A 55,760-nucleotide genomic window follows, 5' to 3' on the forward strand; every position below is an offset into this window, starting at 1 on the left:
GACACCCACTTGCGCAGCAGGTACGCCTGCTCGTTGCTGTGCTTGGATGAGCCGACGAAGAAGAACGAATCCGGTCCGGTCTCCTGGCGGATGCTCTGCATCTTGGCGACGATCTCGTTCAACGCCTGCTCCCAGCTGATGCGCTGGTAGCGGCCGTCGACGAGCTTCATCGGCGTCTTCAGGCGGTATTCGCCGTGACCATGCTCGCGCAGGGCGGCGCCCTTGGCGCAATGCGCGCCGAGGTTGATCGGCGAGTCGAACACCGGCTCCTGGCGCACCCACACGCCGTTCTGCACGACGGCGTCCACCGAGCACCCGACCGAGCAGTGCGAGCACACCGTGCGGCGTACGACGATGTCCCCCTTCCCTTCGGCGGCCTGGGCCTCACCTACCACCGATTTCTTCACCAGCGAAAGCTGCGTCGCCGCCAACCCCGCGCCGACGCCGATGCCGGAGCGTTTGAGGAAGGTGCGGCGGTCCATGGTCGGCAGTGCGCCGGCCAGGCTGCGCGCCAGACTGCCAGCGAGCGACGAAGCGCCCTGGCCGCTTGAACGTCGGGCCGAAGCGGCTTTGGTGTCCTGTACCGCCGGTTTGCGGGTCAGAAGCATGAGGTCACCTGAGGAAGTGGGGTGCGTGCAATGACGATGGAGTGGCAGCGGCGCGCGTACGGCCGCATCAGATCCACGTCGTCTTGTAGTACTTGCGGATGTGTTCGCTCAGCCGGTAGCCGGTGGCGCCGTCATCCGTGGAGTCAGCTGCGGGTGTGGCCGGCGCAGTGGGCGCTTGCACCAGATGGCCGGCTGTGGCGGCAGTGCCAGCAGCGGCGGCTGCAACCGCCGCGCCCATCAGAAAGCGGCGGCGAGTGGGCGCAGCATCAGCGGAATCCGCTTCTGGGCGCGCGTGTGGGACGGTGTTCGGACTTGCCATCTCGATGCTCCCCGGCTCAATCAAACCGATGACCGAATGTAATAGGAATTTTTGAACACATTTTAGGAGTAACGGCATGGGAAAACCATGCCCAAAACCCCTCATCGAGGGATTTTTCTGACGATTTACCGATGAATTTTTTCAATGAGTGCGGTTTGAACCGGTCCGCCGTGACGTGGGCGGGGCGCGGCTCTTGCCCGCCCGCTTAATTTTTGGGCAGAGAGCCGGCGCGCCGTCACGCTAATTCAAGCGCGAGCCTCTCGACGTCAAAAAAGGCTTTGGCCAAACCCGCCACGTCGGCATAAAACGTGGCGCGCGGATGCTGCAATACAGCATCACAAGCCGTATCGACCCACGGCGCCAGATGGCGCTGGAAAAATGCGCGCTGCTCTTCGATCTGCGTAACGGCAAGATCGTCCCCGGCGATGAGGTAACGCATGACTTCACACAGGGTGGCGAGGTGGTCTTCGGTTTCCGTGACGCCCTCGGCGCGCTCCAGGCCGAAGCGACGCAGATCGTCCCGCAGCACGACGAGCGGCTTTTCGTTCATGAACCCGGCCTGGTAGTACGAGCCGTACAGGAATACCTCGGGCTTGCCGACGCCGATGAACAGTTCGGTGTATTCGTCGTCGGCCTGCGCGGCGGTCGTCTTGCCGGCGCGGGCGACGAGCCTCCGCCAGGCCTGAGTCAGTGCGCTGCTGGCGGCAGCTTCCGCGTCGGCCGGGGCGGTATCGTCATCGCCTGTTGGGTCCAGCGGCGCGGCGGCGATGCGCTGCAGCAAATCGGCGTCCGCCGCGCGGAAGAACAGCGTGGCCAGCAGGCCGTAGAGGTCCGCACGGGCGAGATCCTCGGCGCTGTCGGCAGGCGTGGCGGCGGGCTGGAATTGCAGGGGCTGGGCGTCGGTCATGGGATCGGGATCGGCTTCAATACGCGGTTTTCAGTGCGGGGCGCCCGGGCGTTCGCCGTGCTGCATCATGTCGATCACGCGGCAGTCGCTGCACATCTTGAGGCGCTCGGCAGCGGCGCCGGAGAACGCCGGATGCGCGCCGAGCTTGGCCAGCATCGTCGTGACCATCTGCGCGGTGCCGAACGGCTTGTTGCAGCGGACGCAGTGGAACGGCTGCGCCTCGTTAAGCGTGACCGGCTGGCGGGCGGCAGTCGACAGATTCAGCCGCGGGACGAGCGCGATGGCGCTTTCGGGGCACGTCGTTTCGCACAGGCCGCATTGGACGCAGTTGCGCTCGATCATGGCCAGCACGGGGCGCTCGGCCTGATCGCGCAACGCCTGCGACGGGCACGCGCCAACGCACGCCATGCACAGCGTGCAGCGTTCGCGGTTCACGGTGATGGCGCCAAACGGTGCGCCGGCCGGCAGCGGGATGACGGCCTCGGTGGCCTTGGCGTGGCGCGCGAGGTGGTCGAGGGCGAAATCGAGCGTTTCGCGCTTGGCGGCGGCCACGGCAAAGGTGGCGGCCGGCATGTCACGGCGAAAGCCGCGCAGCGGGCCCGACACGTCAGCGCGGCTCAGACGCGCGTCGAGCGCAGCCACATCCGCCACGTCGATCAACACCACGCCCGGCACATCGGCCGGTTCGCCAAGCCCCTGCAGCATGGCCTGCGCCACGGCAACCTGTTCAGCGAGCATCGCGCGGTACTGCGGCGCGTCGTCTTCGGTCATGAGAATGGCGATGCGCGCGGCGCCGTAAGCCAACGCTGCAAGCCACAGATCCAAACCCGTCGATGCCGCATGGAAGACTTCAACCGGCAGCACATTCACCGGCACGCCCTGGGCCTTGCCGATGCGGGCAGTGCGGCCCAACTGCTCGATCAGCGTGCGGCCGCGCTTACCGTTATGCAGCAGCACCACGGCATCACGCCCACCCGCCGATGCATATGTGCTGAGCAGCGTCTTGAGCTTGCGCCCCTGGTAGGGCGCATTGGGATAGGCATACGTAAGCGCGCCGGTCGGGCACGCCGTCGTACACGCACCGCAGCCCACGCACAGATTGGGCGTGACGTGCACGCTGCCGCGCCCGTCCTTCCACTGCGGCGCGATGGCCGACGCAGAACACACTTGCACGCAAGCGTCGCAGCCGACCTGGCCATTACGCCCGTGCGCGCAGATCGATTCCTTGTATTGGAAGAACTTGGGCTTCTCGAACTCGCCGACCATCTGCAGCAGCGCCAGCGATGCCGTCAGCTGGCGGCCGGCATCGGCGCCCGCGTGAAAGTAGCCTTGCGGCGGCTGGTGCTGAGCAAACGCCGGCGCATCGTTCAAATCAAAAATCAGGTCGAATTGGCCCGATAGAGCCTGCGGCGCGTCCACGCGGCTGAAATCGATCGCCATTGCATCGCCGCATGCCTTGACGCACGCGCGGTGGTCGCGGCAGGCATCCAGATCGATCTGGTAGAGCGCATCGATGGCGCCTTCCGGGCAGACATCGATGCAGGCGTTGCAGCGCGTGCAGCGGTCCAAGTCAATCGGATTACGGCTGTGCCATTGCACCTCGAACGCGCCAAGCCAGCCCTTCACCTCCTGCAACTCGCCCGCATGGACGGGCCAGCGACGCTCCATCGGCGGCGCCAGCAGACCGTTTGCGCGGTCGCGCCCCGTGGCGAGCACCGTCACGCTCAGTTGGTCGGCAAGGCGCTCCGCCCACGGCATCGCACGCTCGGCAGGACCGACGATCAGCACGTTGCCGTCGGAACGATAGTCGACCACCGGCACCGGGTCCGGCGCTGGCAACCCAGCGACCGCCAGCAGCGCCGCTGTCTTGGCATGCAACGCGCGCGCATCGCGTTTGGCTCCCGACGACCACCCGCCTGTTTCCCGAACGTTGACGAAATGGATCGGGGCGGTCACGCCCTCATGCTGCGCGGCCACCTCAGCAAACAGCGCCTTTTCCTGCGTGCAGGCGACGATGACGTCTTCGGTGCCGCCCAGCGCTTCTGTAAACGCGCCGATCTCGCGGCGGCACAGCAGGTGGTGCGTCTTGCCGGGCGCATCGATGGCGGCGTCGGACGCGCGCAAGGCGTCGCCCACCGCTTCGGCGTCGAGCGGCATGGTGTGATTGCAACTGCAGAGCAGCGTTGGCATGGATGTGTGCGTGAACGCCCGCGTGCATGGCGCGGGCTGTAGGGACATGGCCGCACGGTCGTTGCCGGGCGGCACTCTTTTTTATTCTACGGACGGCGGCTTAACGTCGCCATGCGGGGTTGCCTCGGGGTTGTCAGCGGGCGACTCGGCATCGGCCGCTTCACGCGGCGTCTCGCGGGTCACAGCAGGCGGAGCGTCCGATACCGGTTCGATTCCTGTCGGCGGCGCCACATCATCGTCAAGCGGCTCGAACAACCGCAATTCCGCCGTATGCCGCAGCTCGCGCAACATCTCGGGCGGGATGGGGTCAGGCTGCGAATAGTCGTCGATGTAGGTATCGAGGCCGTCCATCACGTTGAAATGCGGATCGGCAAAGAGCTTCTTGAGCGCGGCACGCTTGACGGCTTCGTCCACCCCGCGCGCGACGAAGGGCGCGAAATCATCGGATGGCGTGAGCTTAGCGGCGTCTGCCAGCGTCAGCGGCGGCGCCTCCGGCGCAGGCTCAGCCACCGACGCTTCCGGCGCCACGACCGGCGCAGGCTCGGCGGGTGGAGCCGCTGGCGGTTCCGGTTCGGGTTCGCCCCGCCGCTCGGCAGCCTTGCGGCGCGACCAGCGCGAGAGGAAAGTTTCTTCGCTCACGGCAGTTTCATTCAGAACTTCGCGCGGTCTTCCGGCGGCAGAAACGATTCCGGCCGGCGCCGCTTCTTCGGCTCGGGCCGGTAGTTTTCAGCCACGTACGCCTGCAGCCACTCCAGCGCAGCGGCATCCAGCGGCACGTTTTCGACCGTCTCGCCGCCGTCGAGCCAGCGACCGGCTTCGTTGTAGCTCAGCGAAACCGTATGCGGAATCGCGCGGCCTTCGCCGGCCGTGCCCGGCTCGCCCAGGCGCCACAGCACAAACCAGCACGGCGCGGCGGAGGTCACGTTCAAGTAATACCCCTCGGCCTCGTCGCGAAACAGCGTGACGGAGAAGCCGGGCGTCAGCCAGCGCTCGTCCCCCTTCTCATCGTCAGCGCGATCCAGGCAGCGGGGTGCCGTGCCGTATTCACCCAGATCGGGCACGACAGCCTCCAGCCGCCACTGATACGGCTGCCAGCGGTTGGCAGTCGGGCGGCGGCACAGCACCACCGCCACCCGTACGGACGGGCGGTCGGCGGGCAGCGGCGACGTGGATTCCATGGCGTCAGGTGTTCTGCACGACGATCGACGGGAACTTGCTCGTCATGTCCTTCGCCTTCTCGGCCACGGCGATGGCGACGCGGCGGGCGATCTGCTTGTAGACGCCGGCAATCGCGCCGTCGGGGTCGGCCACCACGGTGGGGCGACCCGAATCGGCCTGCTCACGGATCGACAGATTCAACGGCAGGCTGCCCAGGAACGGCACGCCGTACTGTTCGCACATCTTCTCGCCGCCGCCGGCACCGAAAATGTGTTCGGTGTGGCCGCAGTTCGGGCAGCAGTAGACCGCCATGTTCTCGACCACGCCAATGATGGGAATCCCCACCTTCTCGAACATCTTCAGGCCCTTCTTGGCGTCGAGCAGCGCGATATCCTGCGGCGTGGTGACGATCACCGCGCCCGTCACAGGCACCTTCTGCGACAGCGTGAGCTGGATGTCGCCCGTGCCCGGCGGCATGTCGACGATGAGGTAATCCAGGTCGCGCCAGTTCGTCTGCTTGAGCAGTTGCTCCAGCGCCGAGGTCACCATCGGGCCGCGCCAGACCATCGGGTTGTCCTGCTCGATCAGGAAACCGATCGAATTGGCCTGCAGCCCGTGGCCCTCCATCGGCTCCATCGTCTTGCCGTCGGCCGACTCCGGCTGGCCCTGGATGCCCAGCATCATCGGCTGGCTCGGGCCGTAGATATCGGCGTCGAGAATGCCGACGTTGGCGCCTTCCGCAGCCAGCGCCAGCGCCAGGTTCACGGCGGTCGTCGATTTACCCACCCCGCCCTTGCCCGACGCCACAGCGATGATGTTCTTCACGTTCGGCATCAGGTGCACGCCGCGCTGCACCGCGTGCGCGACGATCTTCATCGACACCTGCACGCTCACATTTTCGACACCTTGCACCTGGCGCAGCGCCCCGATCACGAGCTTGCGGATCGGCTCGAACTGGCTCTTGGCCGGATAGCCCAGCTCCACGTCAAGCGACACCTCGCCGCCATCGACCCGGATGTTGCGCGCCGATTTGGACGACACGAGGTCGCGCCCGGTATTGGGATCCACCACGCCGCGCAGGGCTTCGGTGATCTGTTCGATGGTTACGCTCAACATGTGCTCCACAAATCTAATGCGAATGGGGGACGGGCCAACGGTGACGCGGCATGAACTTTGCGGCGCCCTGGCCACTCTATCTACTGTTTTGCTATTGTATTTTGCCGGCGCGTCGTTCGTCCGATTCCTCCCCCAATATCCCTCTGATGCGCCGGATATCGGCAAACTCACAAGAACCGATCCCGTTACCCGTAGGAGAAACCATGAAAGCCAAGCTTATTTCCGTCTCGCTGATCGCCCTGCTGGCCGCCGGCTGTGCGACCGAACAGCAGAACCAGACCGCCATGGGCACCGGCGTTGGTGCGGCCGTGGGCGCTGGCATCGGCGCGCTGGTCGGCAACGGCAAGGGCGCTGCCATTGGCGGTGCGCTGGGCGCGGCGACCGGTGCAGCCGTCGGCTACAACTGGGGCGCCATCAAGTCCAAGCTGGCTGGCGATACCGCCGGCACTGGCACGCAAATTTCGGAGCAACCTGACGGCTCGCTTAAGTTGAACATTCCGAGCCAGGTTTCGTTCGACACCGACAGCGCGGTGATCAAGCCGTCGTTCCGCGGCCCGCTGGATAGCGTGGCACAAACGCTCACGCAGCATCCGGAACTGGCAGCCAATGTGGTCGGCCACACGGACAGCACCGGCAACCCCAACTACAACATGACGCTGTCGCAAAAGCGTGCGCAGAGCGTGGCGAGCTACCTGACTGACCGAGGCGTGGCGCGCAATCGTCTCTCCGCCGAAGGCCGCGGCCAAAACCAGCCCGTCGCTGACAACGCCACGGAGGCCGGCCGCGCGCAAAATCGCCGCGTCGAAATTTATTTGAAACCAATTCAGGGGTAACCCAGTCATAGAAAACAGGTGCCGCTTGCCACACGTTGCTGGCTCGCGATGTGTGGCTGACCTCCCGGGCGGTACCTGATTTCTCCTCCTTTTCCGTTGTGGAAAGCTGCGCCGGCTCTGACCGGCGCTTTTTTTTTGGGGGTCACACGGTGCGCGGCATCGTGACGCATGGGCCAAACTCCACGATCACACCCAGGTTCCGCAGATTCGTCCGGGAACGGCCTGAGACCGCCGGGCGCGCTAAAATACGCGTTTTTCCGCGCGCCGCGCCCTGTTCGCGGCCCGCCCGCTCCTTTCTGGCCTGCCCATGTCCGAACGTCGCATCCTCGTCACTTCCGCCCTGCCCTATGCCAACGGGCCGATTCACATCGGCCACCTGGTCGAGTACATCCAGACCGATATCTGGGTGCGCTTCCAACGCATGCGCGGCCACGAGACCTATTACGTGGGCGCCGACGACACGCACGGCACGCCCGTCATGCTGCGCGCCGAGAAGGAAGGCCTGACGCCGCGCCAGCTGATCGAACGCGTCTGGACGGAGCACAAACGCGACTTCGACAACTTCCTGGTCTCGTTCGACAACTACTACAGCACCGACTCCGACGAAAACAAGGAGTTGTGCCAGAACGTCTACCTCAAGCTCAAGGAAGCCGGCCTGATCGACGTACGCGAGGTCGAGCAGTTCTACGACCCGGTCAAGGAAATGTTCCTGCCGGACCGCTTCATCAAGGGCGAATGCCCGAAATGCGGCGCGAAAGACCAATACGGTGATTCGTGTGAAGTCTGCGGCGCGACGTACCAGCCGACCGACCTGAAAAACCCGTATTCCGTGGTGTCGGGCGCGACACCGGTGCGCAAGTCGTCGGAGCACTACTTCTTCAAGCTGTCCGACCCGCGCTGCGAGAATTTCCTGCGCGACTGGGTGGCCGACCTGGCGCAGCCCGAAGCCACCAACAAGATGCGCGAATGGCTCGGCGAAGAAGGCGAGGCCAAGCTCTCGGACTGGGACATCTCGCGGGACGCACCGTACTTCGGCTTCGAGATTCCGGGCGCGCCGGGCAAATACTTCTATGTGTGGCTGGATGCGCCGGTCGGCTACTACGCCAGCTTCAAGAACCTGTGCGCCAAGCGGGGTCTCGATTTCGACGCGTGGATCAACGAACACTCGACCACCGAGCAGTACCACTTCATCGGCAAGGACATCCTGTATTTCCACACGTTGTTCTGGCCGGCGATGCTGAAGTTCTCGGGCCACCGCACGCCGACCAACGTGTTCGCCCACGGCTTCCTGACCGTGGACGGCGCCAAGATGAGCAAGTCGCGCGGCACGTTCATCACCGCACAGAGCTACATCGATACCGGCCTGAACCCGGAATGGCTGCGCTACTACTTCGCGGCCAAGCTGAACGCGACGATGGAAGATCTGGATCTGAACCTGGACGATTTCATCGCCCGCGTGAACAGTGATCTGGTCGGCAAGTTCGTCAACATCGCCAGCCGCTCGGCCGGCTTCCTGGTCAAGCGCTTCGAGGGCCGCGTGAGCGATGCCGCGCTGGGTCATCCGCTGATGGTGCAACTGCGCGAAGCCGCCCCGCAGATCGCCGATCTGTACGAAAAGCGCGAGTACAGCAAGGCGCTGCGTGCCGTGATGGAACTGGCCGATGCCGTCAACGCCTTCGTCGACACCGAAAAACCGTGGGACTTGGCCAAGGACGAGGCCAACCGCGAAAAGCTGCACGCCGCGTGCTCGGTCGCGCTGGAAGCGTTCCGCCTGCTGGCCGTGTACCTCAAGCCGATTCTGCCGACCACGGTCGAGCGCATCGAGGCGTTCCTCAACGTTGAGCCGCTGACGTGGCGCTCGATCGATTCGCAACTCTCGTCGGACAAGCCGATCCAGCCGTACTCGCACCTGATGACGCGCGTGGACAAAAAGCAGGTGGATGCGCTGGTGGAGGCAAATCGTCAGTCCCTGCAGGCGACCGCCGATGCCCCGGCTGCTGCTGCCAACGGTGCTGCCGCCATCGAGCCGATCGCCGAGACCATCACCATCGACGACTTCGCCAAGATCGACCTGCGTGTCGCCAAGATCGTTGCCTGCCAGCGCGTGGAAGGATCGAACAAGCTGCTGCAGCTGACGCTGGATGTGGGTGAAGGCCAGACGCGGAATGTGTTTTCGGGCATCCAGTCGGCGTATGCGCCGGAAGATCTCGTTGGCAAGCTGACCGTGATGGTTGCAAACCTGGCACCGCGCAAGATGAAGTTTGGGATGTCGGAAGGGATGGTGTTGGCGGCTTCGGCGGCTGACGAAAAGGCTCAGCCTGGGCTTTATATTCTTGAGCCGCATTCTGGGGCGGTGCCGGGAATGCGGGTGCGTTGATTTGGTGATGGGGAGTTGGGCTCGGTGGTCCACCTCCCTTTCGTTCCCTGCCGGGACCGACTTACTTTTCTTTGTCTTGCCAAAGAAAAGTAAGCAAAAGAAAGGCGCGCCCGAGATGGCGACCCACTCCTTGGATTTATGTTGCGGGAAGGGAGGGGAGGCAAACTCGCTGCGCTCAGACAAGCCTCCCCTCTTTATCCTTCCCGCAACATAAATCCAAGGCGCCATCAAGGGCTCAACGTCAAAAGAAAAAGGCCAACCCGTCGTGAGGTTGGCCTTGTCGTTTGGGCGGGCGCTTAGATGGTTTGGCCTTTGACTTTGCTGCCCTAGATGGCGCCTTGAATTTCTGTTGCAGGGAGGAAAAAGGAAGGGAAACTGTCTGAGCGAAGCGAGTTTTTCCCTTCCCCTCCCTGCGACATAAATTCAAGGAATCCTTCGCCATCTCGGGCGCGCCTTTCTTTGCTTACTTTCTTTGGGCAAGACCAAAGAAAGTGAGTCAGCCCCGGCAGGGGATGAAACAAGGGATGCACCACAAAAAAAAACCAGAGCCAAAAACCCAAAAAACAAAAACCCTACCCCCCATTCAACCGATCATCACTCCGCGAAGTCGTCGTAACACGCCCATCCGCCCCAAAGTGCACATTGAAGAAAGCCCGTTCAGTCGCGCTTTCCATCCACCGATACCCCCAAACCTCTTCCTGCTTCAGCTTAAACACCTCCACCTTCCCCGGCTTGCCCAGCATCCGGCGAACGTCATCCTTGCTTTGCCCAATCCGCACGCGCCCAAAATTCTCGGCGGTCAACACCTGCTCGATCTTCTGCACGTGCCCGTCAGGCCCGATCGTCACCATCCACGTTGAAGTCCCTTCCGGCCCGCGCGGATACTCCAGTTGCCGCGTGCCGCCTTCGTTCTCCCAGATCATCTCCGGCTGGCCTGCGGTGGCCATGACATCGTCCTCGGTAGATTGCCCGGCCACGATGCCTTTGAACAGCAGGTTGTCCGGCTTGGCCGATTGCCACGCCCGCTTGGCGGCATCGCCCACGCGATCCACTGCCTGGTCGACCTTCTGCTGATCACAGCCGAACAACCCCAGCAACGAAGCCAGAATGCCCATGGTGACTCCCACTTGTGCGAGTTGACGAAGATGCGACATGGAACTCCTCGTTCGAAACTTGTACCCGTCGCCATTCTGGCAGCCGGGCTATCCGATTACCAACGCTTGTTGAACAGGACCGACGCACCGTTGATCGTGCCGCCGCGCGCCACCACCGACCACCGCCGTGAGAACTGCCACGTCAGTTTGACGATGGAGTCCGCTGTCGACAGGCTCTGCTCATAGCCGACGGTGATGCGCTCGGAAATCGCCTTGCCCAGGCTCACCACCTGCGGGTCGGTGAGGCCTGCGGTAGAAGGCCCGATCGAGAACTCGTCGAGCCCGAAGCGCCGGGCCACGTTCTTGCCTGCCACGTTGCCGAGCAGGCCGAGCGCCGCGCCGGACATCGCCTGCTGCTGGCCCAGGCCGGCGTTCGACGCGCTGTAGCCGAACATCAGCCACGAAAGCTTGTCTTCATCGGGCACGTTCGGCTCCGAGACGAGCTTGACGCGCGGCTGGCGCACCGTGCCGGTCACCTGCACGCCGGCTTCAACTTCCTGGTTGCGCCGCATGGCAGTGATGTTGAGCGACGGATTGTTGATCGGCCCGACGAAGTTCAGCACGCCCCGTTCGATGGCCAGCTTGCGGCCGAACGCCTCGTACGTGCTGCCCTCGCGCACGTAGATCGTGCCGGTGCCGCGCAGGGGTACCAGCGGCTCGCTGTGCACGTGCATCTGGCCGCCAAGCGACAGGTCCGCGCCCGCGCCCTTGAAGCGGAAGTTGTCGCCAAAATCGACGTCCACATCGACCACCGGGCTGAAGCGGCCGGCCGGCTTCTCTTCGCGTTTGACGCCGCGTTCAGCCTGGTTGCGGGCGGCATCGGCGCGGCGGACGATCACCACGTCGTCGCCCAGCGAAGGCGCGCCGTCCTTCGGCAGATCGAACAGGCCGCGGTCGACCTTGAATTTGCCGGTGATGGCCACGCGGTCGTTGTCGTTGGCAATGCGCGCCTGACCCGACAGCACCAGCGTGCGGTCCGGATCGGCAAAGAGCTGCAGCTTGTCGGCGACGATGGAGCCCGCGAGGTTCGGGTTCGCCTCGCCGAGCTGCACGCGGCCCTGCGCGCGCACGGTGCCGTCGCCACCGTGGAACACCACCTCTTGCAGGTCAACCACGTTCTGATCGAGCGCCACACGCACGACGCCCTTGGTCAGGCGGATGCCCTGGTCATACAGCGCCACCTCGACGTCCTGGCCGGTCAGGAAGCCGCTCACCTTGGGCGCGCCCACGGTGCCTGCAAATGTCAGGCTGGCCGCAAGCTGCCCGTCCGTTGCGACGTCCGGCCCGAGCAGATCACCGATGCTCTTGAGATGCGGCAGGTTGATCGTCAAGCCGCCGGAGAACGGCGATGAGGGCGCCATGAGCGCCAAGGTGCCCGGCCCCGGATCCCGCACGAGCCCGACACCGGCATCAAGGTAAAGGTTGCCCACGCGCGTCGACTGCACGGTGCCGCGCAGCCCGAGGCGCATGCCCTCGCCGCGCGCCTCCACGGTCGCTTCCGTCAGGCCCAGCGGCGTGAAGCCCCGGCCCGCGTTGATTGACAGATCGCCGCTGCGCCGGGTGATGCGCGCCGTGCCGGTGGCTGCGCTGCCGAGGTCCAGATCCCATTGGCCGTCCACAACCAGATCCGTGCGCACCGGCGGAGCCTGGCCCGTCCAAGTGCGCACAAGCTCCAGCACGCGCGCAATCTGCAAACCGTCGACGCGGCCAGCGCTGCGCACGTGGCCTTGGGCGGATTCGACTCGCTCGATATGGATGGGCGTCTGATCCAGCGTCAGGTCTGCACGGCCCATCATCAGCCGGCCAGGCGCCACCGAGAGCTTCACTGGCGCCGTGAGTTGCAGGTTGGGCGCGCCCTGCGCCGAGAGCGTGGAAATCGTGCCGTCCCACCCGTCGCCATCCTTGCCCGGCGTCAGCGCACCATCGCCGGCCAGCGCAAACTTGAACGGCTGGTTGCGGACGTTGCCATCGGCATCGGCGCGGAAGCGGTGGGCGCGTCGCGTGCCGTCCAGCGTGGCATGCACTTCTCGCAACGACAGGCTCAGGCCCGTCACGCGCTGCGCGGTCAGTTCGAACAGCAATGGCCCATCGATGCCGTCGCGGATCTGCGCACGGCCGTTGGCGGTATCGATCTTGTTTCCCTGATAGGCGAGTTGGCTCGCGCGGAACGTGGCATCCACCTGCGGGCGCTTGATGGTGCCGGAGACATCGCCGGACAAGGTGACCGCCCCGCTCACGCCAAGCTGCAAGCATGCAAGCTGCGGCGCATCGATTTCAACATGCATGCGGTCGCCCGCCGCGCCAAAGCTGCCCCGCAGACTGGCCTTGTTTCCGGCCACGTCGAGCTTGGCGTCGCTGGGCAGCAGGCGTTCACCGCGCAGGTGGACATTGCCGTCGCCGGTCATCGGCAAGCCGGCGTAATCGCTATCGCGCACGGCAAATTTGACGGCGGCATCGATCGGCTCACCCAGCGTGCCGCGCGCATCGAACTCGGCGTTGATGCGGCCCTTGGCCACCTTGGCCAGCCGCGACGGATCGAACTCCGCCAGATTGCCCTTGAAGGCAAACGACTGCGCATCGTCGTGCTTCAGCGTGCCCGCCAGCGTCAGACGCGAGCGCCCCAGCGACACCTGGGCGCTTTCCACCGCGACCTGCGCCGCATCGAGCACCGCTTTCGCTTGCGCACGCATGTCGCCCCCCGCCAGATCAAGCGCCACGCGCTGCGTGCCGCCCGCAAAATCGACGGTGATGGGGCCAGCGAGCCTTGTTTTCTCCAACGATGCATGAAGCGCCTGCAGATCAAGCTGGCGCACATCCACGCGCAGTGCGCCATGCCCCTTCTGCACATCGGCGCCGCCCGTGAGCACCGCGCCGCCCAGCAGCCGCACATCGAGACCGGTGAGTTGCTGATCGTTTTCGTTCAGCCGCACCTGCGCACGCAGCGATTGCAGCGGCAGCTTCTGCTTGTCGAGCGTGCCGGGCTGCGCATTGTCGATCTGGATGGGGCCCGCCACCGTCAGCGTCTTGGCCTTCTCATCCGGGCGCAGATCGGCGTGGATCGACAGCGATGCCTCCGGCGCGCCCGGCGCAAAGGCTCGCGGATTCACGTGTTCCGCCGACACCACAGCGCGCGACAAGGGCAACGCACCGAACGGCGTGGCGTCGATCAACGCTTGCGCGGTCAGCTTGGCGCCGGTGCCGGTCGCGTCGATGTGCAGCGCTTCCAGCGAACCTGACAGCTGCGCCGACACCGCCGCATCCTGCTTCTGCCCGTTCACCTCGAACTGCGTGGCGAGTGTTGCGGCGCCGGTGAGCGGATACGGCCGCGTGCCGGTCATGCGCAGCGTGGCGCCCAGCTTGCCAGCGGGCGTCTCCATGCCGTCGAGCAGCACGTTGTGATGCGTGCCGTCGGTGTGCAGGCTGCCGACAATCGACTTCAGTTCGGTGGTCGACGTGCCTTGCCGGATGGCGAGGCGATCGACGGCGAGGCGGTCCACATCCAGGGCCAGCGGCAGCACCAGCGAATTCGGCGGTCCACTCGGCGGTGTGGGCGGCGTCGGATGCAGGATCACATCGACATTGCCCGCACGCAGATACGCGAAGTGCGCATGCCACGGACCACGCGTGATGGCCCAGCGGCCCTCCACATGGTCGATGCGCACTTCCGTGCTGCCCGCGCGGACGTGCAGATCACGCAGCGACAGACCTTCGCGCACCGTGCCGCCCTCCAGCTTGCCTGACACATAAGCGTTGCCGAAGCGCGTGGCGAGCGACCACAACTGCGCCGTGCCCGATTGCGAATGGATGGCCCAAAGCAGCCAGCCGGCCAGCGCCAGCACGACCACCAGTAGAAACGCGATGAAGATGCCGAACCAGCGCAGCGTGCGACGGCCCCAGCCGCGCTTGGCACGTGCAGGGCGTGGTGCTTCGGGTTGCTTCGGTTCAGGTGTTTGCGGATCGGTCATCGTCATGTTCAGAAGGCGATGCCCAGCGACACGCTCGGCCGGAACTGTTTCTGCTGGATGCCATAGGCCAGGTCGAGCTGGATCGGCCCGACCGGGCTCTTCCACCGCACGCCGACGCCCACACCGTTGAACCAGCGGCGCTCCGACCAGTTGTCGGTGGCCGTGCCGGTATCCCAGAACACGGCGGCGCCCCATTGCGGCAGGAACCAGCGTTGATACTCCAGCCCGCCAGTGACAAGGAACTTGGTCGGCAGCGTGCTGCCGTTGACGTCGTTACCGATGCTCTGGAAATCGTAGCCGCGCACCGACTGCGTGCCGCCCGTGCGGAAGCGCAGCGTGGCCGGCACGCCGTCGCCGGAACCGGACGTGATGACCGCGCCCAGCTCGCCGCGGGCTACGAAGATGTCGCGCTGCCCCACCGGCACGAACTGGCGGATGCGGCTATACGACCGAACGAACGACTGGTCCGTTAGCACGCCCTTCACTGCCGCGCCGATCTGCGTGGTGATGATGTTGCCGCGGCGCGGGAACAGCGGGTCGTCCACATCGCGGCGCGTCCAGGCGAAACCGGGGACGAGCGCCTTGCTCAACTGGCGCTCGGCGCCGTCGGGCCGTAAGTCGTCGTAGTAGAAGTCAACAGTGAACGACGTTTCATAGATGCCGCGCACGCGCGTCTGCTTGAAGCCGGACCGATAGCTGCGCGTCTCGGTGCCCGACGTGTCGGTGCGGTCCATGCTCGTGTAGAGGCTATTGACGTATTGCTTGTCGTCGGGCGGCACCGTCACGCCGGCAAACAGGTACTGGCGCCGCTGTTCGATGCGAGCCTGCGTGTCGAGCACCCACGCCTTGCTGAACAGGTTCAGATATTGATAGCGCCCTTCCAGCGAGGCGCCCGTGTCCGTGCCGTAACCCACGCCGCTGGTGATGCGGTTGGGCGGATACTCCCGCACGCGCACCCGCACCGGTGCGTTGACCGGGTTCTTCGGATCGTCACCCAGGTCGACGATCGCATTGGAAAAATACGGCTGCCCCTGGATGGCCGCCTGCAGCGCTTGCAGCCGATCGGCGGAGTAGTCCTCCCCCAAGCGCAGCGGGTTCACGTGATTGATGATGCTGATCGGGTAGCGCGACAAACCCTGCACATCCAGCGGCCCCAGCGTGTAGGCCGGACCGCTGTCATAGCCCACGGACAGATCCGCCTTGCTTTCGTCCGGATCGACACGCGCCTGTGACGACGTCTGCTTGGCCGCGTAATAACGTTTGCTCTGCAGCGCCGCCAGACTGTCATCCTTGGCCTTGTCCCAGCCCGCTTGGCGGAAGGCCATGCCGTGCTGCAGGCTCCACGATTTTTTCAACTCGTCGATGCGCTTGGCGTCTTGCGTGATGGCGCCGGTAAAGTCGAGCGCCACATTGTCGATGGTGGTACGCGGCCCCGGCTCGACCTTCACGTTCACCACGCGGTGGTCCGGCGGGCCGTCCAGCTTCGCGGTCGCCTTCGGCACAAAGTAGCCCTCGGTGGCCGTCAGCTTGGTGACCTGGTCGCCAATGGTCTCGACCATGTACTGCAGCTGGTCGTCGGTGATGTCCTTGCGGTCTTTGTAGCGCGACAGGTCCAGATGGCGCTCGAGCAAGTCCCGAATGGACTTCGGCGCATCGATCTTGACGTCGTATTCAGCGTGCGCCGGCGCGCAGCCGAATGACAGGGCAAAGCCGGCTGCCAGCACGGCGGCGGGCAACCCAGGAAAACGCAAGCGGGGTGGTCGTGACGGTCGCGATGGTCGATTGGAGCCGGTCATCGTGGCAAGCGTGGCGCCGCCCCACGGGCCGGCTGAGTCGAAGGAAAGGCGTATTTGACCATACCGACCCGGGCGGGTGCCCAGGCAAATGCAACGGATGCTGCCTTTCGGATCGGGCCGGGGGCGTTTCGCACGTGCCGTGCCCAGGGCCGGTACGGCGGCCAATACGGTAAAATGCGCCGGTTTTCCGCCCGGGCGCTTTCCGTGCGGGCAAGATCACCTAACATCACATACCGCCATGGCCCTGTACAAGTCCGAGATCACCCAGTTCCTGGAAGAACTCAAGGCCCAGAAGCCCGAGCTGGAAGCGCAGCAGCGCCAAGGTCGCTCCCTGCTGTGGGACAAGGATCCGATCGACCTGGAAGAGCGCGCACGCGCCAAGTCCGCCCGCGTCCCGCAAAAGCCGTACGTCTACTCGCTGGACTGATCGGCCGACCGGCTTTCAGCCCGCCCGGCCCACCGCCGCATGACCACTTCCGCGCAGGACAAGCTGCCACTGCCCGTCGAGCTGCCCAGCGTGGCGCCCGATCAGGATTCCACGCCCGCGCAGGTCGACGGCCTCGCCTTTGCACGGCTCTACGGCGAGCCGCTGTTCAAGCTCCCGCAGGATCTCTACATCCCGCCCGATGCGCTTGAGGTCTTCCTTGAAGCGTTTGAAGGGCCGCTGGACTTGCTGCTGTACCTGATCCGGCGCCAGAACTTCAACGTGCTGGACATTCCGCTGGCGCAGGTCACGCGGCAGTATCTGGCGTACATCGAGCAGATTCGCGCGACCAACCTCGAGCTGGCTGCCGAATACCTGCTCATGGCGGCCATGCTCATCGAGATCAAGTCGCGCATGCTGCTGCCGGTCAAGAAGACCGACGAAGGCGTGGAGCCCGAAGACCCGCGCGCCGAACTGGTCCGCCGCCTGCTCGAATACGAGCAGATGAAGCTGGCCGCGCAGAAGCTCGACACCGTGCCGCAACTGGGCCGGGACTTCCTCCGCGCGCAGGTCTATATCGAGCAGAGCCTCGCGCCGCGCTACCCCGACGTCAATTCCGACGACCTGCGTGCCGCCTGGGCCGACGTGCTGCGTCGGGCCAAGCTCACACAGCACCACAAGATCTCGCGCGAAGAGCTGTCTGTGCGTGAACACATGAGCCAGATCCTGCGCCGGCTGCAGCATGCGCGGTTCATGGAGTTCACCGAGCTGTTCGAGGAAGCGATCCAGTCCGGCAAGGGCGCGCCCATCGTGGTCGTCAACTTTGTCGCCATGCTCGAGCTTTCGCGCGAATCCCTGCTCGAAATCACGCAGGCCGAACCGTACGCGCCCATTTACGTGCGTCTCGCCTATTCACCGACGTAATTCGCCCGACCTGACCCGGGCCGAATCACACAACAACTATGAAAGTCATCTCGTCGATCCAGGAACTGCGCGACCAGCTGCGCGGCCAGAACCGCGTCGCCTTCGTGCCGACCATGGGCAACCTGCATGAGGGCCACCTGAGCCTGATGCGCCTGGCGCGCCAGCACGGCGATCCGGTGGTGGCGTCCATTTTCGTGAACCGCCTGCAGTTCGGCCCAAACGAAGATTTCGACAAATACCCGCGCACGCTGCAGGACGACATCGAAAAACTCCAGAAGGAAGGCGTATACGTGCTGTTTGCGCCCACCGAGCGCGACATGTATCCCGAGCCGCAGGAATACCGCGTCGAGCCCCCGCACGATCTGGGCGACACGCTCGAAGGCGAATTCCGGCCAGGCTTCTTCAAAGGCGTGTGCACGGTCGTGATGAAGCTGTTCTGCTGCGTGCAACCGCGCGTGGCCGTGTTCGGCAAGAAGGACTACCAGCAGTTGATGATCGTGCGCCGCATGGCGCATCAGTTTGCGTTGCCGGTCGATATTGTTCCCGCCGAAACGGTGCGCGCGGACGACGGCCTCGCGCTGTCGTCGCGCAACGTCTACCTGACCAATGAAGAGCGCGCTGAGGCGCCAGAGCTGTATCGCACGCTCCACCAAGTCCGTCAGGACGTGCTGGAAACCGTGCTGCAAGGCCAGGCGTCGCACGAAGAGGTGACGACCAAGGCCATGGAATACCTGCGTGGCCGCGGCTGGCAGCCCGACTACGTGGCCGTGCGCCGCCGCTCCGACCTGCAAAAACCGACGCCTGAAAACATCGCGGCCGGCGAACCGCTGGTCGTGTTGACGGCTGCCAAACTCGGCAAGACGCGCTTGATCGATAACCTCGAAATCTGAGCGACGGCGCCTCGGTCCACGAAAAAGCCCGGCAATGCCGGGCTTTTTTCATGCCGCCGCCGACGTATCGGCGACGCTGGCCTGTGGATGCGATTCCCCCAGCCACTCGAGAATGCCGCTCCACTGCTCCACATCCTTCGCCACGCGCGAGGGCGCCACGTCCCACAGCGTCAGGCCGTGCGCGGCCAGCTGCACGTAGTTCTGGGTATCGCGCAGATAACCGAGGATGGGCACGTCCAGTCCCTGCACGAAACGCTGAAGCTGCTCGGCCGCGCGCGTGCGCATATCCACACGCATGCCCACCACGCCCAGCTTGACCTCGCCATGACGCACGGGCTTTTCATCGGCCAGTTTGCGCAGGAAAGTCTGCGTGGCGAGGATGTCGAACATGGAAGGCTGCAGCGGCACGATGACGTAACCGGACATCTTGACGAGGTCACCCAGCCGCCAGCCATGAAGGCCCGCCGGCGTGTCGAGCACCACGTGCGTCGTCCCCTTGGGCGGCTTGGCGATGTGGTCGGCGTTGATTTCCCAGGTGCGGATGGGCTTGGCGGTTTCCGGACGCAGGGCCAGCCACTCCCGCGATGACTGCTGGCGGTCGGTGTCGCCCAGCATCACGGCGTGATTCTGCGCGGCAAAGTAGCCGGCCAGATTGGTGGCCAGCGTGCTTTTGCCCACCCCGCCCTTCGGATTCGCTACAACGGCCACCGGCATGCCTGCCTCCTTGCGATCGTCGAATCATGTGCCGATAAAATCACTCGGCGAATCTGCCCATCCGGTAATTATGGCTCAGCCTGCACGTGGCAGCGTCCCAAACAGCGCGGCGAGATCCAGATGCGTCTCGCACGTGTCGGCCAGACGTTCGAGCGATGCCTCACGCAATGCGGCGTAATCCTGCGCCTGCGCATCGCGCACGCCGGCCCAGGCAAGCAAGGCGCGGCAGGCGGCGGGCGTGTCGAACAAGCCGTGCAGATACGTCGCGAAGATCTGCCCATCGCCCGAAATCGCGCCATCTGCCCGGCCATCATCGAGCAGCACGGCGGGGCATGCCAGCGCAGGGCCCTCGGTCACACCCATGTGGATTTCGTAGCCGGTGATGGCCGCACCGCTTCCCGCCAGCGTGCCGCGCACCTGGCGCAACTGCTTGGCGGCCTCCAGCGTGGTCTCGAAATCGAGATAACCGAGACCGTCGACGCTGCCTGCGGCACCTTCCAGCCCCTGCGGGTCATGCAAGCGCCGCCCCAGCATCTGCATGCCGCCGCAGATGCCGATCAACTTGCCGCCGTAGCGCAGATGCCGCGCGATGGCCGCTTCCCAACCGTTGCTGCGCAGCCAGGCCAGATCGGCCTGCACGCTCTTGCTGCCGGGCAGGATGATGAGGTCGGCGGGCGGAATCGGCTGGCCAGGGCCGACCAGTTGAACGTCCACCTGCGGATGCGCGCGCAGCGCATCGAAATCGGTGTGGTTGGACACGCGCGGCAACACCGGAATGACGACGCGCAGCGCATCGGCCGAGGCTGCGCGCTGCGCCGTCTGCACCGCGTCTTCTGCGTCGAGGTGCAGACCGTGCAGATAGGGCAGCACGCCAAACACCGGCTTGCCCGTCTGCGCGGTCAGCCAGTCCAGCCCCGGCGTCAGCAATGAAATATCGCCGCGAAACCGGTTGATGATGAAGCCAGTCACGCGCGCGCGTTCGCTGTCCGACAAGCAGGCGAGCGTGCCGACAAGGTGCGCGAACACGCCGCCGCGATCGATGTCGGCGACGAGCACGACGGGGCAATCGACAGCTTCGGCAAAGCCCATGTTGGCGATGTCGCGGTCGCGCAGGTTGATCTCCGCCGGGCTGCCCGCGCCCTCGACCAGCACGAGGTCGTAACGCGCGCGCAGCCGCGTGTGCGATTCGAGCACGGCGGCCATGGCGGTGGGCTTGTAGTCGTGGTACGCACGGGCGTCGAGGTCGCAGCGCGGCTGACCGTGGATGATGATCTGCGCGCCGGTGTCGCTGTTGGGCTTGAGCAGGACGGGGTTCATGTCGACCGTGGGCGCGACGCCCGCCGCCTGCGCCTGCAACGCCTGCGCGCGGCCGATCTCGCCACCATCCGCGGTGACGGCGCTGTTGAGCGCCATGTTCTGCGGCTTGAACGGCGCCACGCGCACACCCGCACGATGCGCGACGCGGCACAGGCCGGCGACCAGCGTGCTCTTGCCGGCGTCGGACGTGGTCCCTTGGATCATCAGCGTGCCCCGAAGCGAGTCCGGCGGCACAGGAAATGGAGCTTTCGACATGCGCGGATTATCGCATCGGCCTTATCGTGCCTAGCTGCCACGCGCTCGCTAGAATGCAGGAATGTCACGCCGCCTCACACTCGTCCTCGGGGGTGCCCGCTCGGGCAAGAGCCACCACGCCGAACAGCTCGCGCTGCAATGCGCGGGGCCTGTCACGTACGTTGCCACCGCCGGCGAGGGCGACGAAGAGATGCAATTGCGTGTGGCCCTGCACCGCGCGCGCCGTCCCGCCAATTGGGGGCTCGTCGAAGAGCCCGTGCACCTGGCCGAAGCGCTCTACACGCACGCGCAGCACGGTGGCTGCGTGCTCGTCGATTGCATGACGCTGTGGCTCAACAACCTGCTGTTCTCAGAGCATCACGAATACCCCGAGACCGGCCTCGTCACGCCGCCCGAAGCCTGGACGACCGAGATTGACGCGCTCCTCACCGCCCTGCCGCTGCTGCCCGGCGAGGTCATCCTGGTCAGCAACGAAATCGGCCTGGGCGTGGTGCCGATGGGCGCCGTCACGCGGTTCTACGTGGACGAACTGGGCCGGCTGAACCAACGCCTCGCCGCACTGGCCGACAACGTGCACCTGCTGGTGGCCGGCATTCCGATGGTGGTGAAAGGGCCGGCACTCGGCACAGCAACGTGAGCGTACCGTCGGGCGGCGTGTTCGATCTCGGGTGGACGCTCGTGACGCTGGCCGCGCTGGCAGGCGTATTTCTCGATCGGCTGTTCGGCGAGGTGCCGCGCTGGCATCCGCTGGTCGGCTTCGGACGCATCGCGACTGCGATGGAGCGTCACATGAACCGCAGGCCGGCTGCGCTGGCCTGGTCGCGCATCGTCGGCCTTCTTGCATGGGCGGCGACCGTGTTGCCCTTCGTCCTGCTGGCAGGATGGCTCGTCGTCATCGCGCGCGATGTGTCGCCGTGGCTGGTGGTCGCGCTTGATGCAATCGCCCTCTATTTCGCCATTGGCGCACGCAGTCTGCATGAACACATCGCGCCGATCGCGCTTGCGTTGCGCGATGCGGATCTGTCCCGCGCACGCGCCCTCGCCTCACGCATCGTCTCGCGCGACCTCACGCAAGCCGCCGAGGAGCCCATTGCGCGCGCCGCGGTGGAATCGGCGTTGGAGAACGGCAGCGATGCGGTCTTCGCGCCGCTGTTCTGGCTGGTTGTGGCCGGCGCGCCCGGCGTGATGCTGTACCGGCTCGCCAACACGCTCGATGCAATGTGGGGCTACCGCAATGCGCGCTTTACCGGCTTTGGGTGGGCAGCCGCGCGCATCGACGACGTGCTCAACTGGATGCCCGCGCGACTCACGGCCGTCAGCTACGCGCTGCTGGGCAGCACCGCCGATGCGCTGCGCTGCTGGCGCACGCAAGCACCGCAATGGTCGAGTCCCAACGCCGGCCCGGTGATGGCGGCGGGCGCCGGAAGCCTGCGCGTTCAACTGGGTGGCGCGGCACGCTACGAAGGCATTGAAGAAGCACGTCCGTCCCTTGGCGCAGGCAAGCCGGCAACAGCCGCCGATATCGCGCGTGCGTTGACGCTCGTATCGCACACGTTGTGGCTGTGGCTCGGCGCGCTGGGCCTGATCGCAGCTCTAACGTGGGGCTTGTCATGAGCGGCATCGTGCATGGCGGCAATCTCGCTGCGGCACGCGCGCGGTACGGCGAACCCCCTGGCGACTGGCTTGACCTGTCCACAGGCATCAATCCGCACGGCTACCCCATTCCGCCGATCCCGCCCGACGCCTGGTTGCGCCTGCCCGAAGACGACGGCCTCGAAGCACTGGCCGCCGCGCACTACGGCGTGATCGATGCACGCGCCGTGCTGGCGGTTGCTGGTTCGCAGGCGGCGATCCGCACCCTTCCCACCCTGCTGCCGCCGGGGCGAGCTGGCATCGCGCAGATCGGCTACAGCGAATACGCGCCCGCCTTTGCGCGCGCCGGCCACGAGGTCGTGCCGCTGCCCGAATCCGCTTTCCTCGGCGACTTGCCGAGCGACTTGCAGCATCTGGTCGTCGTCAATCCGAACAACCCCACGGCACGCCTGCTGCCCGCGGAAACGCTGCGCGATTGGCACACGCGTCTGCATGCGCGCGGCGGGACGTTGATCATCGACGAGGCCTTTATCGAAGCGTTCGAGGATGGCCCCACGTTGGCACCGCTGGCAGGAATGCCAGGGCTCGTCGTGCTGCGGTCGATCGGCAAGTTTTACGGGCTGGCGGGCGCCCGCATCGGCTTCACGCTGGCAGCACCGGAACTGCTGACCGCGCTGCGCGAAGCGTTGGGACACTGGACCGTCAACGGCCCTGCGCGTGCCGTCGTGCGCGCGGCGCTGGCCGATACCGCTTGGCAAGCCGCCACGCGCGCGCAACTGCAGGAGGCCGGCGCGCGGCTCTCGGCGTTGCTTGATCGCCACGGGCTGCCGAATGCCGCCACACCGCTGTTTGCCTGGGCACCCGCTCCGCATGCACAGGCGCTGCACGCAGGCCTGGCGCGCCTCGGCATCTGGACGCGCCTGTTCGATGCGCCTGTCAGCGGCTTGCGCTTCGGCCTGCCCCCGGACGAGACCGGATGGCAACGCCTTGCCGATGCGCTAGCATCGCTGTCGCATTCCGCTTGACCTAGCCCCCCCAATGCCCGCTTGTCTCTCACGCCTTGCCCGTCGCCTCTGTGTGTACGGCCTGTCCGCCGTTGCGTTCGCAATGACTGCCGCACCGGCACTTGCCGCCATTTCCGTCACGGACGATACCGGCGCTGCCGTGACACTGCAGCGCCCGGCGCAACGCATCGTCAGCCTCGCGCCGCATGCGACTGAGTTGCTGTTCGCGGCGGGCGGCGGCGCACGCATCGTCGGCACCGTGGCTTACAGCGATTACCCGCCGCCCGCGCGCGACATTCCCCACGTGGGCGATAACCGCTCGCTCGATCTGGAACGCATCGCAGCGCTCAAGCCTGATCTGGTGGTGGTCTGGCGCCACGGCAACGCGCAGAAACAGATCGATCGCCTGCGCGCGCTCGGCATTCCGCTGTTCTTCTCCGAGCCGCATCGCATGAGCGATATTCCGCGCTCGATCGAAGCGCTCGGCACACTGCTCGACACCCGCGCGAGCGCGCATGACGCCGCGCAGCAATTTCGCCAACGCGCCGATGCGCTGCGCCAGCGCTACGCGAGCCGGCCGCCGGTTTCGGTGTTCTATCAGGTCTGGGAACAGCCGCTGATGACGCTCAACGGTCAGCACATCTTCTCTGACATGCTGGCGCTCTGCGGCGGTCGCAATGTGTTTGCCGGCGAGGCCTTGCTGGTGCCGACGGTGTCGCCCGAAGCCGTGATCGCGGCCAACCCCGAAGTGCTGCTGACCGCCAGCATGGGCGCCACCCCGGGCAACCGGCCGATGGATACGCTCGACGCGTGGAAGCGCTGGCCGCAATTGCTGGCGGTGCAGCGCGGCAACCTCTTCAGCATCAACGGCGACCTGATTAACCGCTTCGGACCGCGCCTGGTGGAAGCCGCAACGCTGTTGTGCGAAGACCTGGAGCAGGCCCGCACGCGGCGCCTCGGATCACAAACCACCAACGGGCTGGGTCGCTAAAGCGCGCGGCCGGTCAACGGTTCCAGAACAGCAGCACCGGCAGCGCGTCTGGCTGCACGCGAAAACCGCAGGCTGCGCCCCATTGCAACGGCCATTGCAGCGTCTCGGCCAAGGGGCGCTGCAACCAGTACGCCGCCAGCGCGCGCATGCAGCCGGCATGCGTCACCGCCCACACACAGGGCGCGGGCGTCGCGCTTGTTGCCTCAGCCCAGGTCGTCACGCGGGCTAGCAAATCCGCCGCCGATTCTCCGCCGTGCGGATTGCCGTGCATGAGATCGCGCGCCCAGCGGTCGATCTCGGCGCGTGGGATGTCATCCCACTGGCAGCCTTCCCAGGCACCAAAATCGAGTTCCACCAATTGCGCATCGATTTCGATGGCGGGCAGTTGAGCCGCATGCGCCATGGCTTCGGCCGTCAGGCGGCTGCGTTGCAGCGGACTAGCCAGCAGACGGTGCGGTGGGTGGGCGCTGAGTTTTTCAACGATGGCCGAAGGCTCCGGGTCCATAGGCGAGGCCAGCTCCAGATCGGTGCGGCCGTAGCAGAGACCTGCCGACATGGCCGGCCGCGCGTGGCGGATCAGGATGACATCCATGCCAGCAGTCCCCACAGGATCAGCGACTCGAACATCTGCTGCGCCATGCCCAGGCAATCGCCCGTGATGCCGCCGATGCGGCGCACGAAGTAGCGACCCAGCAACCAGCGCGCGACGATCAAGCCGACGACGATGAACGCCGCGCACATCGGCCCGAACCACAGCAGAGGCACGACACCGAACGCGCCGGCCCACAATGCGTCGCTCCATCGCATGCGTTGCGCGACCGGCTTGGCCTTACCTTCCGCCCGCACGTAGTCGTGTGTGAGCAGATAGCTCACCGCCGCGGCGCGACTTGCAGCATGCGCCGCCACCATTGCCGCGACGATGCCAATGCCATGCGGCGCCATCGCACTCAGCAATTGCCACTTGAGCAGCAGCGCCATGCACACGGCAATCGCCCCGAACGCGCCGATGCGCGAGTCGTGCATGATGCGCAACCGGTCTTCAGGCGTGTAGCCGCCGCCAAAGCCGTCTGCGCTATCGGCCAGACCGTCTTCGTGAAACGCGCCGGTCAGCAACAGCGTCGCCACCATCGACACGGCCACCGCCACACCTGGCGCGGGCACCGAGCGCGACACGAGCCAATACACCGCCGCTGCCACAGCGCCCACCAACCAGCCGACCAGCGGAAAGTAGCGCGCCGCGCGATTCAACCCCGCTTGCGAGAACCCGACCGACGCCGGCACGGGGATGCGGGTGAAATACCCCACCGCCGTCCACAGCGCCTGCCAATGTTCGCGCAGGGCATTCATGGCGATGCCCGCTCGCTCACGCCTGCGCTGGCGAAGGTCGCCATTTCGCGCAGGAACGCCACCGCCGACACGACCACCGGATACGCCAGCACCGCACCGCTGCCCTCGCCCAGCCGCAACGACAGCGACAGCAACGGCCGCGCATCGAGCACCTCCAGCAGCGCGCGATGGCCGCGTTCATCCGACACATGCCCGAATACGCAATATCGCAGCACGTCGGGCGCCACATGCGCCGCCACCAGCACGGCGGCCGTCGCGATAAACCCGTCGACGAGGATGACCATGCGCCGCTGCGCCGCTTCAAGCACCGCCCCCACCATCGCCGCGACCTCGAAGCCGCCGAAGCATGCGAGCACGTCAAGAGGCTCGCGTACGCCAGCATGTTTTGCCATTGCCGCTTCCAGCACGGCGCGCTTGTGGGCGAGGCCGTCGTCGTCGAGCCCGGTGCCGCGGCCAACGCATTGCGCGACCGGCAGATTGCACAACCGCGCCATCAGGCAGGCGGCGGACGCCGTGTTGGCGATGCCCATTTCGCCCAGCGCGATCACGTTGGTGCCGAGCGCCGCGTGGTGTGCCACACGTTGCGCGCCGAGTGCCATGGCGCGATCGCGTTCGTCGGCAGTCATGGCGGCTTGCTGAACACCCTCGGCGGCAAAGTTGCGTGTGCCGGGGCCGACGGGAGCGTCGATCAGGCCCGGCGTACCGGCCGTCCACAGCGGCGCGGCGACGCCTGCGTTCACCACTTCCAGCGCAAACCCATGCTGGCGGCAGAACACGTTGACGGCCGCTCCGCCCGCGATGAAGTTGAGCACCATCTGGGCCGTCACCGCTTGCGGATACGCGCTCACGCCCGCGTGGGCGATGCCGTGGTCTGCGGCAAACACCACTATGGCGGGGCGCGTCAGCTGCGGTGTGTCGGTGTTCTGGATCAGGCCGATCTGCACGGCCAGCGATTCAAGCCGGCCCAGCGCACCGAGCGGCTTGGTCTTGCTGTCCACGGCGGCCTGCAGGCGCGCGCGCAACGCATCGTCAAATGGCGGAATGTGCATCGCTTGTTTCATTACAGTTCGACTCCCGGCTGCGCCTGGATGCCCTGGAAAAACGCGTGCTTGACGAGCGTCATGTCGGTCACGGTATCTGCGGCGTCGATCAGCTCGGGCGGCGCGCCGCGCCCGGTGATCACCACATGCTGCGCGGAGGGGCGCGCGCGCAAGTCGGCCAGCACCGTCTGCACGTCAAGGTAGTGGTACTTGAGCGCGATGTTCAATTCGTCCAGCAGCACGAGGCCGATGGTCGGATCGCTCAGCAGCTCGCGCGCGCAGGCCCATGCGGCTTGTGCCTTTTCAATGTCGCGCGTGCGGTCCTGCGTCTCCCATGTATAGCCTTCGCCCATCACGTGAAAGCGGCATTGTTCAGGAAAGCGGCGCAGGAAACGTTCTTCGCCCGTCGGGATCGCGCCCTTGATGAACTGCACCACGCCGACCTGCATGTCGTGGCCCATGGCGCGGATCACCATGCCAAAGCCGGAGCTGGATTTGCCCTTGCCGTTGCCGGTGTTGACGAGCAGCACGCCGCGTACGTCGGTCGCGGCGGCAATCTTGGCGTCCACCACGGCCTTCTTGCGTTGCATGCGGGAGCGGTGGCGCTCGTTCACGCCATCGTTGTTGTCTTCAGTCGTCATCGGGGTCATCAGGAATCAGGGCCGTGTGGCGGCCGTCGGCCACCTCGGCAATGGGAGTGCGCAGCACGCGCGCGCAGTGCTCGGGGGTGAGCACATCCGCGGCGATACCGGAAGCGGTATGCCCTTCACCATCCATCAGCAGCGCATGCGTGGCGAAGCGGCGCGCAAGGTTCAAGTCGTGCACCGTCAGCACGACCAGCCAGCCGTGCTTGCGGCAGCCTTCGCGCAGCAGGCGCAGCACGGCAACCTGCTGATGCAAGTCGAGGTGCGCGACGGGCTCATCGAGCAACAGCACGCGCGCCTCCTGCGCCACCACGGCTGCCATCGCCACGCGCTGACGTTCGCCGCCGGAAAGCGTGCGCACATCGCGCTGGGCAAGAGGCTGCAACTGCAGTGCAGACATCGCTGCCTCCACGGCACGGGCATCGGTGTCGCCTTCCCACTCCCAGCGCGCCAGGTGCGGATGGCGACCGGTCATCACGGCGTCGTACACAGTGATCGGGAACGTGTCATGCAAGGTCTGCGGCAGGAACGCGCGGCGGCGTGCCATGGCCAGCGCAGGCCAATCGGCGAGCGGCACACCGTCGAGCGTAACACTGCCGCCATCCGGCGCGCGCAGCCCTGCCAGCACGGAAAGCCAGGTCGACTTGCCGGCGCCATTCGGCCCGACCACACACCAGAGTTGGCCGGCGGTGGCCCTCATCGACAATCGCTCGACCAGCACACGCCCATCGATCGCCACTCGCAGATCGCGCAGCGCCAGTTCGGGCGCTGCGTCCAATCGCGCGAATGCATCCGAAGCGGGACTTGGACGGCGCCACCAGCTCATCGCGCGCTCCGCATCAGCAAATAGAGAAACGTCGGCACGCCGAGCATGGTGGTGATCACGCCCACGGGCAGTTGCGTCGGGGCGATCAGCGTGCGGGCGATCAGGTCGGCCAGCATCAGCAGCCCGCCGCCGGCCATCGCTGTAGCCGGCAAGTGGATGCGCACGTCGCGCGTCCACGCCAGGCGCACCATGTGCGGCACCAGCAGGCCGACAAAGGCCACGGAACCCGCAATGGTCACCGCCACCGCGGTGCACAGCGAAGCCACCACGTAGATCAACGCACGCACACGCGCCACCGGCACGCCCAGCGCACGGGCGCGCGTTTCGCCGGTCAGCAGCACGTTCAGGTCACGCGCATGTGGCAACACGACGGCCACCGCCGCCACGAGCGCCAGCAACGCGCCCGCGTAACGATCGGCGCCACCGAGGTCGCCGACCATCCAGAAAATCATGCCGCGCAGCTTGTTCTCGGGCGCCACCGTCAAGATGAGCGTGATCAGGCCGACCCAGCCGGAGGCCATGACCACGCCACCGAGCAGCAGGCGCGCATTGGCCTCGCCGGGCTCGCCGCGCCACAGGTGCTGACGCGCCAGCGCAGCCACCAGCGCCATCGACAACAACGCCCCGGCGCCGGCACTCGTCTGCACCGCCCACCACGGCAGCGAAAACAACATCGCCGTGAGCGCCGCCACCGCCCCGCCACCGGAGACGCCCAGCACATACGGATCGGCCAGCGGATTGCGCAGCAGCATCTGCATGAGCGCCCCGGCAAAGGCCAACAGCCCGCCGGCAGCAAACGCAGCACCTGCACGCGGCAGGCGCAATTCGGTGACGATGCCTGCGGCCAGGCTATCGCCGCCGCTATTGCCAAAAAAGAGCGCCCGCCAGACCTCGGCGGGCGACAGCCTCACACTGCCGAGCATCAACGACGCCACCAGCACCACCACGCACGCGAGTGCCAGCAGCGACCACAGTCGCCAGGCAAAACCGCGTGCGGGCAGTGCAGGTGTTGTCATCGCTTCGGTTCGTGCTGTTGCCACGACAGCGTGAAGAACACCCCACGCGATGCCGTGTTGTACGGATAGATCAACTGGTAGTTCTTGTTCGTCACGTTTTCAACACGTGCCGACACTGCCCAGTCCGGCGTGATCTGGTAGCGGCCGACCAGGTTCAGCAAGCCATAGCCGCCGAGCGTCTTGGTCGAATCCTGGCGGTCACCCGCTGCATTCCACTCCACGCCCGCCGAGAACGGCCCGAACGTCTTGTACGCCGAGACGCTGCCGAAGTGCCGCGCACGGCGCGCCAGCAACTGGTTGGCCGACAAGTCCTGAGGGTTCTGCATGGTAAAGCTGGCCCGCAGGTCCACGCCATAGATCGACCCCCGATACGAGGTTTCCACGCCGTTCACCCGCGCGCGGTTCACGTTGGCGGCCAGGAAATTACCCGACACCGGATCGAACGCGCTCGTGATCAGGTTGCTGTAGTCGGTCTCGAACGCCGTCACGCGCACCAGGCCCATCGCGCTGCTGTACTCCCCGCCCGCTTCCACCGAGCGCGCCTTCTCGGGCTGCAGGGTCGGGCTGCCGAAGAACGGGTAGTAAAGCTCGTTGAAGCTCGGCGCGCGGAAGGCGTTGCTCACGCTGGCCACCGCCTTCCATTGCGGGTTGAATGCGAAGCCGTAGCCGGCGTAATAGCTGTTGGCGCCCCCGAAGTCCGAGTAGCGGTCGCGGCGCAGGTTCAACTGCAGCTGGTGCGGGCCGAACTTGCCTTCGTAACCGATGTAGCCGGAATCGACGTTGCGCGTGGGCACGTTGTACGCATCGCTGTCGACGGTGGTCTGCAGATGCTCCAGGCCCACCTTCAGCAACTGGTTGGGCATGAAGGCCCAGTCGTTCTGCCAGCTCGCCGTCTGATTGCGCGTGTTGAAGCGCGAGGGCACCTGCAGCACACCGTTCGTGAAGTTCAGGCTGCGGTCGTCGCCCTGCGACAGCGTCACACGCGTCTTCCAGTCCTGCGTCACCTTGCCGTCCACGTAAGCCGACATCGAACGCACCACGTTGTGGGCAACGTTGTTGTCCGTCCGCTTGCCGAAGGCGTTGTCGTAGCTGACATCGCCCCAGGTCTGGAAGTACGTCAGGCCCGCTTGCCAATCTGCGGAGAAACGATGCGACAACTGCGCCGACACGCTCTTGTTCGTGTACGGGTTGTCGTTCGGATTCGCCTTGGGCGCCTGCAACGGGTTCATGGTCGAGAAGCCGTTGGTCTTGAATTCCGACACCGACACCGCAAACGACGTATCGCCGTTCTCGCCCAGCGAGCCGCTGATGCCGGCCTGCGCGCGCTTGGTATTGCGGGCGCCGTATTCGATCTCGGCATTGGCGAGCGGGCCGTGGCCGCGACCGTTGCGCGTGAAGATCTGCACCACGCCGCCAATCGCATCGGAGCCGTACAGCGCAGACACATTGCCGCGCACCACCTCGATGTGATCAATCTGATCGGCCATCAATTGCCCGATCTGCGCGCCGCCCGAAGTGCCGGACGCCACACGCACCCCGTCAATCAGAACCAGCGTCTGATTGGAACTGGCGCCGCGCATGAACAGGCTGGCGTTGGTGCCAGGGCCGCCGTTCTGCGCGATTTCGATACCGGCCTCCCGGCGCAGCAGCGTTACCGCATCCGGCGCCTGCGAGCGCTCGATATCGGCGCGGCTGATGACCGTCGTGTGGGGCAGCGCGTCCGACAGGGGCTGCTCGCTGCGCGAGGCCGTCACCACCGTCGGGTTCAGCTCGCCGACGGGCGTGCTGGCGACCTGTGTAGTGCTTTGTGCCCAGGCCGGCGCAACAGCACCTGCCATGACCCCCGTGAGTGCGCCGGCAAGCGCGCGCATGGCCGTCCGGGGCATCCGGAGTGGCCGCTTTGTAGTCAAGCTCATGTTGAAAAGACAAGAAGCGTCAGCCGGACCCGTTCCCCCGCGGGTCGCTGGCAGCAGGATCTCGATGCGGTTCCCTCACATCGGCTTAGAACCGGCTCACGGTCCGTAGCGAGCCGCCCGAGGTTGGACCGAGAAACGCAGCCGTACATGGGTACGGCGAGTATCACAGGGCCAAGATCGGGCGGCGCAGCAGGACCGTGAATTGGTTCTCTGAGATCCACCGTCCTGGCCGGTATCCGGGCTGGCGAAGCGGCCTGTCCGCCTTCCCATTCCCGAAGGAACAGTGGCGTATGGACAGACCGCGCGGCACCCATCTTCTTGTTCGCGAGATGGCGGGTACACGCGGCGTTCGCTTACCGTTGCGGGGGCAGCGCAGGTTGGCGCATCGCTTGGGGCGCGCGCTCCCTGCTTCCCGTTTAACTGCAGTTGGTGCTGCGGGCACCAGGACGCCGCGAAGTTTAACGGAAAAGGCATGCAAAACCCGCCGCAGTCGCGGTAAAAACACACCCTGCGCCCGTTGCACCAAGTCCTTCGCCTCACGCCGGCGCCTCTTGCGCATCCGTATGGAGGACAGGCGCGACGCGCATGATCGGCTAAAATCCCCCCACTCGATTCTGATTGACACCCAATGCTGAACGAACTCGAACAACTTGCCGGCAAGATCACGCGCGTGCTGCGTCACGCCGATGCGCTCGCCGCCGAGAACCAGCGCCTGCGCGCCGAAGTCGAGCGGCTTCAGGCGGAAGCCGAGGCATCCAAGACCGAACGCGACGCGATGGTCGCCGATCGCAGCGTGCTCAATGCCAAGATCGAAGAGGCGCAACTGCGCATCCAATCGATTCTCGACAAGCTGCCCACGGCCACCGACGCCCGCCAGCTTGACCTCCTCGGCCAGGCCGCCGGCGCCGAAGAAACAACGGCCGCCCCCGCCCCGCACTCGGAGACCTAAGCATGAGCAGCAAGCAAATTGAAGTGAGCATCGCCGGGCAGCCCTACAAGTTCGCTGTCTCGGCCGATAACGAGGCCGCGCTGCGTGAAGCCGCAGCCATGGTCGACAACCAGATGACGCGCATCAAGAACGGCTCGAACACCAAGGGCATCGAGCGCGTCGCCGTGATGGCCGCCATCAGCATCGCATCGGATTTGCTGTCGATGCAACGCCAGGCCGCATCCGATTCTGCCCTGCCGATCGACACGATTCGCGCCAAGCTGGCCGACCTGAACGCCCGCACGGACGAGGCGCTGCGCCAGTACGGCGAAGTCATTTGATTCAGTACAAAACGTGTTTGTAACCGGATCGCATCCGGGCTTGGGTTCGGATGCGAACGGGTGTATAGTGTCACCCAATGGCTTCCGCCATCTCCCGCAAACCCTTATGGCATAAGGCGTTAGCGGCTACAGGGTAGAGAAAAACGGTTGCCTGCGATGAATCTCTCAGACGCATCGCCATGCGCTCGAAACACAGCGTGATGATGCGTCTGACAGTTTCCCTGCCTGGTTCGCCATGGCCATTAATTCCTTGAACCGATAAGCATTGCTTGGTGCGGGATATGCCGTGTGGGCGAGCGCGTCTTCCAGTGCATAGCGTGCGACGCAAGTCGTGGGCTCCCTGCGCCGGTGATGTACCCGAAATGCGGCTTCCGCTGCCACTCTGAACCTCACTTGGGTTCAGGATGCGGGTCTAGCGGCCAAGGTGGGGACCCAACAAAAGGCGGTAGTGCACATGTGCGCTACCGCCTTTTTCTTTGCCTATCGTGAATGCGCTCGCCGTTGGTGCGCGGCCAATGGCGAGGCGACGGCCGTGTTGCTATGCTGCGCACACCGCCACTTCCGCACGTCGCCCGTGCGTCTCACACGATGGCCACCCAATACTGGTTGATGAAGTCCGAGCCCGACGAGGCCAGCATCGACACGCTGCACGCTGAAGGCACCCTGCCCTGGACCGGCGTGCGCAATTATCAGGCGCGCAACTTCATGCGTGACCGCATGCGCATCGGCGACGGCGTGCTGTTCTACCACTCGTCCTGTCCGCAGCCCGGCATCGCGGGGCTGGCGGAAGTCTGCTCGACTAGCTATCCGGATCCCACGCAGTTTGACGCCAAAAGCCACTACCACGATCCCGCGTCGAAGCCGGAAGCGCCCCGCTGGATGCTGGTCGACGTGAAGTTCGTACGCAAGTGCGCGCTGATCGATCTGCCGACGCTGCGTGCGCACGAACCATTGGCCGACATGACGGTGCTGCAACGCGGCAACCGCCTTTCGATCACGCCCGTCACACCGGCGCAGTGGCGTTACATCACCACGAAATTGATGCGCGATCCGGAGTAAATGACGGTGCGCGGCGGGAAATTGTTACAAACGTGATGAACGATGCGCGTAGGAGCCAGTCAGACGCATCACATTGCTTTTTTGGGAGAACACAATGAAATCTGTCCTGGCCGCAACCATTTTGGGGACTGCAATGATGACGACTGCTTTCGCACAGGCCGCTCCTGAGACGAACCATTCGGGCGTGCTTTCGCTGGATGCCCAGGCGGTGGCCGAAGTGCCGACCGACACCGTCACGCTCACGCTGAGCGCCGAGCAGGAAGGGGCGGACCCGGGCGCCATCTCCACAACGCTGTCGCGCAAGGCCGATGAGGTGATCAACCAGGCCAAGCGGACGTCCGGCGTGCAAGCCGAAACGGGCGGCTTCAATATCTATCCGAACACCGATCGCAACGGCAAGATCAGCGTCTGGCGTGGCCGGGCCGAAGTACGCATCACGTCGAAGGACTTTGCGGCGGCGTCCAAGCTGGCCGGCCAGTTGGCCAACCAGATGCAGGTGCAGAACGTGAACTTCACGCTGTCGCGCGAGGCGCGCACGGCGGCGGAGGCCAAGCTCATCGATCAGGCTGTGAGTTCGTTCCGCGACAAGGCACTGGCGACCACCAAGCTGTTTGGCTACTCGAGCTACACGATCCGTGACGTGCACGTGAGCGAGGGCAGCAACAACCCGGGCCCGCGTCCGATGATGCGCATGGCAGCCGCTCCGGCATCGTTCGATTCGGCGCCGGTGCCCATCGAGGGCGGCAAGGCGCAGGTCACGGTGACGGTTTCCGGCGCCGTGCAGATGCTGAAGTAAGCCGCGAGCCGCTCCATGAAAAAAGCCACCGAAGTCCGGTGGCTTTTTCTTTGCGCGGTGACGATGTCAGGCGTGCGCCTGGTTTTTTGCACCGTTGCCTGCACGACGATAGGACCAGACCAGCATGGCGATGCCGATCAGGATCATTGGCAGCGACAGCCACTGCCCCATCGACAGGTTCGCCGCGAGCAAGCCGAGGAAGTTGTCCGGCTCACGCGCAAATTCCGCAGCGAAGCGGAACACGCCGTAGCCGAGCAGGAATGCGCCCGACACCGCACCCATCGGCCGCGGCTTGCGCGCATACAGCCACAGCAGGATGAAGAACAGCACGCCTTCGCCGAGGAACTGATAGATCTGCGAAGGGTGGCGCGGCAGCATGTGGTACTGGTCGAAAATGGCCTGCAGGCCGCTGGTGACGGCGTCCTGCGCATGCGAAAGCAACCACTCCCGGTCTTCGCCCTGCGCCTGCGGGAACATCATCGCCCACGGCAGGTTGGGCGACGACACGCGGCCCCACAGCTCGCCGTTGATGAAGTTGCCGAGGCGCCCCGCCGCGAGGCCGCACGGCACCATCGGCGCGATGAAATCGGTCACCTGCATCCACGAGCGGCCGCGCATGCGCGCATACAGCATCATCGCCACGACCACGCCCAGGAAGCCGCCGTGGAAGGCCATGCCGCCTTCCCAGACCTTGAAGATGTCGAGCGGGTGGGTGAAATACCAATCCGGCTTGTAGAACAGCACGTAGCCGAGGCGCCCGCCGAGAATCACGCCGAGCACGCCGTAGAAGAGCATGTCGTCGAGGTCGCGGCCGGTCCAGCCTTCGGCAGCGATGTGCGGCTGGCGGGTGCGCAGGCGGCCGAACCACAGGAACATGATGAACGCCGCCAGATACATCAGGCCGTACCAGCGGATGGCGAGCGGCCCCAGATGCAGGGCGACGGGATCGAATTGCGGATGGATGAGCATGAATCCTGTGGGTTTCAGGTTTGGTTGTCTTCTTGCAGCTTGGCGACGGCTTCCGCACTGGCCACGAACCACGGCAGCACCGGCGAAGCCGCATCGCGCCGCCACACCAGACCGGTCTCGATGAACGGGCTGGGCGCGGCGAGTTCGAGATAGACCACGCCGGTCCGCTGGAGGTTGCATAGCGATGCAGGCACCAGCGCGACGCCCATCTCGGCGGAAACGAGGCTGACGATGGTCTGCATCTGAATGGCTTCCTGGCCGATGCGCGTGGCGGCGCCGGGGTCTTCGGGCCGTCCGCCGTGCGCGGCATGATAGCCGGTAATGATGTCATACAGCGCAGGCGCGGACCGCCGCGGGAAGATGATCAGCGGTTCGGCCGCGGCGTCCGCCAGGGCAATCGGCTGGCCGGGCACCGCGCCCCATTGCGCCGCGCGCGACGCGGGTACCGCCAGCACGAGACGCTCGCGCACCAGCGGGCGGTATTCCAGCTCGCCCGGTACGGAGCCGGCGTGATGTGCAATCACGACGCCGGCATCCACATCGCCCGCCAGCAGCGCTTCGATTTGCACATCGCTCGTGGCCTCGCGCAGCAGAAGCTGCACATCGGGGCGCGCATCGCGAAAATGCCGCAGCAAGGCCGGTAGGATGCCGTAATCGGCGGTGCTGACGAAGGACAGCGACAGCGTGCCGACCTCCCCCCGCGCCAGCCGTTGCGCGAGCCCCGGCAGCGCGTTCGCCTCTGCCAGCACGCGTCGCACTTCGCCCAGCCAGCGCGCGCCGACGGCCGTCAGCGCCACGGAACGCTGCGTGCGGTGGAACAGCGTGACGCCCAGTTCGTCTTCCAATGCGCGAATCTGCTGCGACAGCGGCGGCTGCGTCATCGAAAGCCGCTCGGCGGCACGGCCGAAATGCAGTTCTTCGGCAACGGTCACGAAGTAGCGAAGCTGGCGCAGATCCATATCGGCAATTGATACTTTTTACGACTTAATAATCTCTCAATAATATATTTGACGCGCCATTTCTCCAAGCGCATGCTGGGCGCCAGCCAGTTGACTACAACGATAGTGCCGACCCACGGAGACCCCCATGCCAGACAACAAGCGTTCACAGCACATCACACAGGGCGTGGCGCGCTCCCCCAACCGCTCGATGTACTACGCGCTGGGCTACACGAAAGACGACTTCAACAATCCGATGATCGGCGTGGCCAACGGCCATTCGACCATCACGCCGTGCAACTCCGGCCTGCAGAAGCTGGCCGATGCCGCGGTGGCTGCCGTGAAAGACGCCCGCGCGAATCCGCAGATTTTCGGCACGCCCACCATTTCCGACGGCATGTCGATGGGCACGGAGGGCATGAAGTTCTCGCTGATCTCGCGCGAAGTGATTGCCGACTGCATCGAGACCTGCGTCAACGGCCAATGGATGGATGGCGTCGTCGTCATCGGCGGCTGCGACAAGAACATGCCCGGCGGCATGATCGCCCTGGCGCGCACGAATGTGCCGGGCATCTACGTGTACGGCGGGACCATCAAGCCGGGGCACTGGAAGGGCAAGGACCTGACCATCGTGTCGTCGTTCGAGGCCGTGGGCGAATTCACCGCCGGCCGCATGAGCGAGGAGGACTTCGAGGGCATCGAGAAAAACGCCTGCCCGTCGAGCGGTTCGTGCGGCGGCATGTACACGGCCAACACGATGAGTTCGTCGTTTGAAGCGCTGGGCATGTCGTTGCTGTATTCATCGACGATGGCCAATCCCGATCAGGAGAAGGTCGACAGCGCCGCCGAATCCGCCCGCGTGCTCGTCGAAGCCGTGCGCCGCGACCTGAAGCCGCGCGACATCATCACGCGCAAATCCATCGAAAACGCCGTGGCCGTCATCATGGCGACCGGCGGCTCGACCAACGCCGTGCTGCATTACCTGGCCATTGCCCACGCGGCCGAAGTGGAATGGACCATCGATGACTTCGAGCGGGTCCGCCAGCGCGTGCCCGTCATCTGCAACCTCAAGCCGTCGGGCCAGTATGTGGCGACCGACCTGCACGAGGCCGGCGGCATCCCGCAGGTGATGAAGCTGCTGCTCAACGCCGGCCTGCTGCATGGGGATTGCATCACCATCACGGGCAAGACGCTGGCGGAAGAACTCGCCAATGTGCCCGACCAGCCGCGCGCCGATCAGAACGTGATCCTGCCGATCGACAAGGCGCTCTACAAGGAAGGCCACCTCGCCATCCTGAAAGGCAATCTTGCCGAGGAAGGCGCCGTGGCGAAGATCACCGGCCTGAAGAACCCCGTCATTACCGGCCCGGCGCGCGTGTTCGACGACGAGCAAAGCGCCATGAGCGCAATCCTCGGCGACCAGATCAAGGCCGGCGACATCCTCGTACTGCGCTATCTGGGGCCGAAGGGCGGTCCGGGCATGCCCGAGATGCTGGCCCCGACGTCGGCCATCATCGGCAAGGGCCTGGGCGAGTCGGTCGGCTTTATCACCGACGGACGTTTCTCGGGCGGCACGTGGGGCATGGTGGTCGGCCACGTCGCACCAGAAGCGTACGTGGGCGGCACGATCGGCCTCGTGCAGGAAGGCGACTCGATCACCATCGACGCGCACCAGCGCCTGCTGCAGCTGAATGTGCCGGACGACGAGCTCGCGCGCCGCCGCGCCGCCTGGAAGCAACCCGCACCGCGCTACACGCGCGGCGTGCTGGCGAAGTTCGCGAAACTGGCAGCAACGGCCAGCAAGGGCGCGGTAACGGACTGAGTTGTTCGCGACACCCCACAAAAAAACCCGCCAGACGGCGGGTTTTTCTTTGTGCGATCAGCGATGCGGTGGCTTCTGCTGCGCGGCGAGCGCATCGTCCAGCGCGGCACCCAGCCAATCCATCAGACGGGCCTCCAGCGTGCGGGTCAATTCCGCTGCGAGCTGCTCACTCAGCAACGACAGGCGCGACTCCATGGCGGCACGGCACTGCGCTTCGATAAGCGCTGGCCATTCGGATTGGAAACGCCACATCACGTCGCCCATCACGCGGGCGGCGTCGGTGCCGGCGGGTGGCATGGCCGAAGTCGGCGCAAGGCCCTGCTCGCGCAGGGCGGGCGGCACATCTGCGCCGGGAGCCGCAACGGGCGCGGGCGGCGTCGCGGCGGGCGCTGCCGTGGGCGCGGCATCCTCCAGCTCGACAATCTCCGTCAGAACTGGAATGTTGTTGTCCGCCTGGGACCCGGGATAGCGTCCGTCGGTCATGCGCGCCCCACGTCGTGGTGTTGGATCGGGTAACCGCGATCGCGGTAGAAACGGAAGCGATCGCGCGCAGCGGCGCGATCGGCATCGTCATCGCCCACGATCTCGATCAGCCGCTCGAAGCGCGCGAACAGCGGCGGCGGATCGAACGACAGGTTGACGAGGATGTCGTGATGCGGTGCGTCGTCCAGCGGCTCAGTTGCATCGGCCAGCAGGATGGGCGTCTGCGCGGCCAGCGGATGCCGCAGGCCGCAATGCGGCAGGAAATCGAGCTGGCTGAACGTCCACAACTGCGTGTCGAACGCTTGCAGCGCAGCCTGATCCCCGACCACGATCACCTTCTGGCCTGCGCCGTAGGCCTTGCGCACGAGCCGGCAGGCATACGCCAGCTTGCCGGGCACATTGCTGTGGAAATCGACGCGGGTCATACGGTGCAGTGCCTCCGGCTCGTCAACCGCGGTCCATCAGGAAGCGCGTCAGCAGCGGTACCGGGCGGCCCGTGGCGCCCTTGGCCGCGCCGCTCTTCCACGCCGTGCCAGCGATGTCGAGATGAGCCCAGTCGTACTTTTCAGTAAAGCGCGCCAGGAAGCAGGCGGCCGTCACGCTGCCGGCCGGGCGGCCGCCGATGTTGCCCATGTCGGCAAAATTGGACTTGAGCTGTTCCTGGTATTCCTCGTCCAGCGGCATGCGCCACGCGGTGTCGAGCGACTGCTTGCCCGCCGCCACCAGGGCATCGGCCAGCGCATCGCTGCGGGCGTACATGCCGGTGTTGATGTGGCCTAGCGCGATGATGCAGGCGCCCGTGAGCGTTGCCACGTCGATCACCACCGCCGGCTTGAAGCGCTCCACGTAGGTGAGCGCATCGCACAGAATCAGGCGGCCTTCGGCATCGGTATTCAGGATCTCGATGGTTTGGCCCGACATGCTGGTCACCACATCGCCCGGCTTGGTGGCGACGCCGCTGGGCATGTTCTCGCAGGTCGGCACCACGGCGATGACGTTCTGCTTGAGGCCCATTTCGGCCACAGCACGCAGCGTGCCGAGCACGGAGGCAGCGCCGCACATGTCGTACTTCATCTCGTCCATGCCCTCACCCGGCTTGAGCGAGATGCCGCCCGTATCAAACGTGATGCCCTTGCCGACCAGCACCACCGGCGCCTGCTTGGCCGGGCCACCGTCGTAGCGCAGCACGATGAATGCCGGCGGCTCCACGCTGCCCTTCGTCACGGCCAGGAAAGCCCCCATCTTCAGGGCCTCGATCTGCTTGCGGCCGAGCACTTCCACCTTGAGCTTGAAATCCTTGGCGATCTGGCGTGCGGTATTGGCCAGGTACGTCGGCGTGCAGATGTTGGACGGCAGGTTGCCCAGGTCACGCGTGAGGTCCATGCCGTTGGCGATGGCGGTGCCGCGCGCTGCGGCCACGCTGGCGGCCTTGGCATCGGCAGTCGGCACGGCCAGCACCAGCTTGCGCAGACTGGTGCCGTTCTTGTCGCGCTTGCTCTTGAGTTCCGGATGGCGCTCGATGAAGCGGTAGCTGGCTTCGCGGATGAGCGTGACGGCGGTCAGCACGGCCCAGACGGTGTCCTTGTCGCGCGCGGTGTGTTCGGTGAGCGTCCACGTCACGCTGGCGGCCTTGGTGCTGGCCAGCGCGCGCAGCGCTGTGCGCACGGCTTCGGCGTAGGCGCGGTCGGTGAAGTCGGCTTCCTTGCCCAGACCGACCAGCAGCACGCGCGCGGCGCCCACGCCGGCCACTTCGTGCAGCAGCAGCGACGTACCGCGCTTGCCCTCAAAGTCGCCCAGCTTGACGAGACGGGCAACCAGGCCCTTGGTGGCCACGTCCAGCGCCTTTGCGGCGCCGGCCAGGGTCTGCGACTCGAACAGACCGATCACGAGGCAATCGCTCTTGGCGGCCAGGGCGCCGGCTTTGGCCCAGTCCAGGGCTTTTGTGCTAAATTCCATCGCGCTTCTCTCTATGAGGCGAGTCAACGAAAGCCCACATTATCCGCCATTTTGCGCGGGGGCTCCGATGGAACCTAGATGGGCACGCATCGTCCCAACCTGGCCTAGACCTCGTCCTCCCTTCCCGCATCCGCATGATTTTCGAACAAGCCCTGCGACGCGAGCTGTCCTTTACTGCCGGCGCCGTCTTCCTCGTGCTGCTGACGTTCATGCTGACCACCCTGGTGATCCGCATTCTCGGCATGGCCGCCAACGGCGAGGCCAACCCGAATGACGTCCTGCTCCTCATCGGCCTCGCAACGCTGGGCTACCTGGCGATTCTGCTGTGCGCCACGCTCTTCATCTCGGTGTTGCTCGTGCTGACGCGCTGGTACAAGGATTCCGAGATGGTGGTGTGGTTCACCTCGGGCATCAGCCTGACGGATTTCATCCGCCCGGTGCTGCGCTTCTCGCTGCCGTTCATCGTGCTGGTGGCGCTGCTGGCGCTGTTCGGCTGGCCGTGGGCCAACCAGCAGAGCGCGCTGTTCCGAGACCGCTTCGAGCAGCGCGACGTGCTGTCGATGATCTCCGCCGGCCGCTTCATCGAGCCCGCGCACGGCAACTACGTGCTGTTCATCGAGGGCGTTGATAACGGCATGAAGCACGCCCGCAACCTGTTCGTCGCCAATGCGGAGCAGGACAAGATCGGCGTGGCGATGGCCAAGACGGGCGAATTCAAGACGATGCCCAACGGCGACCGCTTTGTGGTGCTCGACAAGGGCCGCCGCTATGAAGGCACCCCCGGCAAGCTCGACTACCGCATCGTCGAATTCGACAAATACGGCGTGAAGGTGGCCAACAAGCCGCCGCAGGCTGACGCCAACCTGCCGACCAAGAGCCGCTCCACGAAGGATCTGCTCGCCAACCCGACGCCCGAGAACCTCGGCGAACTGGTCTGGCGGATCGGCCTGCCGCTGCTGGCGCTGAACTTCGTGCTGATCGCCATTCCGCTGGCCTACGTCAACCCGCGCCTGGGCCGCTACACGCCAATGATCTTCGCGGTGCTGATCTACCTGACGTATTCGAACCTGCTGAACCTGTCGCAGGCGTGGGTCTCGCAGGGCAAGATGAATGTGTTCATGGCCTGGTGGCCGATCCACCTGGTCGCCTTCATCTGCGCGGTGCTGCTGTTCCGCTTTCGGCATTACAGCGCGGCCGGCCTGAAGGGGATTTCCGCCCTGCTCGGCTTCGCACCCAAGAAGGCGGGTGCGTGATGAAGATGCCGGTCTACGAGAAATACTTCGCGCGCCAGATCTACGGCGTGTTCGTCTTCATCCTGTTTGCGGTGCTGGCGCTGTTCATCTTCTTCGACATGCTGGGCGAGCTGGGCTCGGTGGTCGGACGCTACACCACGCTTGTCGCGTTTTTCCACGTGATGCTGCAAGCGCCGACGCGTGTGTATGAGGTGATTCCGGTGGCGGCGCTCATCAGCGCCATCTATGTGTTTTCGCAGATGGCGAGCCAGTCAGAATTTACGATCTTTCGCGTGGCGGGGCTCGATACGCGCCGCGCGCTGCTGTCGTTGTTCAAGATTGCACTGCCGCTGGCACTGGTGACGTACATCTTTGGTGAATTCATTGGCCCGAAGGCCGAAGAGTACGCACAGAAGGTGCGACTGGAAGCGCTGGGCGCGACGGTGTCGGCCGGCTTCCGCTCAGGCGTGTGGGTGAAGGATCGCGGCCCCGCCAAGCCGGACGGCACGGGCGGCGAAGTCACCCGCTTCGTCAATGTCGGGTCGCTGCAGCCCGACCAGTCCATCAAGGGGCTGCGCATCTATGAATTCGATTCGGACTACCGCCTGAGTTCGATTCGCGTAGCGGAGCAGGCGCGCTATCAAGGCCACCAGAACTGGCAACTGAATGGCGTGACGGAGACGCGCTTCATTGAATTCCCGCGCAAGCCGGGCACCGTCGCCCCGCAGGACACGGTGCAGGCCGTGCCCGGCGCTCCCGACGCGTTGGCGCCCGACTTCCGCGGCGAGCAAACCAAGCTGCCGCAGCAGCAGATGCGATCCGAGCTCACGCCGCAGATCCTGTCGGTGCTGATGGTGACGCCTGACCGCATGGCCACGCTGGACCTCTTCCAGTACATCCGCCACCTGCGCGACAACAAGCAGGACACGCAGCGCTACGAGATCGCGCTGTGGAAGAAGGTGGTCTATCCGTTCACCGTGCTGGTGATGATGGCGCTGGCCCTGCCCTTTGCGTATCTGCATGCACGTGCGGGCGCGGTTGGCCTGAAGGTATTCGGAGGCATCATGCTCGGGCTGTCGTTCCAGCTCGTCAACAACCTCTTCTCGCACGTCGGCCTGCTGAACACCTGGCCCGCCATCTTCACGGCCATCGTGCCGGGCGCGCTGTATCTGGCACTGGCGCTGGTCAGCCTGCGCTGGGTGGAGCGCCACTGATGGCCGAGCGCGCGCTTGTCCTGTTCGCACACGGCGCTCGCGATGCCCGCTGGCGCGAACCATTCGATCGCCTGCAAGCCCGTTTGGCTGCACAGCAACCGGACGTCGACACGCGCCTCGCCTTTCTTGAACTGATGGCGCCCGATCTGCCGAGCACCATCGATGACCTGGCCGCAAGCGGCACACAGAGCATCACCATCGTGCCGGTGTTCTTCGGCCAGGGCGGACACCTGCGGCGCGACCTGCCCGCGCTGGTCGCGCAATGCGCGCAGGCCCACCCCGCGCTCTCCATCCGCTGCGTCGACGCCGTTGGCGAAAACGACGCCGTGCTCGACGCCATTGCGGGTTACTGCGTGCGGCAACTCGGCTAAGCCAGACGTCCTACCGCGGTTCCGCGACGCGCGCAAAACGCGCATGCACGTTGTTCTCGACGTGAAAGCCATGCGGGTCAAACTCCACCAACTCCAGTGTCAACCCGAGATAGCGGCGCGCAAATACGTCGGCCAGATGTGTGCGCATGGCGGCGAACATGGCTGCACAGATCGGCCCCGTCACGGTTTTTTGCCGGCCTGCCTTGATGCGGAAGGTCACGTGGATGAAGGCGTCATCTTCGGCGCCGTCGGCCATGCGGTACTGATCGAGGCGCAGCGCGCGCGTGCGGATGCCGCCAACCGGAAACACATGCGCATGGCCCATGAGCACTTCGTTGAGCACGCGCATCAGCTCAGGAATGCGCGCATCGGCTTCGACATTGGCGGTGTATTCGATGATGACGTGCGGCATTCGCGGGCGTCCAGAGATGGCTTAGGTGATTAACGCGCCGCTGCCGCCTCGGTGGACAGCGCGGCTTCAAGCGCATCCACCACACGTGCCAGGCGCCCCAGCGAGGGTGCGCGCTGCACGCAAACATCCCAGACGGAGGGCGCCGAGGCAAGCCTGTGCATCGACAGCGTGCCCTCGGCAATCTGCGGCTCAATCAGCCTCACCGGCGCGAAACCGAGCCCAAAACCCTCGGCCACCAGCGCGTGCTGCAACGGCACCGATTGCACCTCGGCAGCCACGTTCGGCGTCAATCGATCGGCCTCGTAGCGGCCCAGCAGCCAGGCCCGCATCTCGCAGCCGGCCGGGTTCAGCACCCAGGCCTCGTCGGTCACTTGCGCCATCGACAGCGTGGCCGGCAGCTTGCGCGAGGGCGCGGCGATCAAGCGGACCGGCTCGGTGCCGATCACGCGGATGCCGGCATCGGCGTGGTAACCGCGCGCGCCGGACGGCGCCAGCCACAGCGCGGCGTCCAGCTCTGCGCGGTTGAGACGCTCTCGCAGCACGCCGCCCCACTCGCAGCTCAACCGGAACGACACGGCCGGATAACGCTCGCGCAGGCCAGCCAGCACGCGCGCAAACCGCGCATCGCCCACCGCGTGGCTCACGCCGACGCGCAGCACGCCCTCCGGCTCGCCCGTTGCGCGCACGCTGCCGCGCAGGGCTTCGAACTCGCCAACGATGGTGCGGCACCGCGCGAGCACCGCTTCGCCCTCAGCTGTGAGTCGGAACGGCTTAACGCGACGGTCGAACAGCACCGTATCCAGCGCGCGCTCCAGCCGCTGAATCTGCTTGGTCACGGCCGGTTGCGTCAGCGGCAGGCGCTCGGCCACGCGGGCGATCGAGCCGGTCTGCGCCAACAACACAAAAGTGCGCATCTCCTCGAGCATGGCGATATTCCTAATCGTTATGTTTTTTCTGACCAAATTGAATTGGATTCATCTTAAGCCAGGCGCGACAGTATCGCCAGACGCACCGTGCGTACAGTCCATTTCCCCCGACAACGAGGAACCCATGAAAGCTCTGGCACTGACCGACGATTACGGCATTGACGCCCTGCGCGCCATCGAGCGCGACGACCCCACGCCGGGTCCTGACGAGATCATCGTGCGCACGCGCGCCGCCTCATTGAACTACCGCGATCTGGAGATCGTTTCGGGCACGTTCTTCACGCGCTTTCCGCTGCCGCTGATTCCGTTGTCCGACGGCGTAGGCGAAGTCGTGGCGATCGGCGACAACGTAACGCGGGTGCGCCTTGGCGACCGTGTCGCAGGCACCTTCTGGCAACGCTGGGACGGCGGCGACTTTCGCAATGCCGACACGCGGCGCATGCTCGGCGGCCCGATTGACGGCTGGCTGGCCGACACCATCCGCCTGGACGCGGGCGGCGCGGTGGTCGTGCCGCCGCACCTGAGCGACACCGAAGCGGCCACCCTGCCCTGCGCAGGCCTGACCGCGTGGCATTGCCTGATCGAAGCGGGCAGCCTGCAACCCGGCGAGACCGTGCTCGTGCAAGGCACGGGCGGTGTAGCGATGTTCGCGGTGCAGTTCGCATTGATGGCCGGCGCGCGGCCCATCGTGCTGTCGAGCAGCGACGCCAAGCTGGAGCGCGTCCGCCGGCTGGGTGTGCCCGCATCGGACACGATCAACTACCGCGTGACGCCCGAATGGCACGAACCGGTGCTCGCGCGCACGGACGGCCGCGGCGTCGATCACGTCATCGAAGTGGGTGGCGGGGGCACACTGCAGCGCTCGCTGAAAGCGTTGCGGGTTGGCGGGCAGATCCACTTGGTCGGCTATCTGGCCGGGCGCGAGGGTGGCGTGAATCCGCTGGAGATCTTCGCGCGCAAGGCGGTGATCCGGCCGGCGTCGGTCGGATCGCGCGCGTCGTTCGAGGCGATGAATCGGGCGCTGGCGGTGCACGGCTTGCACCCGATCGTCGATCAGGTACGGCCGTGGCAGGAAGCGCGGGAGGCGTTCCGGGCGATGGAAGCCGGAACGGTGTTCGGGAAGGTGGCGCTGACGTTCTGAGCGTCGCTCAGGCGGCCAGGATGTGCGGCTCGCTGACGAGGACTTCCGGCGCGGATGCCGTAGCCCGCGCGGCAAACGCGTCGCCGATCATCAGCAGGCTCGGGTGTTCGGGGTTGATCCACTGGGCGGCGGCGCCATCGGCCATTTGCCGCAGCGTGAAACAGGCCGAGCGCTGCTCCGGTGTGGTTGCGGCCTCGACCACCCAGGCGGGCGTTGACGGCGCGCGGCCACGGGCGATCAGGTCCGCCGCGATGGAGGCGGCTTGATCACGGCCCATGTAGTAGACCAGCGAATCGGCCTGCGCCACGGGTTCCGGCACGACGCCTTCGGGTTGCGGCGTATCCGGATCCGTCGCCTTGGCTTGCGTAACAAACGCAACGCTGCGGGCGACGCCGCGCTTGGTCAAGGGCTGGCGGATGGCGGACGCGGCTGCCAGCGCAGCGGTAATGCCCGGCACGACTTCGTAGTCGATGCCGGCCTGCTCGAGCGCTTGCAATTCCTCATCAGCACGGCCAAACAGCATCGGATCGCCGCCCTTGAGGCGCACGACACGCTGATACTTAGTGGCCAGATCGACGAGTTGGCGGTTGATGAAGCGCTGCGCGGTCGAGCGCTTGCCGCAGCGCTTGCCGACCGCAATCAGCACGGCCTGCGGGCAGTACTGGAAGACCTCCGGCGAGACCAGTGCGTCGTGCAGCACAACCTCGGCTTCGCCCAACAACCGTGCACCGCGCACCGTGATGAGGTCTGCGGCGCCAGGGCCCGCACCAATCAGGCTCACGTGGCCAAGCGTTTTGGGGGTCTTCGCTTCCATTGCCTAGGTTCCTTTGCTTTTTCCTGCGGGGCGCAACTTACGCGCCCCTTTCACATCAGGAAAATGCACGGATCATGCCAGCCGCCACCGTATGGTGCGTGGCTTCGTCCACCAGGATGAACGCGCCGGTGGCCGGGTTGTCGCCGTACGTATCGCAGACGATCGGCTTTTGCAGGCTGATGTTGACCGTGCCGATATCGTTGAGCGCGATCTGCTTGCGGCCGGTTTCGTGCGACAGCGTATGCACATCGAGCACGCGCTCCACGTCCGACACGCGTGCGAACACGGTGGACGTCGTGTGCTTCAGCACGTACTTGCGGGCCGGGTTCAGTTCGTGTTCGTCGAACCAGCACAGGTCCGCGTGCAGCTTCTTGGCAGCGTTGGCGGCAGTCGTCGGGGCTGCGACGATGGTGTCGCCGCGCGAGATGTCCACGTCGTCGGCCAGGCGCACGGTGATGGTCTCGCCGGGGCCGGCAGAAGCGGCTGCGCCATTGGGCGTCAGCACTTCGGCCACGGTCGTTTCGCGGTTCGCGGGCAGCACGCGCACGGCCTGGCCCACGCGCACGGTGCCGGCTTCGACGCGGCCCATGTAGCCGCGGAAGTCGTCCGCCTGCGAGCCGTCCTGGCGCGCCACCAGCTGCACCGGGAAGCGCAGCGCATCGTCGCCCACGGGCGCGGTCTCTTCCACCTTCAGGTCTTCGAGCAGCGCCAGCAGCGGCTCGCCCTGATACCACGGCATGGCTTCGGACGGATGCACGATGTTGTCGCCGCGCAGGGCCGAGACCGGCACGTAGCGCACGTCGCGTAGGCCGAGTTGTGCGGCCAGCGCATCGTAGGCGGTGCGGATTTCGTTGAAGCGCGCTTCGCTGTAGTCGACCAGGTCCATCTTGTTGATGGCCACGATCACGTGCTGCAGTTCAAGCAGCTTCACGATGGCCGAATGGCGCTTGGTCTGGGCCAGCAGCTCGGTCTTGCCGTCGACGGTCGTCACGCGCGTCGCATCAATCAGGATGATGGCGGCGTGCGCGGTCGAGGCGCCCGTCACCATGTTGCGCGTGTACTGCTCATGGCCCGGCGTATCCGCAATGATGAACTTGCGGCGTGCGGTCGAGAAATAGCGGTACGCCACGTCGATCGTGATGCCCTGCTCGCGCTCGGCTTCCAGGCCGTCGGTCAGCAGCGAAAAATCGATCTGCTCGCCGGCAGTACGCTTGTTCTTGGCGTTGGCCAGCGCTTGCAGCTGGTCGGTCAGCACGGCCTTGCTGTCGTACAGCAGGCGACCGATCAGCGTGCTCTTGCCGTCGTCGACGGAACCGGCGGTGATGAAGCGCAGCAGGCCTTGGTGCGATGCTTGATTTGTCATGATCAGAAATACCCTTCCTTCTTGCGCTTTTCCATCGAAGCTTCGCTCGTCTGGTCATCCATGCGCGTGGCGCCGCGCTCGGTGATCTCGGTCACGGCCGTCTCGGCGATGATCTCGGCCGGCGTGGCGGCGGTGCTCGCCACCGGGCAGGTGCAGCTGATGTCGCCCACGGTGCGGAAGCGCACCGACAGGACTTCGCTCACGTCGCCGTCGGCCTTTGGCGTGATCGGCGTGACGGGCACCAGCAGGCCGTTCTTGCGCACGACTTCACGCTGATGCGCGTAGTAGATCGGCGGGAGTGCGAGGTTTTCGCGAGCGATGTACTGCCACACGTCGAGTTCCGTCCAGTTGGAGATCGGGAACACACGCATCTGCTCGCCCTGCGCCATGCGGGCGTTGTACAGGCTCCAGAGTTCCGGGCGCTGCGCCTTCGGATCCCACTGGCCGAACTCGTCGCGGAACGAAAAGATGCGTTCCTTCGCACGGGCCTTTTCTTCGTCGCGACGGGCGCCGCCCATCAGGGCATCGAAGCCGTGCGATTCGATCGTTTCCAGCAGCGTGACGGCCTGTGCGGCGTTGCGAGAATCAGTTTCCTTGCGCAGGCGCACGGTGCCGCGCTTGATGGAATCTTCGACATGGCCGACCACCAGGCGCGCGCCCAGCTTCGCAACCTGCTCGTCGCGGAAGGTGATCACTTCCGGGTAGTTGTGGCCCGTGTCGATGTGCACCAGCGGGAACGGCAGTTCAATCTTGCGGTCACCCAGGCGGAAGGCCTTGAGCGCCAGATGCAGCATCACGATCGAATCCTTGCCGCCCGAAAACAGCAGCGCCGGGTTGCGGCACTCGGCCACCACCTCGCGGATGATGTAGATCGACTCGGCTTCCAGCCAGTCGAGGTGTTCGTTCTGCACGGGCGTCAGGGCCGTGCCGGGGATCTCACTCATCACTCCCATGATTCTTCCTTCGCTTTCGCTCAATTCTTTTGCGACGGGCTCGTCGCCGAATTTGTCACCGCATTTGCCGCATGCAGACCGCATTCCTTGCTGTCGCGCGATTCCCACCACCACCGGCCGGCGCGCACATCGTCGCCGGCGCGCACTGCGCGCGTGCAAGGCTCGCAGCCGATGCTGGGATAGCCCTTGTCATGCAGCGCGTTGGTCGGCACGTTGTGCTGTTCGAGGTACGCCCAGACTTCGGCTTCGGACCAGTCGAACAGTGGGTTGTATTTGGCGATGCCGCGGGCCTCGTCATCTTCGGCAAACGGCAGGTCGGCACGCGTAACCGCCTGCTCGCGGCGCTGGCCCGTAAGCCACGCGTCGGCGTCTTTCAGTGCGCGGTTCAGCGGCACCACCTTGCGAATGTTGCAGCAGGCCTTGCGCAGTTCGATGCTGTCGTAGAACGCGTTGAGGCCATGGTCGCGCACGTAGGCTTCCACTGCGCGGGCGTCCGGTGCGTACTGCTCGATCGCATAACCGTAGTGCGCGCGGATCCGGTCGAGCATCGCCAGCGTTTCGGCGTGCAGGCGGCCCGTCTGCAACGTGAAGATCGGCAGGTGCGCGCGCACGGCCTCAGGGCTGCGCAGGATCGCATCGGTCACGACCATGTCTTCGGCAGCCAGGCTGGTGGCGAACTTCGCCACGCCGTGCTTGGCGGCGATCTCTGCCAGGCGCTCGAACAGCGCGGCTTCCTTCGCGGCCAGGGCTTCCGCCGTGCCGGTGTAGGCCGGACGCGTCCAGAGCACCGGGCGACCGATTGCAGACACCGGCACTTCGGACACGCTCACGTCTTGCACGTCGCTCACGCGGCCTCCTGAACGGCACGCTCGCGGCGGAACAACGGACGCGGCTCGTCGACGGCACCTTGGTAGCGCACGCTGATCTCGCCGAAGCCATTCAGTGCATCATCGATGTTCTTGTCTGCGCGCACGGCGTAGGCGTCGAAACCGCAACGGCGCATGAAGTCGAGTTGGTCGCGCAGCACGTCGCCGATGGCGCGCAGCTCGCGCGTGAAGCCCAGGCGCTGGCGCAGCAGGAAGGCGGTGCTGTAGCCGCGGCCATCGCGGAAGACCGGGAAATCCACCGCCACCAGGGACAGGTTCGGCAGGTCTGCCTCCAGCGCGAACGGCTCATCGTCCGGAGCCAACCAGACGGCCAGCGTGCCGGCGCGAGCGCGGCCGAGCAGCGCGTCACGATGGGCTTGCCAATAAGCCAGCGGCACGATTGCGTGCGCGGCGGCGTCCACATCGGCTTGCGTCAACTCGCCGCCTTCCGGCGCGCGCAGCACGGTCCATTCGTCAGCCACGATTTGCGGGGCACCGTTTTGCAGCTTGATGATCTTGCTCATGTTCGTTTCCCTCGGCATTCAGGCTTCTGCACGGGCGTAGACGCGTTCCTTGAACGGGGCCATGCCGATGCGGTGGTAGGTGTCGATGAACAGCTCGTCTTCCCTGCGGTTGGCGACAAAGGTGTCGATGATGCGTTCGATCACGTCGGGCATCTCCTCGGCCTTGAACGACGGCCCGATGATCTTGCCGATCGCCGAATCGTTGCCCTGCGCGCCGCCCAGCGACACCTGGTACCACTCTTCGTCGTGCTTATCGACACCGAGGATGCCGATGTTGCCGACGTGGTGGTGGCCGCACGAGTTGATGCAACCCGAGATGTTGAGCGACAGCTCGCCCAGGTCGTGCACGTAATCGAGATCGTCGAAACGCGCCTGGATCGCCTGCGCGATGGGGATCGACTTGGCGTTGGCCAGCGAGCAGAAATCGCCGCCCGGGCACGCAATGATGTCGGTCAGCAGACCGATGTTGGCGGTGGCCATGCCGTGTTCCTTGGCCAGTTGCCACAGCGCGAACAGGTCGTGCTTCTTCACGTCCGGCAGGATCAGGTTCTGCTCGTGCGCGACACGCAGTTCGCCAAAGCCGAAGCGCTCGGACCAATCCGCCACCAGCGCCATTTGCTCGGCCGTCGCGTCACCCGGGGGCAGCGCCACGCCCGGCTTGAGCGACAGCGTGACCGCGGCGTAGCCCGGCACGCGGTGCGGATGCACATTGCGGCTCACCCAGCGGGCGAACGCCTTGTTCTCCAAGAGTGCCTTTTCATAGGCGGCGTCGGTGTCGGCCAGCTTTTCGTAGGCGGGCGGCGCAAAGAATTGCGCCACGCGGTCGAACTCGGCCTGCGGGATGGTCGCCGGGCCGTCCTTGATGTGCTGCCACTCTTCTTCCACTTGGCGGGCGAATTCTTCCGCGCCGATGGCCTTCACGAGAATCTTGATGCGCGCCTTGTACTTGTTGTCGCGGCGGCCGTAGCGGTTGTACACGCGCACGGCGGCCTCGATGTACGACAGCATGTGCTGCCACGGCAGGTCTTCCTTGATGATCGCGCCCAGGATCGGGGTGCGGCCCATGCCGCCGCCGGCCAGGATGCGCAGCAGCGTCTGGCCGTCCTTCTCATAGGCGTAGACGCCGATGTCGTGCATTTGCGTCACAGCGCGGTCTTCACGCGAGGCCGACACGGCAATCTTGAACTTGCGCGGCAGGAAGGCGAATTCAGGAATGAACGTCGACCATTGGCGAAGGATTTCCGCCAGCGGACGCGGATCGACGAACTCATCCGGCGCGATGCCGGCAAACTGGTCGGTCGTGATGTTGCGAATGCAGTTGCCCGAGGTCTGGATGGCGTGCATCTCGACCGAGGCCAGCTTGGCGAGGATGTCCGGCACCTGCTCCAGCTCGATCCAGTTGTACTGGATGTTCTGGCGCGTGCTGAAGTGGCCGTAGCCGCGATCATGCTCGGCGGCGATGTGGCTGAGCATGCGCAGTTGCTTGGCGCGCAGATGGCCATACGGAATCGCCACGCGCAGCATGTAGGCGTGGCGCTGGTAGTACAGACCATTCTGCAGACGCAGCGGCAGAAACTCTTCTTCCGTCAGTTCGCCCGAAATGCGGCGGCGCACCTGGTCGCGGAATTGCGCGACGCGGTCGGCGACGAGGCGGTGATCGTAAGCGTCGTATTGGTACATGACTGTTCAGTCCAATCCGGCTGGGCCGGCGTGCGATTCAATTGGGGGAAACGGTTCTTTGTGTGGCTGCTGCCGTCGGTTCAACGACAGCAGCAACAACCAAGCAGGGCCGACATGAAATCACGCATCACGACACCAGCTTGATGGCCGTGATCGTCAGCGTGGCGGCAAGCGCGCCGCGCACCAGACGTTCCGGCAGATTCTTCGACAGGCGCGCGCCCAGCCAGATACCCGGGATAGAGCCCACCAGCAGCGACACCAGCAGGTTCCAGTCGATCGTGCCCAGGTACATATGGCCCAGGCCCGCCACGGCGGTCAGCGGCACCGCATAGGCGATGTCGGTACCAGCCACTTCGGCGCTCTTCAATTCGGGATACAGGACGAGGATGAGCGTCGCGCCAACGGCGCCGGCGCCAATGGACGACACCGTCACCAGCACACCCAGAACCGCGCCAACGACAACGGTGGCCACGGCCAGCGCCGAGCCTTGGAGGCGATAGCGCGGGTTGCGGGCCAACCAGCCCAGCACGCGCTGGCGGAACAGCAGCGAAATGACGGTCAGGATGACGGACACACCGATCGTCAGGCGAATCAGGTGCATCCATTCAGCGTCGAGGTTGCCGGCGTTCTTCAGCACGATCACCGTCACCAGCGCCGCGGGGAGACTGCCCAGGCAGAGGCGCTTGACGATGTCCCAGCGGACATGGCCGTGGCTGCGGTGCGCGATCGTGCCGACGCCCTTGGTCAACGAAGCGAATGCCAGGTCAGTGCCAACGGCGGTCGCCGGCGAAAAGCCGAACATCAGCGTCAGCAGCGGTGTCATCAGCGAGCCGCCGCCAACGCCCGTCAGGCCGACCAACAGGCCGACCAGCAAACCGGAAACCGTATAGGCGAGCGTCATGGCGCGGGAGACAGTGAGGGCGTGTTATCACGAAGTTCGAGCATCGTAATGAACTGGCCTCATATCCCAAACCAATAAAAAATTGTTTGTTTATATGGCCTCGGTTATAAGTAGCGTTCAGTTCGCACCCGTTCTTCTTTATCGACCGCGCAGCCATGAACCTTCACCAATTCCGCTTCGTGCGCGAAGCCGTGCGGCAGAAATTCAACCTGACAGAGGCCGCAAAAGCGCTCTATACATCACAACCCGGCGTCTCCAAGGCCATCATCGAGCTGGAAGAGGAGCTGGGCGTCGATATCTTCACCCGGCACGGCAAGCGCATCCGGGGCCTCACAGAGCCGGGACGGCGCATCCTCGCCTCCGTCGAGCGCGTCCTGGAAGAGGTCGAAACCCTCAAGCGCGTGGGCAAGGATTACGCCGCGCAGGACCAGGGCAACTTCACCATCGCCACCACGCATACGCAGGCGCGCTACGCGCTGCCCAAGGCGATTGCCGAGTTCACGCGCAAATACCCCAAGGTGCGCCTTTCCATTCAGCAGGGCACGCCGGCGCAGATTGCCGAGATGGTGCTGCACGATCAGGCCGACCTTGCCATCGCCACCGAAGGCATGTCGCACGTGAAGGATCTGATCTCGATCCCGGGCTACCAGTGGCAGCATGTGGTGGTAACGCCGCCCGATCATCCGCTTCTGTCTCGCCAGCATCTGACGCTGGAAGACCTGAAGGGTTATCCGATCATCACGTACGACCAGCACTTTGCCGGGCGCCCCAAGATCGACCACGCCTTCGAGCTGCGGCAGATCAAGCCCGACATCGTGCTCGAAGCCATCGACGCGGACGTCATCAAGACGTACGTGGAAGTGGGCCTGGGTGTGGGCATCGTGGCCGGCGTCGCGTTTGATGCCGAGCGCGACCGCAACCTGCGCGCCATTCCGGCCGGCCACCTGTTCGGCACCAACGTCACGCACCTGGGCGTCAAACAAGGGGCGTACCTGCGCGGCTTCGTCTACACCTTCATCGAACTGTTTGCGCCGACGCTCACGCGCAAGCTGGTCGAACAACTCATGTCCGGCGATCACGAAGCGTACGAGCTTTGATCCGCCGGCAATCTGCAACACTCGAACCTCCCGGAGATTTCATGACGACCCGACGTCGCCTGCTGTGCGGCATGGCGCTCTTTGCCAGCGCCGCCGCCATCGCCCTGCCCGCCCGAGCCGACATCCGTGTTGGGGTGGTGTTGTCGACCACCGGCCCCGCCGCGGCCATCGGCATTCCCAGCAAGAACACCGTACAGATGTGGCCGGCGACCATCGGCGGCCAGCGCGCGCAGGTCATCGTGCTGGACGATGCCTCCGACCCGTCGATGGCGGTGCGCAACGTGCGCAAGCTGATCGCCGAAGACAAGGTCGATGTCATCGTCGGCCCGACGATCGTGCCGACGGCGCTGGCCTCGCTCGATGCCGTGGCCGAAGGGCAGACGCCGATGGTCACGCTCGCCGCCTCGGCCTCCATCGTCGAACCGCAGGACGCCAAGCGCCGCTGGGCCTTCAAGATGCCGCAGAACGATTCGCAGATGGCCACGCTCGTCACCCAGCACATGGCGGACAACGGCGTGCACACCGTCGGCTTCATCGGCTTTACCGATGCGTATGGCGAGAGCTGGTGGCGTGAATTCTCGAAGCTGGCCGAGGTACGCAAGCTGCGCGTGGTGGCCAACGAGCGCTTTGCGCGCACAGATACCAGCGTGACGGGCCAGATCCTCAAGCTGATGGCCGCCAAGCCTGACGCCATCCTGATTGCCGGCGCCGGCACCCCGGCCGCCCTGCCCCAGCGCACGCTGGTCGAGCGCGGCTACAAGGGCCGCATCTATCAGACACACGGCATCGCCAGCACCGAATTCCTGAAGGTGGGCGGCAAGGACGTGGAAGGCACGCTCTTCCCGACCGGCCCCGTGGTGGTGGCGCGCGAGTTGCCGGCCAGCCACCCGGTGCGCAAGGTGGCCGTGGAATTTGCCGATCGCTATGAAGCCAAGTACGGCGCGAACACCGTCACGCAGTTCGCGGGCGATGCATGGGGCGCGTGGCAGCTGCTCGACAATGCCACGGCGCGGGCGCTCAAGAGCGGCGCCAAGCCCGGCACCCCCGCCTTCCGCGCCGCACTGCGCGACGCGCTGGAAACCACGCGCGATCTGACGGTGCCCAACGGCGTGCTGAACCTGAATGCCCAGGATCACCAAGGCTTCGACCAACGTTCGCGCGTGATGGGCATCATCAAGAACGGCCGTTTCGCATACGCCGGCCCGCGCTAATTCGATATCAATACGCAACACGCAGAGATTTGCCATGACACGCATTGCCTTCATCGGCCTCGGCAACATGGGCACGCCGATGGTCCAGCACCTGATTGCCGCCGGACACACCGTGCGCGCCTATGTGCGCCGTCCGGAAGCCGCCGACAACGCCCGCGCCCTCGGCGCCGAGCCCTGCAACACCACCGCCGAAGCGGCGCGCGACGCGGAGGTGATCTTCACCAACGTCACGTCCACGGCCGATGTGGAAAGCGTGCTGCTCGGGCCGGACGGCGTCATCCATGGCGCGCCGCGTGGCGCCGTGTGCATCGATCACAGCACGATCTCCGCTGTGGCCACGCGCCGGATCGCAGCTGATCTGAAAGCGGCGGGCCTGGAGTTCCTGGATGCGCCGGTCTCCGGCGGCACTGCCGGCGCGCAGAAGGCAACGCTGTCGATC

54 protein-coding genes, 1 other RNA gene and 1 riboswitch (2 of these 56 running past the window's edge) are annotated in these 55,760 nt (G+C 65.4%); of the genes, 22 read left to right on the forward strand and 33 right to left on the reverse strand.

The window, feature by feature from the left end:
• The 7 genes from R2669_RS08615 to apbC all read right to left on the reverse strand — a co-directional run.
• A protein-coding gene (locus tag R2669_RS08615; protein ID WP_316899660.1) for a molybdopterin-dependent oxidoreductase crosses the window boundary here: on the reverse strand, nt 1-608 show its beginning. The gene continues 2,398 nt to the left of window position 1, outside the view; 608 of the gene's 3,006 nt are visible here — the first part of the coding sequence; the start codon lies at nt 606-608; the stop codon falls past the left edge of the window.
• A 67-nt stretch (nt 609-675) separates the two neighbouring features.
• Nucleotides 676-927: a twin-arginine translocation signal domain-containing protein gene (locus R2669_RS08620; RefSeq protein ID WP_316889746.1), complete on the reverse strand. Its 252-nt coding sequence runs from the start codon at nt 925-927 to the stop codon at nt 676-678.
• A 235-nt stretch (nt 928-1,162) separates the two neighbouring features.
• The gene (locus tag R2669_RS08625) at nt 1,163-1,834 is read right to left on the reverse strand and encodes a TorD/DmsD family molecular chaperone (RefSeq protein WP_147216345.1); all 672 of its coding nucleotides are present in this window, start codon (nt 1,832-1,834) and stop codon (nt 1,163-1,165) included.
• Between the two features lie 30 nt (nt 1,835-1,864).
• Nucleotides 1,865-4,024 (reverse strand): 4Fe-4S binding protein, encoded by a 2,160-nt coding sequence (locus tag R2669_RS08630; protein WP_316899661.1) that lies wholly within the window; start codon nt 4,022-4,024, stop codon nt 1,865-1,867.
• An 81-nt stretch (nt 4,025-4,105) separates the two neighbouring features.
• On the reverse strand, nt 4,106-4,663 hold the full coding sequence (locus tag R2669_RS08635; RefSeq protein ID WP_316899663.1) for a DUF3306 domain-containing protein: 558 nt from the start codon (nt 4,661-4,663) through the stop codon (nt 4,106-4,108).
• A gap of 11 nt (nt 4,664-4,674) precedes the next feature.
• A complete protein-coding gene (locus R2669_RS08640) occupies nt 4,675-5,202 on the reverse strand; it encodes a DUF3305 domain-containing protein (RefSeq protein ID WP_316899665.1) in 528 nt (175 codons plus the stop codon).
• A gap of 4 nt (nt 5,203-5,206) precedes the next feature.
• A complete protein-coding gene (gene apbC, locus R2669_RS08645; protein WP_037044415.1) occupies nt 5,207-6,295 on the reverse strand; it encodes an iron-sulfur cluster carrier protein ApbC in 1,089 nt (362 codons plus the stop codon).
• A gap of 206 nt (nt 6,296-6,501) precedes the next feature.
• On the opposite strand from apbC, the gene R2669_RS08650 reads away from it, so the two are divergent.
• Both R2669_RS08650 and metG read left to right on the forward strand, forming a co-directional pair.
• Nucleotides 6,502-7,131: a YiaD family glycine zipper/OmpA-like lipoprotein gene (locus R2669_RS08650; protein WP_012762565.1), complete on the forward strand. Its 630-nt coding sequence runs from the start codon at nt 6,502-6,504 to the stop codon at nt 7,129-7,131.
• Nucleotides 7,132-7,438: 307 nt separating this feature from the next.
• The gene (gene metG / locus R2669_RS08655; protein ID WP_316899666.1) at nt 7,439-9,508 is read left to right on the forward strand and encodes a methionine--tRNA ligase; all 2,070 of its coding nucleotides are present in this window, start codon (nt 7,439-7,441) and stop codon (nt 9,506-9,508) included.
• Between the two features lie 572 nt (nt 9,509-10,080).
• On the opposite strand, the gene R2669_RS08660 is transcribed toward metG, so the two are convergent.
• The 3 genes from R2669_RS08660 to R2669_RS08670 form a co-directional block, all read right to left on the reverse strand.
• Nucleotides 10,081-10,623: a hypothetical protein gene (locus R2669_RS08660; RefSeq protein WP_316899978.1), complete on the reverse strand. Its 543-nt coding sequence runs from the start codon at nt 10,621-10,623 to the stop codon at nt 10,081-10,083.
• Between the two features lie 95 nt (nt 10,624-10,718).
• Nucleotides 10,719-14,627, reverse strand: coding sequence for a translocation/assembly module TamB domain-containing protein (locus R2669_RS08665; protein WP_430708776.1), 3,909 nt, complete (start codon nt 14,625-14,627; stop codon nt 10,719-10,721).
• An 8-nt stretch (nt 14,628-14,635) separates the two neighbouring features.
• Nucleotides 14,636-16,423, reverse strand: coding sequence for an autotransporter assembly complex protein TamA (locus R2669_RS08670; RefSeq protein WP_316899670.1), 1,788 nt, complete (start codon nt 16,421-16,423; stop codon nt 14,636-14,638).
• A 238-nt stretch (nt 16,424-16,661) separates the two neighbouring features.
• On the opposite strand from R2669_RS08670, the gene R2669_RS08675 reads away from it, so the two are divergent.
• Genes R2669_RS08675 through panC form a run of 3 tightly spaced genes read left to right on the forward strand, consistent with a single transcriptional unit; the run spans nt 16,662 to nt 18,661 of the window.
• Nucleotides 16,662-16,850 (forward strand): DUF3460 family protein, encoded by a 189-nt coding sequence (locus R2669_RS08675; protein ID WP_147216146.1) that lies wholly within the window; start codon nt 16,662-16,664, stop codon nt 16,848-16,850.
• 39 nt (nt 16,851-16,889) lie between these two features.
• Nucleotides 16,890-17,771 (forward strand): segregation and condensation protein A, encoded by an 882-nt coding sequence (locus tag R2669_RS08680; RefSeq protein ID WP_027680790.1) that lies wholly within the window; start codon nt 16,890-16,892, stop codon nt 17,769-17,771.
• Between the two features lie 38 nt (nt 17,772-17,809).
• Complete coding sequence (panC, locus tag R2669_RS08685; protein ID WP_316889755.1) at nt 17,810-18,661, forward strand: pantoate--beta-alanine ligase; 852 nt, start codon at nt 17,810-17,812, stop codon at nt 18,659-18,661.
• Nucleotides 18,662-18,709: 48 nt separating this feature from the next.
• On the opposite strand, the gene R2669_RS08690 is transcribed toward panC, so the two are convergent.
• Both R2669_RS08690 and R2669_RS08695 read right to left on the reverse strand, forming a co-directional pair.
• Complete coding sequence (locus tag R2669_RS08690; RefSeq protein ID WP_316889757.1) at nt 18,710-19,375, reverse strand: ParA family protein; 666 nt, start codon at nt 19,373-19,375, stop codon at nt 18,710-18,712.
• A gap of 75 nt (nt 19,376-19,450) precedes the next feature.
• Nucleotides 19,451-20,947 (reverse strand): cobyric acid synthase, encoded by a 1,497-nt coding sequence (locus R2669_RS08695; RefSeq protein ID WP_316889759.1) that lies wholly within the window; start codon nt 20,945-20,947, stop codon nt 19,451-19,453.
• A 61-nt stretch (nt 20,948-21,008) separates the two neighbouring features.
• Between R2669_RS08695 and cobU the strand changes: the two genes are divergently transcribed.
• Genes cobU through R2669_RS08715 form a run of 4 tightly spaced genes read left to right on the forward strand, consistent with a single transcriptional unit; the run spans nt 21,009 to nt 24,535 of the window.
• Nucleotides 21,009-21,584, forward strand: a complete 576-nt coding sequence (cobU, locus tag R2669_RS08700) for a bifunctional adenosylcobinamide kinase/adenosylcobinamide-phosphate guanylyltransferase (RefSeq protein WP_316889761.1) — start codon at nt 21,009-21,011, stop codon at nt 21,582-21,584.
• On the forward strand, nt 21,581-22,561 hold the full coding sequence (gene cbiB / locus R2669_RS08705; RefSeq protein ID WP_316899672.1) for an adenosylcobinamide-phosphate synthase CbiB: 981 nt from the start codon (nt 21,581-21,583) through the stop codon (nt 22,559-22,561). Before cobU ends, cbiB begins: the two co-directional genes overlap by 4 nt.
• The gene (gene cobD, locus R2669_RS08710; protein ID WP_316899674.1) at nt 22,558-23,565 is read left to right on the forward strand and encodes a threonine-phosphate decarboxylase CobD; all 1,008 of its coding nucleotides are present in this window, start codon (nt 22,558-22,560) and stop codon (nt 23,563-23,565) included. The genes cbiB and cobD overlap by 4 nt, the downstream gene beginning before the upstream one ends.
• 13 nt (nt 23,566-23,578) lie before the next feature.
• Nucleotides 23,579-24,535: a cobalamin-binding protein gene (locus R2669_RS08715; protein ID WP_316899675.1), complete on the forward strand. Its 957-nt coding sequence runs from the start codon at nt 23,579-23,581 to the stop codon at nt 24,533-24,535.
• Between the two features lie 13 nt (nt 24,536-24,548).
• Here the strand turns inward: R2669_RS08715 and cobC are convergent, their stop codons facing one another.
• The 7 genes from cobC to R2669_RS08750 are packed head-to-tail and all read right to left on the reverse strand — an operon-like array spanning nt 24,549 to nt 31,294.
• Nucleotides 24,549-25,127, reverse strand: a complete 579-nt coding sequence (cobC, locus tag R2669_RS08720; RefSeq protein WP_316899677.1) for an alpha-ribazole phosphatase — start codon at nt 25,125-25,127, stop codon at nt 24,549-24,551.
• Nucleotides 25,112-25,882, reverse strand: coding sequence for an adenosylcobinamide-GDP ribazoletransferase (locus R2669_RS08725; protein WP_316899679.1), 771 nt, complete (start codon nt 25,880-25,882; stop codon nt 25,112-25,114). Before R2669_RS08725 ends, cobC begins: the two co-directional genes overlap by 16 nt.
• On the reverse strand, nt 25,879-26,943 hold the full coding sequence (cobT, locus tag R2669_RS08730) for a nicotinate-nucleotide--dimethylbenzimidazole phosphoribosyltransferase (RefSeq protein WP_316899682.1): 1,065 nt from the start codon (nt 26,941-26,943) through the stop codon (nt 25,879-25,881). The genes R2669_RS08725 and cobT overlap by 4 nt, the downstream gene beginning before the upstream one ends.
• Nucleotides 26,943-27,563, reverse strand: coding sequence for a cob(I)yrinic acid a,c-diamide adenosyltransferase (cobO, locus tag R2669_RS08735; RefSeq protein ID WP_316899684.1), 621 nt, complete (start codon nt 27,561-27,563; stop codon nt 26,943-26,945). The genes cobT and cobO overlap by 1 nt, the downstream gene beginning before the upstream one ends.
• The gene (locus R2669_RS08740; RefSeq protein WP_316899686.1) at nt 27,553-28,392 is read right to left on the reverse strand and encodes an ABC transporter ATP-binding protein; all 840 of its coding nucleotides are present in this window, start codon (nt 28,390-28,392) and stop codon (nt 27,553-27,555) included. The genes cobO and R2669_RS08740 overlap by 11 nt, the downstream gene beginning before the upstream one ends.
• Entirely contained in the window at nt 28,389-29,408 is a 1,020-nt protein-coding gene (locus tag R2669_RS08745) for a FecCD family ABC transporter permease (protein WP_316889770.1), read from the reverse strand. The genes R2669_RS08740 and R2669_RS08745 overlap by 4 nt, the downstream gene beginning before the upstream one ends.
• Entirely contained in the window at nt 29,405-31,294 is a 1,890-nt protein-coding gene (locus tag R2669_RS08750) for a TonB-dependent receptor plug domain-containing protein (RefSeq protein WP_316899688.1), read from the reverse strand. The genes R2669_RS08745 and R2669_RS08750 overlap by 4 nt, the downstream gene beginning before the upstream one ends.
• 240 nt (nt 31,295-31,534) lie before the next feature.
• Nucleotides 31,535-31,785, reverse strand: a riboswitch (cobalamin riboswitch).
• A gap of 167 nt (nt 31,786-31,952) precedes the next feature.
• Here R2669_RS08750 and R2669_RS08755 point away from each other — a divergent pair.
• From R2669_RS08755 to R2669_RS08775, 5 genes are all read left to right on the forward strand, one after another.
• On the forward strand, nt 31,953-32,273 hold the full coding sequence (locus tag R2669_RS08755) for a hypothetical protein (RefSeq protein WP_147216175.1): 321 nt from the start codon (nt 31,953-31,955) through the stop codon (nt 32,271-32,273).
• 2 nt (nt 32,274-32,275) lie between these two features.
• On the forward strand, nt 32,276-32,593 hold the full coding sequence (locus R2669_RS08760) for a cell division protein ZapA (protein ID WP_147216177.1): 318 nt from the start codon (nt 32,276-32,278) through the stop codon (nt 32,591-32,593).
• Nucleotides 32,594-32,808: 215 nt separating this feature from the next.
• A non-coding RNA gene (ssrS, locus tag R2669_RS08765) (6S RNA) lies at nt 32,809-33,028 on the forward strand.
• 153 nt (nt 33,029-33,181) lie between these two features.
• On the forward strand, nt 33,182-33,652 hold the full coding sequence (locus tag R2669_RS08770; RefSeq protein WP_027680774.1) for an EVE domain-containing protein: 471 nt from the start codon (nt 33,182-33,184) through the stop codon (nt 33,650-33,652).
• A gap of 94 nt (nt 33,653-33,746) precedes the next feature.
• Complete coding sequence (locus R2669_RS08775) at nt 33,747-34,448, forward strand: SIMPL domain-containing protein (protein ID WP_206274977.1); 702 nt, start codon at nt 33,747-33,749, stop codon at nt 34,446-34,448.
• A gap of 66 nt (nt 34,449-34,514) precedes the next feature.
• On the opposite strand, the gene lgt is transcribed toward R2669_RS08775, so the two are convergent.
• Together lgt and R2669_RS08785 are read right to left on the reverse strand one after the other, a co-directional pair.
• Entirely contained in the window at nt 34,515-35,417 is a 903-nt protein-coding gene (gene lgt, locus R2669_RS08780; protein WP_316899690.1) for a prolipoprotein diacylglyceryl transferase, read from the reverse strand.
• A 14-nt stretch (nt 35,418-35,431) separates the two neighbouring features.
• Entirely contained in the window at nt 35,432-36,376 is a 945-nt protein-coding gene (locus R2669_RS08785; RefSeq protein ID WP_316899692.1) for a LysR family transcriptional regulator, read from the reverse strand.
• Between the two features lie 127 nt (nt 36,377-36,503).
• On the opposite strand from R2669_RS08785, the gene ilvD reads away from it, so the two are divergent.
• Nucleotides 36,504-38,177, forward strand: a complete 1,674-nt coding sequence (gene ilvD, locus R2669_RS08790; RefSeq protein WP_316889776.1) for a dihydroxy-acid dehydratase — start codon at nt 36,504-36,506, stop codon at nt 38,175-38,177.
• 57 nt (nt 38,178-38,234) lie between these two features.
• On the opposite strand, the gene R2669_RS08795 is transcribed toward ilvD, so the two are convergent.
• From R2669_RS08795 to R2669_RS08805, 3 genes are read right to left on the reverse strand one after another with little or no spacing between them, the layout of a single operon-like run.
• Nucleotides 38,235-38,660: a DUF2486 family protein gene (locus R2669_RS08795; protein ID WP_316899695.1), complete on the reverse strand. Its 426-nt coding sequence runs from the start codon at nt 38,658-38,660 to the stop codon at nt 38,235-38,237.
• Nucleotides 38,657-39,085, reverse strand: a complete 429-nt coding sequence (locus tag R2669_RS08800; RefSeq protein WP_316872991.1) for a DNA polymerase III subunit chi — start codon at nt 39,083-39,085, stop codon at nt 38,657-38,659. Before R2669_RS08800 ends, R2669_RS08795 begins: the two co-directional genes overlap by 4 nt.
• A gap of 22 nt (nt 39,086-39,107) precedes the next feature.
• Nucleotides 39,108-40,616: a leucyl aminopeptidase gene (locus R2669_RS08805; protein WP_316899697.1), complete on the reverse strand. Its 1,509-nt coding sequence runs from the start codon at nt 40,614-40,616 to the stop codon at nt 39,108-39,110.
• A 134-nt stretch (nt 40,617-40,750) separates the two neighbouring features.
• Here R2669_RS08805 and lptF point away from each other — a divergent pair, with 134 nt between their 5' ends.
• Genes lptF through R2669_RS08820 form a run of 3 tightly spaced genes read left to right on the forward strand, consistent with a single transcriptional unit; the run spans nt 40,751 to nt 43,433 of the window.
• Complete coding sequence (lptF, locus tag R2669_RS08810) at nt 40,751-41,869, forward strand: LPS export ABC transporter permease LptF (protein ID WP_147213297.1); 1,119 nt, start codon at nt 40,751-40,753, stop codon at nt 41,867-41,869.
• The gene (gene lptG, locus R2669_RS08815; protein WP_316899699.1) at nt 41,869-43,062 is read left to right on the forward strand and encodes an LPS export ABC transporter permease LptG; all 1,194 of its coding nucleotides are present in this window, start codon (nt 41,869-41,871) and stop codon (nt 43,060-43,062) included. Before lptF ends, lptG begins: the two co-directional genes overlap by 1 nt.
• Nucleotides 43,062-43,433: a sirohydrochlorin chelatase gene (locus tag R2669_RS08820; RefSeq protein ID WP_316899701.1), complete on the forward strand. Its 372-nt coding sequence runs from the start codon at nt 43,062-43,064 to the stop codon at nt 43,431-43,433. The genes lptG and R2669_RS08820 overlap by 1 nt, the downstream gene beginning before the upstream one ends.
• 10 nt (nt 43,434-43,443) lie before the next feature.
• Here the strand turns inward: R2669_RS08820 and R2669_RS08825 are convergent, their stop codons facing one another.
• Together R2669_RS08825 and R2669_RS08830 are read right to left on the reverse strand one after the other, a co-directional pair.
• On the reverse strand, nt 43,444-43,845 hold the full coding sequence (locus R2669_RS08825) for a 5-carboxymethyl-2-hydroxymuconate Delta-isomerase (RefSeq protein WP_316899703.1): 402 nt from the start codon (nt 43,843-43,845) through the stop codon (nt 43,444-43,446).
• 29 nt (nt 43,846-43,874) lie between these two features.
• Nucleotides 43,875-44,771 carry a LysR family transcriptional regulator gene (locus R2669_RS08830; RefSeq protein WP_147213301.1) on the reverse strand — a complete coding sequence of 299 codons (897 nt, stop codon included), beginning with the start codon at nt 44,769-44,771 and terminating at the stop codon, nt 43,875-43,877.
• Between the two features lie 124 nt (nt 44,772-44,895).
• Between R2669_RS08830 and R2669_RS08835 the strand changes: the two genes are divergently transcribed.
• A complete protein-coding gene (locus R2669_RS08835) occupies nt 44,896-45,912 on the forward strand; it encodes a zinc-dependent alcohol dehydrogenase family protein (RefSeq protein ID WP_316899705.1) in 1,017 nt (338 codons plus the stop codon).
• Between the two features lie 7 nt (nt 45,913-45,919).
• On the opposite strand, the gene cobA is transcribed toward R2669_RS08835, so the two are convergent.
• The 7 genes from cobA to R2669_RS08870 all read right to left on the reverse strand — a co-directional run bounded on the left by cobA (nt 45,920) and on the right by R2669_RS08870 (nt 53,013).
• Entirely contained in the window at nt 45,920-46,726 is an 807-nt protein-coding gene (cobA, locus tag R2669_RS08840; protein ID WP_316899706.1) for a uroporphyrinogen-III C-methyltransferase, read from the reverse strand.
• Between the two features lie 55 nt (nt 46,727-46,781).
• Entirely contained in the window at nt 46,782-48,089 is a 1,308-nt protein-coding gene (locus tag R2669_RS08845; protein ID WP_316899708.1) for a sulfate adenylyltransferase subunit 1, read from the reverse strand.
• Nucleotides 48,090-48,091: 2 nt separating this feature from the next.
• Complete coding sequence (cysD, locus tag R2669_RS08850; protein ID WP_316899710.1) at nt 48,092-49,042, reverse strand: sulfate adenylyltransferase subunit CysD; 951 nt, start codon at nt 49,040-49,042, stop codon at nt 48,092-48,094.
• Nucleotides 49,043-49,062: 20 nt separating this feature from the next.
• On the reverse strand, nt 49,063-49,890 hold the full coding sequence (locus R2669_RS08855; protein ID WP_316899712.1) for a phosphoadenylyl-sulfate reductase: 828 nt from the start codon (nt 49,888-49,890) through the stop codon (nt 49,063-49,065).
• A complete protein-coding gene (locus tag R2669_RS08860; RefSeq protein WP_012762603.1) occupies nt 49,887-50,432 on the reverse strand; it encodes a DUF934 domain-containing protein in 546 nt (181 codons plus the stop codon). Before R2669_RS08860 ends, R2669_RS08855 begins: the two co-directional genes overlap by 4 nt.
• Before the next feature lie 18 nt (nt 50,433-50,450).
• Nucleotides 50,451-52,112 (reverse strand): nitrite/sulfite reductase, encoded by a 1,662-nt coding sequence (locus R2669_RS08865; protein WP_316899714.1) that lies wholly within the window; start codon nt 52,110-52,112, stop codon nt 50,451-50,453.
• 127 nt (nt 52,113-52,239) lie between these two features.
• Complete coding sequence (locus R2669_RS08870; protein ID WP_147213308.1) at nt 52,240-53,013, reverse strand: sulfite exporter TauE/SafE family protein; 774 nt, start codon at nt 53,011-53,013, stop codon at nt 52,240-52,242.
• A 155-nt stretch (nt 53,014-53,168) separates the two neighbouring features.
• Between R2669_RS08870 and R2669_RS08875 the strand changes: the two genes are divergently transcribed.
• The 3 genes in view from R2669_RS08875 to R2669_RS08885 are tightly spaced (at most 41 nt apart) and all read left to right on the forward strand, a layout consistent with a single transcriptional unit that may run on beyond the window.
• Nucleotides 53,169-54,110, forward strand: coding sequence for a CysB family HTH-type transcriptional regulator (locus tag R2669_RS08875; RefSeq protein ID WP_316889790.1), 942 nt, complete (start codon nt 53,169-53,171; stop codon nt 54,108-54,110).
• A gap of 41 nt (nt 54,111-54,151) precedes the next feature.
• Nucleotides 54,152-55,321: an ABC transporter substrate-binding protein gene (locus R2669_RS08880; protein WP_316899716.1), complete on the forward strand. Its 1,170-nt coding sequence runs from the start codon at nt 54,152-54,154 to the stop codon at nt 55,319-55,321.
• Nucleotides 55,322-55,355: 34 nt separating this feature from the next.
• Nucleotides 55,356-55,760, forward strand: partial view of an NAD(P)-dependent oxidoreductase gene (locus R2669_RS08885; protein WP_316899717.1) — the 5' portion only. The gene runs 480 nt beyond the window's last position; only the first 405 of its 885 coding nucleotides appear in the window; it begins with the start codon at nt 55,356-55,358; the stop codon falls past the right edge of the window.

The sequence above is a fragment of the Ralstonia edaphi genome, assembly GCF_958350185.1.
Taxonomy (GTDB): domain Bacteria; phylum Pseudomonadota; class Gammaproteobacteria; order Burkholderiales; family Burkholderiaceae; genus Ralstonia; species Ralstonia edaphi.

What these genes read in the sequence shown, in the direction of transcription:
- metG (WP_316899666.1), top strand. Translation starts at nt 7,439, where the DNA reads ATGTCCGAACGTCGCATCCTCGTCACTTCCGCCCTGCCCTATGCCAAC.
- R2669_RS08725 (WP_316899679.1), bottom strand. Translation starts at nt 25,882, where the DNA reads ATGAATGCCCTGCGCGAACATTGGCAGGCGCTGTGGACGGCGGTGGGG.
- R2669_RS08650 (WP_012762565.1), top strand. Translation starts at nt 6,502, where the DNA reads ATGAAAGCCAAGCTTATTTCCGTCTCGCTGATCGCCCTGCTGGCCGCC.
- R2669_RS08660 (WP_316899978.1), bottom strand. Translation starts at nt 10,623, where the DNA reads ATGGGCATTCTGGCTTCGTTGCTGGGGTTGTTCGGCTGTGATCAGCAG.
- R2669_RS08755 (WP_147216175.1), top strand. Translation starts at nt 31,953, where the DNA reads ATGCTGAACGAACTCGAACAACTTGCCGGCAAGATCACGCGCGTGCTG.
- R2669_RS08625 (WP_147216345.1), bottom strand. Translation starts at nt 1,834, where the DNA reads ATGACCGACGCCCAGCCCCTGCAATTCCAGCCCGCCGCCACGCCTGCC.
- R2669_RS08760 (WP_147216177.1), top strand. Translation starts at nt 32,276, where the DNA reads ATGAGCAGCAAGCAAATTGAAGTGAGCATCGCCGGGCAGCCCTACAAG.
- R2669_RS08680 (WP_027680790.1), top strand. Translation starts at nt 16,890, where the DNA reads ATGACCACTTCCGCGCAGGACAAGCTGCCACTGCCCGTCGAGCTGCCC.
- cysD (WP_316899710.1), bottom strand. Translation starts at nt 49,042, where the DNA reads ATGGGAGTGATGAGTGAGATCCCCGGCACGGCCCTGACGCCCGTGCAG.
- R2669_RS08825 (WP_316899703.1), bottom strand. Translation starts at nt 43,845, where the DNA reads ATGCCGCACGTCATCATCGAATACACCGCCAATGTCGAAGCCGATGCG.
- R2669_RS08875 (WP_316889790.1), top strand. Translation starts at nt 53,169, where the DNA reads ATGAACCTTCACCAATTCCGCTTCGTGCGCGAAGCCGTGCGGCAGAAA.
- cobD (WP_316899674.1), top strand. Translation starts at nt 22,558, where the DNA reads ATGAGCGGCATCGTGCATGGCGGCAATCTCGCTGCGGCACGCGCGCGG.
- R2669_RS08870 (WP_147213308.1), bottom strand. Translation starts at nt 53,013, where the DNA reads ATGACGCTCGCCTATACGGTTTCCGGTTTGCTGGTCGGCCTGTTGGTC.
- R2669_RS08675 (WP_147216146.1), top strand. Translation starts at nt 16,662, where the DNA reads ATGGCCCTGTACAAGTCCGAGATCACCCAGTTCCTGGAAGAACTCAAG.
- R2669_RS08630 (WP_316899661.1), bottom strand. Translation starts at nt 4,024, where the DNA reads ATGCCAACGCTGCTCTGCAGTTGCAATCACACCATGCCGCTCGACGCC.
- ilvD (WP_316889776.1), top strand. Translation starts at nt 36,504, where the DNA reads ATGCCAGACAACAAGCGTTCACAGCACATCACACAGGGCGTGGCGCGC.
- R2669_RS08670 (WP_316899670.1), bottom strand. Translation starts at nt 16,423, where the DNA reads ATGACCGGCTCCAATCGACCATCGCGACCGTCACGACCACCCCGCTTG.
- R2669_RS08695 (WP_316889759.1), bottom strand. Translation starts at nt 20,947, where the DNA reads ATGTCGAAAGCTCCATTTCCTGTGCCGCCGGACTCGCTTCGGGGCACG.
- lptG (WP_316899699.1), top strand. Translation starts at nt 41,869, where the DNA reads ATGAAGATGCCGGTCTACGAGAAATACTTCGCGCGCCAGATCTACGGC.
- R2669_RS08770 (WP_027680774.1), top strand. Translation starts at nt 33,182, where the DNA reads ATGGCCACCCAATACTGGTTGATGAAGTCCGAGCCCGACGAGGCCAGC.
- R2669_RS08690 (WP_316889757.1), bottom strand. Translation starts at nt 19,375, where the DNA reads ATGCCGGTGGCCGTTGTAGCGAATCCGAAGGGCGGGGTGGGCAAAAGC.
- R2669_RS08835 (WP_316899705.1), top strand. Translation starts at nt 44,896, where the DNA reads ATGAAAGCTCTGGCACTGACCGACGATTACGGCATTGACGCCCTGCGC.
- R2669_RS08785 (WP_316899692.1), bottom strand. Translation starts at nt 36,376, where the DNA reads ATGGATCTGCGCCAGCTTCGCTACTTCGTGACCGTTGCCGAAGAACTG.
- R2669_RS08880 (WP_316899716.1), top strand. Translation starts at nt 54,152, where the DNA reads ATGACGACCCGACGTCGCCTGCTGTGCGGCATGGCGCTCTTTGCCAGC.
- R2669_RS08800 (WP_316872991.1), bottom strand. Translation starts at nt 39,085, where the DNA reads ATGACCCGCGTCGATTTCCACAGCAATGTGCCCGGCAAGCTGGCGTAT.
- R2669_RS08865 (WP_316899714.1), bottom strand. Translation starts at nt 52,112, where the DNA reads ATGTACCAATACGACGCTTACGATCACCGCCTCGTCGCCGACCGCGTC.
- R2669_RS08830 (WP_147213301.1), bottom strand. Translation starts at nt 44,771, where the DNA reads ATGCTCGAGGAGATGCGCACTTTTGTGTTGTTGGCGCAGACCGGCTCG.
- cobU (WP_316889761.1), top strand. Translation starts at nt 21,009, where the DNA reads ATGTCACGCCGCCTCACACTCGTCCTCGGGGGTGCCCGCTCGGGCAAG.
- R2669_RS08750 (WP_316899688.1), bottom strand. Translation starts at nt 31,294, where the DNA reads ATGCCCCGGACGGCCATGCGCGCGCTTGCCGGCGCACTCACGGGGGTC.
- R2669_RS08620 (WP_316889746.1), bottom strand. Translation starts at nt 927, where the DNA reads ATGGCAAGTCCGAACACCGTCCCACACGCGCGCCCAGAAGCGGATTCC.
- panC (WP_316889755.1), top strand. Translation starts at nt 17,810, where the DNA reads ATGAAAGTCATCTCGTCGATCCAGGAACTGCGCGACCAGCTGCGCGGC.
- R2669_RS08640 (WP_316899665.1), bottom strand. Translation starts at nt 5,202, where the DNA reads ATGGAATCCACGTCGCCGCTGCCCGCCGACCGCCCGTCCGTACGGGTG.
- lgt (WP_316899690.1), bottom strand. Translation starts at nt 35,417, where the DNA reads ATGCTCATCCATCCGCAATTCGATCCCGTCGCCCTGCATCTGGGGCCG.
- R2669_RS08860 (WP_012762603.1), bottom strand. Translation starts at nt 50,432, where the DNA reads ATGAGCAAGATCATCAAGCTGCAAAACGGTGCCCCGCAAATCGTGGCT.
- cobA (WP_316899706.1), bottom strand. Translation starts at nt 46,726, where the DNA reads ATGGAAGCGAAGACCCCCAAAACGCTTGGCCACGTGAGCCTGATTGGT.
- R2669_RS08745 (WP_316889770.1), bottom strand. Translation starts at nt 29,408, where the DNA reads ATGACAACACCTGCACTGCCCGCACGCGGTTTTGCCTGGCGACTGTGG.
- lptF (WP_147213297.1), top strand. Translation starts at nt 40,751, where the DNA reads ATGATTTTCGAACAAGCCCTGCGACGCGAGCTGTCCTTTACTGCCGGC.
- cobT (WP_316899682.1), bottom strand. Translation starts at nt 26,943, where the DNA reads ATGAAACAAGCGATGCACATTCCGCCATTTGACGATGCGTTGCGCGCG.
- R2669_RS08740 (WP_316899686.1), bottom strand. Translation starts at nt 28,392, where the DNA reads ATGAGCTGGTGGCGCCGTCCAAGTCCCGCTTCGGATGCATTCGCGCGA.
- R2669_RS08805 (WP_316899697.1), bottom strand. Translation starts at nt 40,616, where the DNA reads ATGGAATTTAGCACAAAAGCCCTGGACTGGGCCAAAGCCGGCGCCCTG.
- R2669_RS08795 (WP_316899695.1), bottom strand. Translation starts at nt 38,660, where the DNA reads ATGACCGACGGACGCTATCCCGGGTCCCAGGCGGACAACAACATTCCA.
- R2669_RS08820 (WP_316899701.1), top strand. Translation starts at nt 43,062, where the DNA reads ATGGCCGAGCGCGCGCTTGTCCTGTTCGCACACGGCGCTCGCGATGCC.
- R2669_RS08715 (WP_316899675.1), top strand. Translation starts at nt 23,579, where the DNA reads ATGCCCGCTTGTCTCTCACGCCTTGCCCGTCGCCTCTGTGTGTACGGC.
- cobC (WP_316899677.1), bottom strand. Translation starts at nt 25,127, where the DNA reads ATGGATGTCATCCTGATCCGCCACGCGCGGCCGGCCATGTCGGCAGGT.
- R2669_RS08665 (WP_430708776.1), bottom strand. Translation starts at nt 14,627, where the DNA reads ATGACCGATCCGCAAACACCTGAACCGAAGCAACCCGAAGCACCACGC.
- R2669_RS08775 (WP_206274977.1), top strand. Translation starts at nt 33,747, where the DNA reads ATGAAATCTGTCCTGGCCGCAACCATTTTGGGGACTGCAATGATGACG.
- cobO (WP_316899684.1), bottom strand. Translation starts at nt 27,563, where the DNA reads ATGACGACTGAAGACAACAACGATGGCGTGAACGAGCGCCACCGCTCC.
- R2669_RS08845 (WP_316899708.1), bottom strand. Translation starts at nt 48,089, where the DNA reads ATGACAAATCAAGCATCGCACCAAGGCCTGCTGCGCTTCATCACCGCC.